This window comes from Vibrio pectenicida, assembly GCA_024347015.1.
Classification (GTDB): domain Bacteria; phylum Pseudomonadota; class Gammaproteobacteria; order Enterobacterales; family Vibrionaceae; genus Vibrio; species Vibrio pectenicida.
In genome coordinates this window covers 1499460-1557130 of sequence record AP024889.1, presented here as the reverse complement: position 1 = coordinate 1557130, position 57671 = coordinate 1499460, and the positions used below count along the sequence as shown (strand labels likewise).

Genomic DNA, 57671 nt, shown 5'->3' with positions numbered 1-57671 from the left:
CCCCCCTGATTCAATTGTAAAAGGAAGTGCAACTGTGCTAATCAATAGTAAGCCTGCCGCAAGAATGGGCGATACTACTGCACATGGCGGTTCAATTGTATTAGGTATGCCTACTGTGCTTATTGGAGGTTAACTATATTAAAATGCCACTATTTCAATCTATCAAAAAATAGACCATTTAGGTGTTAATTGATTCTAACTTACTCTAATCAAAGATTAAGTTGACTAAATTAACATGAAACAATGCTACTTTTCTCGACAGTAATCACCCTTTTAATAAAATAATAAATTTAATAATTTTTCTCTGCTAAAACAGACTAAACTCTGATATGCGTAACTATGTTCATAATTGATAAATGATTGAATATACGGTGAATTATTTCAGCAGCTAAAGACGGACAATGTATGGTTGATATTGAAGCATTATTGAAACCTATATCTGAAGAACAACCATCAGGTACCTATCTCAAATTGGATCGAAGCGTCTATCGTACTCTACGAAATCATTACAATACAGCGCAATCATCATTTCGTCAGTTAATAGAAACTCCCGATGCTTCCAGCAACGAATCCTTAATCGAGGCGAATGACACAAACTGGAATTTAGTGCGCAGCACCACATTTGATGCTCTAACTTCGCAAACAAAAGATACTGAATTATTAGGGTGGTTCATTACCAGTCAGCTTTTCACTTCGTCTCCTTATACCAATCTAGCAAAATCTACTAAAGTCCTAGTCGAATTTATCGAATCATTTTGGCAAACTCTTAATCCTCAACTACCTTTGGATAAGATAAAAAGTGAAGACGAATTAGGCCGTAATAAAGAGTTGATTGAGTTTCGTATCAAGCCCTTACTCCAACTCGTTGGTGAAAGCCAAGACTCGACGGCACTTTTTATGCCGTTGCAAATGATCGATCTAATAGGACATATAACATTTGGTAATTTCTTGCAGGCTGAACGGAGTGGTACGCTATCTGAACTTAAAGAAACGGCTTACTCATTATACTCAAGCGAAATAGAAGATGTTGTACGAGATCTTGCTACTGCATATCAAAATTTTAATGCTGCCGAAAAGCATATCGCGCAAGAATGCCAAAAAGTGAACCTGCCACCCGTTAGTTTTAAGTTTGCAAAAGCGAATCTATCCGAACTACTCAAAGCAATACAATATTTAGTTGGCGATAGATTTGCACCTTGGCCATTAGATAGTAACTTCAATCTGATTAGTCACGAAAATTTGCAAGATCAAACCACCTCTGACTCAGAGGTACCTAGTGTGAATACTACTGCACAATCACCACAACCAAGTGCTGAAAATACCATATCAGGACAAGCTAATCATAATCAATCTACTTCAATAGCAAGCATAATAACGAGTCGCGATCAGGCGTTTCATGAACTGCGCAAAATTTCACAATTTTTTCAGCAAACCGAACCTCATAGTCCTATCCCATTTTTGTTAGAACGAGCAATTCGATGGGGTTATATGAGCTTACCTGAACTCTTAAACGAGATGACTGGCGGTAACTCAGGTGCTATTACCCATATTAATCAGGTCTCTGGTATGGATAATTTAGAACCAGCTAAGTTAAGCCGTATAACTGCAGCATCAAATAGAGTACTTACACAACCATCTGGGCTTGTACAGACGGATGAAAACACACCGCCACTACAGACTTCAGCTTCTCCTGAACCTGTCACATATCGCGAAAGTCCCTCTAAAACTGAGACAAATACGACTCAGCCTGATAGTGGGCTTAGTACTTTCGAGTGGTAAAACATTACATACTAATTAGTAAAGGAAATCATAATGGCTTCTATTTTCATGAGAATTGATGGTACTACCCCAAAAGGTGCAGCAACTGTAGAAAAAATCGGTGGTAAAGACGGCTTTTTTGCTATTGATACTGTAACTTGGAATGCAGTACGTGGTGTGGGTATTGATGTCGGTAATGCAAACAACTCAGACCAAGGAATGGTGGCATTGGGCGAAATTAATGTTACTCGTGGATGTGACGGTGCGACTCCACATCTGACAACATTTCTTTATGCGCCAGGTGCAGAAGGCAAAACAATCGAAATAGTCATGACCAAGCCAAATAGAGAAGGTTCTGGTGCTGATCCATATCTTATCCTAACTCTGAACGCTGCTCGTATGTCTAGTTATAATATGGCTGGCTCTGACGGAAGCTTACCCAATGAGTCTTTCTCTCTAACCTATACAGAAATTTCTAAAGCTTATTATATAGAAGGCGAAGGCGGGAAAATCGAAAAAGGACCAGAAGTTGGTTTCGATGCAACTACAGCTAAAGTTACCTCAACAGCAAGTTAATTAAGTAAGGAGGCCCACGGTGGCACTTAATTCCCAGCACAAGCGTGTAAGCAAAAACCGCGTGAGTATTACTTACGATGTGGAAACTAATGGCGCGGTAGAAACCAAAGAACTCCCATTTGTGGTTGGGGTAATTGGTGATTATTCTGGTCATAAACAAGATAAAGAAGACGTTGAAGATCGCACCTTTTATAACGTTGATAAAGACAATTTTGATACTGTAATGAAGCGTGTAGGCCCTGAACTGTCTCTAAAAGTTGATAACGTACTTGCTGATGATGACAGTCAATTTGAAGCTGGATTAAAGTTTAAATCAATGAAAGACTTTGAACCTGAGGCTATCGTCGAGCAAGTAGAACCTCTCAAAAAACTTGTAGAAACCCGTAACCAGCTCAAAGTGCTTCTTTCCAAAGCAGACCGATCACGTGATCTCGAAAAGTTGCTCAAAGAAGTCTTACAAAGCGCAGACACAATCACTGCATTGTCTGAAGAGCTAGGTGTAAGTAAAGAAGGAGGTGAATAATGAGCACAGAAGCTGAAAACCAACCACAAGCTGAAGCCACCGAGGGTTCGCTGAGTTTTCTTGATAGAGCAATAGAAGCAACCACTCAGACTCCAGCTGACACAACTAAAGAGCTCTTCTCCGTTCTTGCTGAGCAAGCACTTTCTGGAACTGTAACATGGGATAAAAATGTTACTAAAACCATTGAGAATGCAATATCTGAAATCGACAAGCAGTTATCTAAACAGCTGTCTGAAGTGATGCAACAAAAAGACTTTCAGAAGCTTGAGGGCTCTTGGCGCGGTCTACAAAAGCTAGTAAAAGAAAGCGAACTTGGTCGTGATTTGAAAATCAAAATGGTTGATTTCACTCAAGAAGAGCTTCTTGACCAGTTTGAAGACGCACCAGCAATAGATCGTAGCCCACTTTTTAATGCTGTTTACCAGGGTGAGTTTGGTACCGCAGGTGGCGAACCTTACGGTACTTTCATCGGAGACTATGAATTTAGTTCCAAAGACGAAGATGTCGCTCTACTACGCTATATGGGTGAGGTCGCAGCAGCATGCCACGCTCCCTTTGTCGCAGCGGCAAATGCACAAATGTTTGAATTTAACGATTTCACAACATTTGATGAAGGTAAACCCATCGCAGCTGGTTTTGATTCGCCAGCCTATGCCGCATGGAATGCATTTCGCGAGAGTGATGATGCAAGGTACGTTACCCTAACTTTACCAAGAACTTTGGCGCGTTTACCATACGGTGAAAAAGGTCTTGGTACTGAGCTATTTAATTATGAAGAGCTTGGAACAGACATGGATGGCAACCCTAATCCATCGGGTAATGACCAACTGGTTTGGTCTAATGCCTCGTATGAACTTGGACTTAAGATGACTCAAGCATATACGGCATCGGGTTGGTGTACATCAATCAGAGGATTAGATAACGGCGGTAAAGTCGAGAATCTTCCTAACCTTACCTACAAAACCGAAGCAGGAGATCTTGTTCAGCAATGCCCAACCGAAGTCAACCTGACTGATGAACGAGAAAAAGAACTCAGTGACTTAGGCTTCTTGCCTCTTGTGCACTATAAAAACTCAAATTATGGTGTTTTTATCGGTGGTCAAACGGCACAAAAACCGAAAACTTATACCGATCCCGATGCAACTGCAAATGCTTCAATTTCTGCTCGCCTACCCTATATCATGGCTAGTAGTCGTATTGCGCATTATTTAAAAGTCATGGGACGAGATAAGCTAGGCTCGAACTTAGAAGCACCTGACATACAGCGAGAGCTGCAACTTTGGATAGACCAATATACCAATGCTGGTGCGATTGGTAATGAGCAACGAGCTAAAACACCGCTGTGTGAATCAAGAATCGAGGTTGTTGAACAACCAGGTCGTCCTGGTTCATATTCTGCGGTTGCTCACCTGAGACCTTGGTTACAATTAGAAGAACTGACAACGTCGGTACGCATGGTTGCCAAAATCCCAGGCTAATCGAATCTGAGGCCGGCTAATCCCGGCCTTAATTCATTTTTTGATTTAGTTCTAAGGGTAGTATGCGAGTAAATTTCAATATTGATTGGCAGCAACAGTTTTCGAAACTAGACAGCACAAACAGCGACTTTCTCAAAGAGGCGCTCTCTATGTTGTCTGAAATAAACTCAGATGCTTTAGCCGACAAACCTTCTCTAATCAATTTCATAGCTAAATTGATCGCTTTCTTAGATAAAAAACTGTCTCATCAAATGGACAATATTATACATCACAAAGACTTTGAACAACTTCACAGTAGTTGGTTAGGCTTGCAGGGATTAGCAAGTTTACCTGTAAATAATCAACGCGTTCGAGTTAAAGTACTTGATATGCAGTGGAAAGAAGTCTCTGCTGATGTCAATCAAGCATATAATATTAAAGCATCGAATCTATTTAACAAAATTGGCAACAAAGAGCTTAATACTTTGGGTGGCCATCCATTTGGTTGTATTTTATTTACCCACCCTGTCAATGTCGATATGGATTTTGATGCTGACTATGACGATTTATTTACCGTCGAATTAATCAGTAAACTTGGCGAGTCCACATTATGTCCCATGATTTTCTCAACAAATGATAAGTTTTTTGTTGAATCTGGTGCCGATTGGATTTCTGACATAAGCAGGATTGAAAAAATCATTTCGGGCCCAGATTTTCAAGCATGGCAATCACTTCGTAACAAGCAGAGCTGTCGTTTTGTTGGGTTTGTTATGCCATCAATACGTATGCGGTATCGATACCAAAATACAAAAGTAGGCTTTATTTACAATGAACTTGGAACCGGGCTGTGGGGGAATGCAGGTTTTGCTTTTATTTCAACTATTATGCGTGAATACCATAGAGTTAATTGGTTTGGCTTTCTCAAATCTCGCTGGAATGACAAATCTCAAGGTGCAGTAATCAATATTGACGAACATGAATGCTTGTTTATCCGTGAACCTCAAACCAATGTGGTATTATTTGGTAAAATATCAACATTTTATGCTCAACATGGTTTTATTCCCCTAACTAAAAGCCCTCTAACTGATAAATATTTTTTCAATGGTAATAACTCTATATGGCAAAGCGGAAAATCCGATAATGACAAGGTTTTAACCCAGATCCAAACCAGCCTAATGTCTTGTCGTATTGCTCATTACCTAAAAGTACAAGTACGTGAAATGCTGGGAAGCTTTAATACAGCATCTGAATGCGAGCTTTTTTTAACTCAATGGATTGAAAAGTTCTCCAGTAATGTAACCTATGCTAACGAAGAGACACTTGCAAAATACCCGCTTAGCTTCGCCAAGATATCTGTGGCTGAATCAGAGGCTCAACCTGGGAGCTTTGTCTGCACATTGAGGATCGCACCTCAATATCAATACGACCACTTTACTGGTGAAGTCATACTCACCACAGAGCTAGATGAGGTGGCCTAGTGGGGTTTTGGAAAGCATTTATAGAAACAAAAGGATACGCTCAGAAAGAAGAGATAGACGATATAAAATATCATTTAATCAAACTACTTGAGTCAGAGTCACCGCTATTGAATATCGATGATAGATTCATTCAACTACAGCGCTCCAACCTACGTTTTGGAATTGAGGACGTACAGTTACTCAGTGCTAGCCTGGATCAAGCACAACTTTCGATTCGCTTAGAGAGTTATATTCGTCACTTTGAGCCCCGTCTTTCGCAGGTCATGGTCGAACTTTTAGAACGTAACGATAATGAAAACGCATTAGTATTTAATATTATTGCCAGAGCCAATACGTCGAAAGGAGAGCAAGAACTGATCTTTGACTCCAAAATTTCTCTTAACGATCTAACCACTATAATGATGGAGGATAGCTATGACTGATCCTTTAATGCGTTATTTTGAACAAGAGCTAACATTTGTACGCCGGGCACTCGGGCAGTTTGGTCAACAACATCCCGAGCATGCAGAACGACTTAATATTCATCAAGGACAGATTGAAGACCCAAGCCTTGCGCGTCTTCTAGATGGTGTCGCTCTTTTAAACGCAACTATAGAAAAACAACTCTCTGAACAATTGCCTGAAGTGGTCGAAGGATTACTTAATGTTATCTACCCAAGTTATACTCAAACCATACCCAGCGTTGCCTACATACATTTGTCTCCGCAAGGTGACTCACCTGAATCGACAATTATTCCAAAAGGATCTCATTTTACCTCTGATGCCAAAGGTAGAATGTGTCAATTCACTACAGTAGATACTTTAGAAACTGCACCTTTTAGGTTAGTTGATACTACGGCTTCGAGCGCTCCTTTCAAGTTTAATCGGCCAGCAGGAACAGAACAATCAACTGCGGTCATTCAGCTTTCACTTTCAACAGGTGACCCAAGCATTCGTTTCTCACAGCTAAACCATCAAGATTTAGATTTATTCGTACAAGGGTTCGAAAATAATGCTGACTCTATCATTGAGTTACTACTCGGCCAAACAAAAGCAATATCAATTTCAGATATAAGCTGCGAGAAACATATAGTGTTATTAGCAGATAAATTGAAAAGTCGTATTAGCGATCTTAAATTTCTCTTCTTACCACAAAAAGGGAATCAATTTTCTGGCTTCCAGCTCATCAGTGAGTTTTTTTTCTTCAAAGAAAAACGTCAATTTTTTCGTCTGAAAGATTTTGGTCAAGCTGCAAAAAAAATTGACAGTTCTGAAATTAAGATCAATTTATTTATGAATGCGATTCCAGCAGAGTTCATGAGATTGTTCGACAATCACGTCTTTAAACTCGATGTAATCCCTGCTGTCAATCTATTTGAACAAACTGGCGAGCCAACAAGCTATGATCAACGATGCCTTACCATACCTGTCAATGCAGATGCTCACAGTGATAGTGACATAGAAATTGTTGAAGTAAAAAGTGTGTTTGAAATAACACCGCAAGGAGAAAAACCTTTAACACCACTATTTCGAGATAGTTACCAATCTGACCCCACCACTGACTACTGGCAAAGTGCCAGAAATTTATCTGGGCAATTTAGGCTTGCCATTAGCCTAAAGCCTACTCACGAATTGGAATTTAGTAAGTTATACGGTACTAACCTACTCTGTACAAATGGAAAACAATCTTGCGGTATTGACGGAGAAATGGAATGTTCAGAGAATATAGATGTACTCGGTACTTTCACCGCCATATACCCACCAACTGCACCGATTGAGCGAGAGCAGAATTTAAACCTTCATTGGCAGTTCGTCGGCCTTTTAAATGGTAACTTTTCATCTTTGTTACACGCTGAAAACCCTACCGAGAAGTTCAAGCAGATGCTGCTGCTATGTAGTAGAGAGCAAGTAGCAGCAGAAGAAGTCCAAACAATTCATCATGTGTCTGTTAAGTCGCAGGTTTCCGCGATACGCATTATGGGGAAAAATGTATTTTCACCTGGGAGTGAAATCGAATTGACACTTGATACACAAAACGGCTTTCTTGCTTTTAGCGATGTACTCAATCGTTTTTTCCAACAGTTTTGTAGCTTCGACAGGTATATTCAACTATCTGTAAAAATTTATGGTAGGGATGGCATCGCTAAACGCTACCCTAAAATACATGGGAGTCAGTTAGCAATGTAATTGCTAACTGGGAATTCTATGTCTTTGATAAGCGATCTAAGCCAATACCCGCAACAATATGACTTCGCTCAAGCGATGAGACTGCTAACACACTGGATAAATCAGAGTCCAACTAGAGTTAAGCTTGAATTAAAAGCTGAGGCTATGCCTACAGGTGATGCTAGTGAGATTCAATACTTTTCGCTAAAAAACAATCGCTTTAAGCTTCGGCTAGCAAAACAGGCTTTATCTGGAGTAAAAGGTGTCATTCCAAATTACATTTATGAAGAGCTGCTATCCGCTCTCCATCGAGATGAGCACGCTTTAAAAAATTTCCTTGATGTATTCAATCAACGCTATTTTGAATTAATTAGTCATTTAGAAGCACGAGCTTGGCTAGTGGTTCAAAATGAAATTCAGCCCGACAAAACATCATTACTCAACAATCTTGCAGCACTAAGCAAAGCACATGCGAAGTACTTCCAATACTCGATGCTTCTCAATCAAGGACAAAGAAACTTAAGTACGCTTTCGCAGATACTTAATGATTATTTTTCTTTTGACGTAAACGTCTCAACAAAGGTAAATGAAAGACGCCAATTACCTTATGACTCTTTAACTCGGATAGGCAAAGATGCGCATTTTAATAGTCGAGTGGGCCATGGTTTTTTACTCGGAAAAACATGCTTAACGCATTTTAGCCACCTTCTGGTGTATATCACCCCTAAAACAGAAAGCGAGCTTGTCACAATACAATCTGATCCATTACTCGCAAAGCATATGAAAGAACTTATCCAACATTATCTTGGCGATAATACCCCAACCTCTGTTTACCTTAATGTTAAGCGAGAATATTTAAATCGACCAAGGCTCTCTAGTAACAAATACAATGCGGCGAAATTGGGTGAAGTGGACTGCCTTGCGCCAGAAAGAAAACCTCAACAAATAGTAAGTATTCTTCTGAAGTAAACCACTTCAGGATAAACGATGAGCTAGGTATTAACTGCCTTTGAGATACAAGGAAAACGGTATGACACAAGTTACACTAACAAATTTAGTCGCTAAACTGTCACCTGAGTTGAAACAAGCACTTGAAGTTTCAGCCGGCGCAGCCATGAATCAAAATGTCCCTTCAATTGAGATAGAACACTGGTTATTACAGCTTCTCTCTCAACAAGACAAGCACCTAGCTAATCTTATCCAGTCACAAAACTTATCCCAAGATAATTTGATAAACGAGTTATCTTCTAAAATTTCTCGCTTGCCTAAAGGAAATGAAAGCCAACCAACCCTAAGCCAAGCACTTACAGAAATTGTCAAAGATGCTTGGATGATTGCTTCTGTCAATTATGGTCATGGTGAGATTATCAGTCTGCATCTTATCCAGGCACTACTGCAGCAAAATGTACTCGGTATGAACACACTTCAACTCGAAAGTCTGCAAAATGTTTCTTTAGAATCACTGCAAGGACTCACCAACAAAGCAACTGTCACCAAAGCGAAAAATAGCCCCCAAAGTACTGGTGGTAGCGCTACCTCTCCTATCGGTAATGATGCTCTAAGTAAATACACAACCAACCTTACCCAGCAAGCTTTAGATGGTAAAATTGATCCCATATCTGGTCGTAATGCCGAAGTTCGCAAAGCCATAGATATTCTTTGCAGAAAAAGACAAAACAATCCAATTATGGTCGGGGAACCTGGCGTTGGAAAAACTGCGGTTGTTGAAGGTTTAGCTCTAAGAATCGCTGAAAATGAAGTTCCTGGGGCGCTTCAAGGTGTACAAATTCACTCTTTAGATCTAGGACTGATCCAGGCTGGAGCGAGTGTTAAAGGTGAATTTGAAAACCGTCTAAAAGATGTCATTAATGAAGTGAAAAATAGCGAAGTCCCTATTATCGTGTTTATCGATGAAGCTCACACCCTAATTGGTGCAGGTGGCACCGCTGGTCAAAATGATGCGGCAAATTTACTTAAACCTGCATTAGCTCGTGGAGAGTTTAAGACAATTGCCGCAACCACTTGGGCTGAGTATAAAAAATATTTTGAAAAAGACCCAGCTCTCACAAGACGCTTTCAAGTCGTGTCCATTGAAGAACCAAATGCAGAAGATGCGAAACAAATGCTTAGAGGGATTGCTGCATCTTTGCAGGAACACCATGGTGCCTTTATCGCTGAATCAGCGATTGCTGCTGCCGTCCATTTATCCATTCGTTATCTACCTAGCCGTCAGCTCCCAGATAAAGCCATCAGTCTTTTAGATACGGCTAGTGCACGTATTGCTTTAACACAGGGGGCAAAGCCAGAAATTATCGAATCCCTTGAGCAAAATATTCGTTACCAAAATAATGAAAGAACTGCTCTCGAAAAAGAAAATGCTCTATTTGGAGCCGCTGAAGACGAAATAGAGCAACTGATCTTACAGATTACGGCTAATGAAAAAAAATTAACCGATTACCAGTCAAGATGGAAACAAGAAGTTGAGATTGTTAACGACATTAAGCAACTCCAGCAAGGAATCAGTGATGCTCAAGCTAGTGAAAAAATCGATAAAGCACAACAAGATAAACTCAATCAATTGATCGATAAACTCACGGCATTGCAAGGAGATGAACCTCTTGTTAATGCAATGGTTGATGACAATACAATCGCTCAAGTGATTGCTAATTGGACAGGAATTCCAGTTGGTAACATGATGAGTGATGAAATAGCCCGCCTTTTGTCTTTAGAAGAAGAACTCGACAAACGCGTTATTGGACAGAATGTTGCCAAACAGGAACTAGCTAAAGCGATTCGTATATCACGTGCAGGGTTAACAGATAATCGTAAACCTATTGGCGTATTTCTAATGTGTGGTCCAAGTGGGGTTGGTAAAACAGAAACCGCTATGGCTCTTGCTGAGCAGTTATACGGTGGTAACAGTGATCTGACAGTAATCAATATGACTGAGTTTAAGGAAGAACATAAGATATCTATGCTCCTCGGTTCACCCGCAGGTTACGTTGGCTTTGGCGAAGGTGGTGTTTTAACAGAAGCTATTCGTCGTAATCCATATTCTGTACTTCTACTGGATGAAATGGAGAAAGCTCACCCAGGAGTGCACGACTTGTTTTATCAGATTTTTGATAAGGGACATATCAAAGACAGTGAAGGCCGCACCGTTGACTTCAAAAATACCATTATCATTATGACGTCCAACGCCGCTGATCAAGCAATTTGCGATGTATGTGCCAACAATAGCGAACGCTTAAATAACGACGAGTTGCTCGAAGCTATACGCCCAGACCTGCAACACTATTTTAAGCCTGCATTCTTAGGTCGGACTACCATTGTCCCCTATTACCCACTCAACGATGACGAGTTATCTAAAATCACAGAGATATCTCTAAACCGGATAAAGAAAAAATTAGCCGAGCAATATCAGGCTTCTTTTACATGGGATAAAGGGTTTATTAACTATGTTGTTGCCAAAAATACTGACCCAACCACAGGTGGACGGGCTGTTGAACAGATCATAAACCGCTCCTTAATGCCAAAACTCGCGGAAGAATGTATTAATAGGCTTAGTTTACAACAACCTATTTCTCAGGTGTCGGTCATAGCGGCAAACAATGCAACAGGTTTTGAGTTAACCATTCAATAGGTATGAGATTGAACAGCAAGATGGATACTGGATATATAAATAGCTCAAAACGATTTATCTCTCTACGATTCAAATTGATTTTTGCTATCGTCGTTGTCTTGCTGTTCTCTAATGGCCTAAATACAACGTTAAACTATCTCAACTTTGATAAAAGGCTGACTCAAACTAGTGACTCGACCTTCCAAGTAGTGGTAGACGAAACAGATAATGATATCCGTCAAACCATGGGGCTTGGGTTACCCTTGTCTTCCATTTCAAATATTCAAGCCCTTATAGAAAGGCGCTCTGAACTGGTTGATGGGATTAACAATATACAAGTGGTCAACAATGATGGTGAGGTATTGTTTTCGACCGGCGTTGCTAAATTTGACTCTGACCGACTGATCACTTCGGACATTACTAATACATTTAATGTTAAAGAAGGAGAGCTAAGACTCTATTACTCCCCACATTACTTAGATGAAATAAAAAGTAGTTTACTTTCTCAGCAGATTCTATACACCTTATTATGGGTCTTAGTTGCTTCAGTTTTAGGGTATTTAATACTTAATGCCTTACTTGACTTCCTACTAAGTAAAATTCAATCGGCAACAGACCTAACCAATGTTGAAGACTTACCTGACAGACAAATCCTTCGGTCAATAAAGGATCTTATTATACTCAATAAAGCTCGATCAGGTTGGGAGCGTATTCGAGCCAAATACTTCCCACTACTAATCATTATTTTGGCGATCCTTTTAACTGTCGCTTCAAATCTTGGTAGTTCGCATCAATCATTAACCATGTTTTCTGCCATATATCAAGAGCAGTTAGAACAAAAGTCTAACCTTATTGGGGATACTCTATCTACCATGGTTAGTCGCTTAGTTGAAAAAGGTATACCTCTAGGCAGATTAACGGGTTTGGAACAAGAGTTTTCTTCCTATATAAGCAATCATCCAGAGCTATTGTCTATTCGTATCGAAAAGGAAATGGATGCTATCTATCAATATCCGGATGTTTTTCCAAACTACGAAGATGCAAGTCTGTTGTCTATCCCAATAGGTAATACAGGTACAATTCAGCTCCAAATGATGGCAGATACTAATATCATTCCACAAATGATTAAAGATAGTATTATGGACATGTTGACGGTCCTAATAGCGTCTGGCCTGTTTGTTATCGAAATCATTTTGTTTGTCTGTAACGCGATGATTATTAAACCATGGAAACAAATAAAGCAGCTAATCAATATCGATGAAGGTCATCAACATCCGCATCTCGTTCGTGTCCAGTCAAATGATGAGCTCAGCATATTATTAAACAAACTGAATCAGTTAGTACAAAGAACGTTCGATGAAAAAACGTTTTCAAGTAAAAATATTCAGGATTATCGTTTTGTTAGATTACCACTATTCATATTGATATTTGCTGAAGCAACATCGCTGGCTTTTTTCCCAGATTTTGTTAATAACATACCGAGTGTATTTCATCTGATACCTAAAGAGCTAGTTACTGGTATATCTATTTCTCTCTTCATGCTTTTCTGGGCAATCTCTTTACCTTTTGCAGGGCATTGGTCTGATAAAGTTGGTAGACGAAAGTCACTTATTGTAGGCGGAATGATTATTTCTGGAGGCCTAATTGCAACGGCGGTAAGCCCAAACTTAGAAATCTTGCTCATTACCAGAATAATCACAGCTATCGGCTATGGCATTGTGTTTATCTCAGCTCAAGGGTATATCACTGATACAACTGCTTCTCATAATAGGACCAAAGGGATGTCGACATTTTCTTCGGCATTTTTCTCTGGATCACTGTGCGGTGCTGCTATCGGTGGAATTTTAGCTGACAAGCTTGGTTATTCAATGACATTTGCGTTAGCATCAATTTTAGCCATGGTAGGAGTGATACTTGTTTTTAGCGTATTCGACCGCAGTAAGCCTAATTCTACAAGTAGACCTGTCAAGCTATCTGACTTTAAAAAACTACTGACTAATAAATACTTTGCTCTTATTGCCTTCTTCAGTGCTATACCTGCTAAAATTATCTTAACTGGCTTTTTATACTATATATGTCCTGTTTACCTGCAATCTCTTGGAGAAAATAACGCCGTATCAGGACGCATTATGATGACATACGGCTTAGCAATTGTATTTTTTGCTCCGCTTTCAGCCATATTGATAGATAGGTGGAACAACAAAATCACCTTCATCTTTGTTGGTGGTATTTTGTCGGCAGTTGCACTGATCAGCATCGTTGTATTCCCGGGCTCTCTTGGCTTACTCTTGATTGTAATTTTAGTTGGTATCGCTCACGGAGTTGGAGTTTCACCTCAAGTGCCACTTGTTATAGAGCTTTTAGGTGAGTCCAATTTAGATAAAGGGAAAACAATCGGTATATTCCGGTTAATCGAACGAATCGGGAATATTTCCGGGCCTATTTTAGCGGGCTTATGCCTAAGCATTTTAGGTTTTCAAAGCACCATTATGCTGTTCGGTGTTACGTTACTTATAAGCTCTATATTTTTTCTGAGTTGTTACAACATCTTCGTCCGTCAAGACAAAAAACAAATGGAGGTAGTGGAATGAGAATTTTACTTTTAGCTATACTGGCTATCCTGCCGTTTGAAGCACCAGCAGAACCATCAAAAGACGATAAACATATTGTCATGGTGCTTTGGAGAGGAATCACTGACGCCGAGCGAGGGTTCATGGATTACCTATCAGACAAAATACCAGCCCACTATACCATTTTGGATGCAAAGCGAGATAAGACATTATTAGCAAATCACTTAAAAAGTGCTGATAGATTAAGCCCAGATTTAATCTATACCTTTGGTACAACAATTACACTAGGTTTGCTCGGTACTGAAAACTACCCAAGTTCTTTTAGAGAACAGAGCAATACACCTGTCGTCTTTAGTATTGTAACAGATCCCGTTGGGTCAAAGATTGTTAACTCTCTTCAAGGCCCCCATCGTAATTTTACAGGTGTTAGCCATATCGTTCCTCACAATGTTCAATTGAAAGCAATTAGCCAACTAACAGGACTAGAAACTATCGGCATCATATTCAACCCTTTGGAAAATAACTCAGTGGTAACGGCACGAAATATTCAAGCACTCTCGTCAGAATTCAAAAAAGATGTATTCCTATACCCTCTTCGAACACGAAATGATAAACCAGATTCCGATTCAATAGATAAAGTCGTAAACATGATGCAAGAAGATGGCGTACAATTGGCCTACCTACCGCCCGATTCGTACATTATCAGCCAGGGTAAAAACATCGTAGATAACCTCCATCAACACGGTATTGCCACTTTTTCAGCTACAGAGTCACCGATAAGAAATAATGACGCTCTCTTTGGTATCGTCAGTCGTTACTATAATGCAGGTCAATTTGCAGGTTATAAAGCAGAACAAATCCTAACAGGACAATTCCCTGCTAGTGAAATTCCAATCGAATCCTTGACTCAATACTCGTACATAGTCAACGTGGGGGCTGCTCAGAAACTTGACTATTATCCACCCGTTTCAATTTTAAAAATCTCCGAACTAATTGGAGGAAATGAATGAAAAAAACTATGCAGTATTTTACTTTATTCATACTATTTTCACTCAGTACTACTCTTATCACTGCTGTATCGGCGCAGCCGGTATTTGGTCCTGCTCGCCTGCAGTTAACCACACAGAACTGGCCACCTTATCAAGGCTATATCAATGAGGAAATGCAAGGATTAGCACTCGACAAGGTCAAATGTGCTTTAAATAGTATGGGGCAACCTTATCAGATTACGATGACCTCTTGGGCTGATGCACAGTTACGAGTCCAAAGCGGGCTACAACACGGATTTTTTATAGCAACACAAACTGCTGAGCGTGATGAGTATGCAACACTATCAACGGCTATAGCCCAACAGGAACTACGTTGGTATTTTGGGCGAGGAATTAAGCCAATTATTAACGAACTCACCAAAGTAAACCTCAATTTTTCAGCCAAATTTGGGTCCAGTAAATGGTTTTGGCTAAAACGTAATGGCTTTAATGTCGTTAAACAACCTAGAGATGCTAAAGTACTATTAAAACTACTGAAACAAAGAGAAATAGACGTAGTATTAGAAGATGAAAAAGTGTTTCAGCGAGAGTTGGAAACAGCCACTCTCCCTCTGGATTTCTTTCAATCTCAACTCAAGGACTCAAAGCCTATGGGAGTCTATTTCTCCAAATATTTTCTCAAAAAATATTCAGGATTTTTAGCGGTATTTAATTCAGCAATTTTAAAATGTGAGGGGTAAACAAATGACCATTAGTATTCATTTGATCTCTGTACCCTCTGATGAGGTAGTCACTTCTAGAGTCGTGTACCTACCTGAAACAGGGGGCGATTTTGGGCGTTCTTCTTCATGTGACATATCCTTGCCAGACCAAAGCAAGCGTATTTCAAGAGTCCATGGTAGTGTTCGTTATACAGACAGTGGTTACTGTGTAAAAAGTACTGGTCAGAATTCAATTTCACTCAACGATAAGACCATGGTGAAGGAAAAAGAGTATCCTCTCAATGATGGAGATATTCTCAAAGTAGAACGTTATACCATGCTGGTTTCCACTTTAGTTTCATCTAAGCAACCTAAAGAAACAATCGAGGACGAACCATTGTTTTCTGAACCTTTTTCACTACAACTTGATAATGATGAAACTGACTTTCTTGAAGAGAACCCGCCGTCAATATTGAATGAAAAAGCAAATAACTTTGCTCAAGAAAGTGTGCTTAGTGACGACCCTTTTGCTGCAGATCCATTCAAAGACTTAGATGATGAACTCATCTCTCAACATATTGAAGATGACAGCTCCGACTCTACCATAGTTCATCAAGCGAATGGTTCTGAATTACTGCCAGTCAGTTCAAAAACTGACACCCCAATAGAGACTTCATTGGAAAAAATACTATCGATAACTGAGAAAAACCAAAAATACTTAGCCAACCCGGCGTTACATCATGAAGTTCTATTTAAAGCGCTTGATCAAACCGTTGACCAGTTTTTGAATGAGTTTGCACCCAGCCAGTTAGAAAGACAATTTAATGATTATATTTCTGGTGGGCTTTTTACAAGTAAAGAGAAGAAGTACTGGAGAATCTATCGGAAACACTTCCAACATCGCCAAGAAAATGGTGATTTTAGACGCCAATTTAAAGCCCTCTTTATGGAAAACATGCAAAAAAATAGAGAGGAAAAGTAATGGCTAAGTGGTGTTTTGTTTGGGCCTTATTTCTGCTTGGATGCTCATCAGATCCAACGCCCGTAGTTACACAATACTCATTAGCAATACAGTCTGATAAATCTACTAACCCGTCCGAATCGAACACCTCGAATCCCGTAGTAGTAAGGTTATATCAATTGACTGATGCACAAATGTTTAAGCAACAACCATTTATAGATTTGTATAGTAATGATGTTCAATTACTTAGTGCTAATCTAATATCCAAGCAAATATTACCCGTGGTTATCCCGGGCAGCGACGTCAAGCTCACTCTAGATATCAATAGCCAGACTCAGTATGTAGCAATATTAGTCGAATTCATCGACTATCAAAACAGTGAGCCTAAGTCGGTTTCAGTGCTACCCCAAAATTCTGATGAGTATCTACAATTGAGCATTTCAGGCGATAAAACCAAATTAGAAGTGATCAAGCCAGACTCACCCTGGTGGAAACTGTTTTAATCATATTTGAGGGAATTACGTGGACGCATTCAAAAAAGTGGTATGGCAAGAAGGCATGTTTATTGCCCCACAGCATTTTCAGCAGCAGGATCGTTATGTTCAAAACTACATCCGCCAAAACATTGAGACACTGGCAGGATTTTCTCCTTTTTATGGTGTGACTGAGTTAACCATTAATCATAGTTTGCTCAAAATTGGTAAGCTATCAGTATCTTCTTCATCAGGTGTTTTTCCGGACGGAACACAATTTGACCTCAAAGAAGAAATTGCACGGGACATACCTCAAGGAACTATTGAAACAATTGCTTATTTAGCATTGCCAATTTCTCTACAAGGGAACAACGATTACGGCCATGATGAATCAGAACAAAGTCGGTACATAACTCAATCAATAAATGTATTTGATACCTCAACGTCTGAGAATGCTAGTGTTGAAATAGATGTTGCCCAATTAAATGTTTCAATAAAAATTGAAGGCGAAGATACCTCTGGATTTACTCTTATACCAATTGCAAAAATACTGGAATGTATTGAATCTGGCGAAGTGGTTCTGGATCGATCTTTCATTCCTGCATGCCTTCATTATGGAGCATCCATGTTATTGGTTGAAAGAATGAAGGAGATACACGCACTATCTGCAAACAGAGCCAATAGTTTACTTAAGCGTATTGAAGCAGGACAAGGTCAAAAGAGCCCGCAGTCAATGATGCAGGATTATTTATGGTTACAAACATTAAATACATGGCTACCTTGGTTCGATCTCACGATTAACAACCCGAAGTTTCAAACTCATGAGATTTACTTAGAACTGAGGAAATTTGAGGCTCAGATTATGGCTTTAACACCTGCGATACCAGAATCTTGTAGTAGTCTGCAATACCAAAAACTGTATGAGAGCTTTAATCCTCTGTTTGCAAACCTTCGAAATATGCTAACAATGGTTCAACAAGATTCTGTTGTAGAATTTAGTTGGGATTCTTCATTGTTTGAAAGACGCCGCTTGTTAAGAACACTCATCAAAGATACTGCCAGCGTATCAAATCGTCGATTTGTTCTGGCAGTTAAATCCAATATTAGTAGCTCAGAGCTAAATGAACTATTTCCAATTGCTGCCAAGTTAGGCAACAATGCAAGAATAGTTGAACTGGTGCGAAACAGCTTATCAGGTATCAAACTTGCTCCCCTTCCTGTCGCACCAAGTGAACTCAAACCAATGCAAGGCGTAGCTTATTTTGAGGTCGACACTTCAGATAGAATGTGGTTAGAGATGTTAGAGAATCGTGATGCTATTGCTTTGCATGTTGACACTCGCATAAACGAACTAGACGTTATGCTATATGCGTTGAGGTAATGCCATGGATTACTTAGACGAAGAAACCTTAGTTTGGAACACTGACAAGTCTGAATTTACAGAAAAGGTTAATGAAGATAGCACTTCATCTTGGACGCCTGTCAATGCGTCCAAAAATCAACATAACTTTCTCAATGGCTTCAATAAGGCAGAGAATCAATTACTCAACATTAGTAGCGAATTACTTGCCACAACACTGAAGGTATCGACCCTTCCCGAACCACAAGATGTGACAACTCTGAGGCATCAACTCGCCAACAGTATCAATGATATCAAGGCCAAAGGTTCAGAACTCACTTACCCTGTAGCCGTCATTGATAAGCTATGCTTTTTATACGCTGTCGTATTAGACGAACTCATTATTTATAGCGAATGGGGAGAAAAACGCTGTTGGGAAAATAAGACTCTACTCAGTGAGTTATTCGGCATGCGTAATGGCGGTGAGCTATTTTTTACCGTTGCAGAAAAAGCAATACGTCAGCCTCATAAACTAATCGATTTACTGGAAGTTATTTATATATTTCTGAACATTGGTTTCAAAGGTCAATATCGAGAAACGGGTAGCGAACAACTCAAAATTTTCACCCATCAACTTGAACAAGTCATTGCTCAATATCGCACTAGTAACAGTATTCATTGTCGAACTCGAGTAAAGCAGCCAAAAGCACGCAAACCGATTCGGCGTAAACATTATCTATTAACTACTTTATTTTTCAGTACTTTAATTGCGTTGAGTATCGGCCTCACTCATTTTTGGTATAAAGAGACTCTTCCTCCCAGAGCTCGAGATTTTGCCACTCTACCATCATTTAGCGACCGATATATTTTATCTGGAGAGGTAAAAGATATTGTATTTATCAGCCAAGATGACGACCTTATAGCTCCACCAAAAAAAGCAAGTAAAGTCGAAATGATAGACGCTATACCACCGCCAAGTATTAAAACCAGTAAGTCTGGTTGGTTAGTCCAACTAGCAACATTTTCTTCACAAAAAAATGCCAACTCATTCATCAAAAGCTTATCGCCGTCAGCGTACATGCCTTCCATAGAACAGGTACGTTCTTACTATCGTGTCATTATACGCAGCGATTCTCCTCGTCAAGCAGAAGAGATCAAAGACTGGTACTACGACAAAGATTCAATCAAAGCAATCATAGTACAAAGCAAAACAACAAGTGATACCAAGAATACTTCAGAGGCTCCTTAGCAATGGTAGAATCAAACTCATCTCAATCACAGAATAGCAAGCTAAGCACCCTACTTTGGACATTCCTTTTTGTCGCAACAATTTGTGCATTAGGTGGACTATTAACCTGGAGGTTCGCTTACCCTACCCATATTTTAGCTGGTGTTTTGATAACCTTATTGACTTCTTTGGTATTGGGTTTATTTCTTTATTGGCTACTCTCAAAAAGAAAGTCACAACCTAAAACACCTGATCAAGAAAAAGCAGTGATTAACAAGCGCTGTATGTTATTAACAAAGCATTTTAAATCAATGCTAAGCATCCAAAAAAGAAAAAAACGCCTGTCTAGTCGCTACGATCTTCCCTTTTACATTCTGCTCAGTGATAACCCAATAAAAGACAAAAGTACCATTACACAAATGGGCTATGAAGCCTATAAAGTTGATGATTTTGGCAATGATATTGAATTCCCAATTTTATTTTGGCTCAGTGAGCATTCCATTCTTATCTCGGTGAGCTTAGGGGAAGAACAGCATACCTCTTATGTTAAAACACTATGTCAAAACCTAAATAAATGGCGTCCACGTCAAGCTATCAATGGTATTATACTGACGACAGACGTAAAAGAGTTCTTAGAATCAACAGAAACAATTACGCAAAAGGCCGATCAGATCAAGTCACAGATTAAGGGGTTCAATCGTGTTTTTGGCTTGAATCTTCCTATTTATAATATTATTACCCAAATGGGACAAATCAACGACTTCTGCCAATTCTTCTCAGGGTTTGATGAAGCAAAAAGGAATGACGTATTTGGTGCGACCTCACCAATATTGAAACATGGCGGGATTGAAGCAGATTGGTTTAATACAGAATACGATAACCTTATTACCCAATTACTCTCAAATATGAGCGCTGCACTAGTGTCCCAGTTAAATCAAGATTATCGTAATGCGATTTGTTCTGCTCCATACCAATTCGCTTTACTTAAAGAAAGTCTATGGGAGTTCCTATATCGTTTATATCGTGGTGAACAATTACAAGATGGTCTCAACTTTAGAGGTTTCTATTTCACGCATAGTGGCGCTATTCAAAAACAACATGACGTCTTAGCGAATGTTGTAAATCAAAACTTGGGTTATGAGCAATTTCAGCAACATCAACAGATCCCTGTACAACAAACTTTATTTGCTCAATATTTGATGACACATACCATCATCAACGAACATGAGCTTGTAGGCGTCAACCGACGTAAAGAAAATTTACTACTGGCGATGCAAACGGCCTATACCCTGTTTTGGTTGAGTTTGTTTTCTTTTGTTCTCATCGACATAAAACTAGATTTCGATTATCAAAGTAAAATAGAAACAAAAGCAGACTCCATGCTTGAACGATATAAAGAAGCAATTTCTGCACAACCTTACAATATTGAAAGCATGGCTGATAACATACCCAACCTATATTCTCTCAACCGAATTTATACACTCTATCTAGAGCCCAAGCCTTGGTATACATTACCCTTCATGCCGACTTCAAGTATTGTGCATGACGTACGAACCGCATATTACGACGAGTTGCAAAGAGTCCTGATCCCTTCAATGGAAAATACATTGGAAAAAGATTTGTTTGTCTATGTGAACTTAGAAGACCAAGCCAAAACATTATCTTTATTAAACAACTATCGTTTACTATTTAATGTTGATCGAAGTAATATCGCTGCGCTCAAGAAATACTTTATTACTACTTTGGAAGAACAGGGTGAGGCTGACAGTGTCAATATTACCCAATTAGAAATGCTACTTGATGATGTCTTTGCTCAAGGTCTCGTCCCTATGAAAGCAAATTTAGGACTGGAACACTTGGCAAAAAAAGTGATCAGTCAAACTGGGGTCGAAACCCTGCTGTATCAGCATATTCTCAATTCAGCAACTTATTCAAAACGCATTGATATCCGCCAGGAGCTCGGTAGTAACTTTCAAAGTCTGATGTCTTTTTCACCAAACTATGCAGGCTACATGGTACCTTATTTGTATACACCTTCTGGGTTTAATGAATTAGATTTATCTGTCGACTCACCAATTATAAAAGAAGCACTTAAAGCATACGAAGGGGTTGCTGGTGCATCTCCTAGTGCCTCAGAAATGTATCGTATTAGTCGAGATTTAAAACAAAGATACCAAAATGACTATATTAATTATTGGCGTGATTTTATTTCTCATATCAAAATAGCCAGTGTATCCAATGCTGACGAGCTAAAACAAACCTTGGCATTATTGACAACTGCGTCGAATAACCCCTTAGCCTTACTTTATAATACAATCAGTAAGTACACCTCCGTAGAGTTACCACAATCACCCACTGAAGATAAAAACGCTCAACCAGAAGAACAAGACATTGACAAAAAAGAATCTGCACGACAAATTCAACTAGCTTTCGAACGATTCCACGAGCAAGTCACTGCGGACGAACAAGGAAACAAGCCCATTGACTCTTTACTTGGTAAAGTGACTCAAGCTGAAACATGGTTAGACAAGTTCTACCAAGCAGAAGAACCACAAAAAGTCGCTTATCAAGCACTCACAGCAACGATAAAGACTAGCAATCCAATCTCCATTTTGGCTCAACAGGAAGCAACACAACCTTCATTCTCGCAACAAATTCTGACTCAAGTAACACGACAATCCAATGAGTTAGTGATGAGCCTAGCCCATGATTATCTCAATAACACTTGGAAAACAGAAGTTTATCAACCATACAAAACCACAATTGCATCCTATTACCCATTTAACAAAAGTGCTAGTTCAGATGCCAGTACAGCCGACGTTGCAACTTTCTTCAAGTTGGATGGAACCTTAGATCAATACTACCAAACCAAGTTAAAAAATTTCTCTACAGAAGAGCGTTCTCCTTATCTTTATGGATTGTTACCAAATACCGGCTTTGCTTTAGATCCCTCAGTATGGCAAATGTTGGCTAAAGCACGCGATATTCGCAGTGCTCTGTTTTTGGCTGATCCACAAAGTATGTCACTTCAGTTCCAACTGAAAGCTAAAGAAATGAGCCCTGATGTTACTGAATTTATTATCCAAGGGGAGAAACCTCTTTTTACTTACCAGCACGGGCCGCGTTTGTGGACTAAACAAAACTGGAGTGCTGCCGCCATCGAACAAGATTCTGTTGGTTTTCAACTCAAAGCTCAAACTAACAATATCGCCACTGAAAAATTTCAAGGCAATTGGGCATGGTTTAGGCTTATAGAACCAAGAGTCGCATCAGCCACTTCTCAGCAGACAGAAGTAGCAATTAAGTACGGTGACAGCCAAGTTCAGTTGAGTATAAAGACCCAAGGACAAAATAACCCATTTGTACCCAATTTTTTCTCGGCTTTCTCATTACCATCGAGTATTTGATATGAATGAGCAAACTGGACTTGGCGATAAAGTAACAACCGTATTTAGAGTATTGGGCATCTCCCAATACTCATTACTCTATCAACAAACTTATCTCACAACTCACCCCTGTCATGGCCCCAGCATAATTAAATTTGCGCATAGCATACAAACCAAGCAGCAGCTAAAAATTGAAGCTGAGTTTCTTCATCGATATGGATCGCACTATTGGCCCAAGTACTTGGATTATGGCTCGAGTATGGGAGTCGACTGGCTTATTTTGCAGTTTTTTGACTCATTTTTCGATGGTTTTTTTAATCTCGATTTTGAGGAAAAACAAATGATCACTAATAGCGCAGAACAAGCCCTAAGTGCTTTGCATGCCACTGGTTATATACATGGAGATATCAAACCCTCAAATCTAATCATCACACCTAATCGTCAGGTCAAATTGGTCGATTTTGGCAGTATCATGGAAATTGGTTTGCACTACAAGCACCACTGCAACTCTTCTCTAACTCCTAAATTTTGTGCCTTAAGTCCATATTTACGTACTGGCAAGGCTTCACCACAACACGACTTTTTCTCTCTGGCTATTTCTCTACAAACTATGTGGCAAGCTCACCCCTTCGCTGAGCTCTCTTTGATTGATTTTGTCAAAACAAACAAGCCTGCCATGTTAGAATGTCTTTTCAGCCGCTACCAAATATTAATATCTAAACAGATCAAGCACGCTAAACAACTCATCTGTTTTCCTCTACAAGATTAAAACTCAGGTTAATACCGGATAAAAATCCTATCAGCAATCGTTTATGATAGCGAAGGCGGGTTTTTATAAAGGCTCAATACCCGTCAATAATTTTGAGCCCAAGGTCTTTGTTCATAGAGATGGATATGAAAAAAATTCAAATTTTACTATTTTTGCTTATGTTTAGTCATATAGGGTTTGCCTTCTCAGAAACCATACCCAACGAAACCCCTTCAAAGATATCCGATGATACAAATGGTATATCAGAAGATCGTAATCCTTTAATTATTGCCCATCGAGGTGGGGCTGCAGATGGTCCAGAAAATACCATACCAACTATAGAGTCATCTATTCAACGCGGTGCACACATTATTTGGATCACAGTGCAATTATCGAAAGATAGTATTCCAGTACTTTATAGACCGAGTGATCTAGCTGCTTTAACTGAACTAACCAAACCGACAAAAGTGTCTTCTATGAAAGCTAAACATTTAGCAACTTTGGATGCCGGCTATGAGTTTTATAAAGGTAAAACATCTGACAATGACAACTTGTACAAGATTCCAACATTAAAGGATGTATTAGTAAAGTTTCCTCATACAGAATTCTTCATTGATTTAAAATCACCAGATGCTGACGCTAAAAAATATATTGAAAGTGTCGCAGATGTTATTGAACAAACCGACTCAGTCGACCGAACTCGAATCTATTCGACATCGGAAGCTTATACAGATGCAGTCAATACATATTCATCTCTTAATGTTTTCAAAAGTCGCGCTGAAACAAGGGATATTTTATTTGGTAATAAACTCTCCAATCAATGTAAAGCTACAGATGATCAGCCTGGTTGGCATGCGTTTGAGTTAACCCGAAATGTAGAAGTGGTTGAACATTTTATGCTAGGAGAAGGACGAACGAAGACCACCTTCAAGTGGTCTAAGAAAGACCTCTCATGTTTTGATGCCGCCGATAACACCATAGTATTGATTGGAGTCAATAATTTAGAAGATTACCAGTATGCTAAATCACTAGGTGTATACGCCGTTATGGTCGATTCTCCTAAAGCAGCTCAGTGCTATGGAAATGAGACACAAAAGCTCAGTATATGTGAATAAATTCTCAATATCGTTGGTGTATATTAACCTTTCGTAGTTAAATTTATTGATATAAAAATGTTCTAATCTCGGGGAGGTTTGTTGCCTAGTCATTGCATAAGCACAAACCTCTCAAAAATAATCAAACAGGCTTACTATTCACAAGCCTTTGGCCTGAGGTACCACTAATACATAATTAAACTTTATGTAAATAATTTAACTTCGGCCGTTACTTTCTTAACAAATACACCATTGACAAATCGGTTGCATATAAATAGTGTTACGCCCTTATTCAGTTTTAAACAAACTAGTACCATGAGTAAATAATATATGAATTGCTCAATTTTTGGTAAAATAACACATAAGGAACGTGAGCTATGTTTAAAAAACTCAAGCTACCCCTCATTGCATTTATTATTGCAGGTCCTTTAACTAGCCAATCTATTGCTGCAGATATTGATAAACTGCATTTTCTCATACCTGGATGGGCCGGTGGTGGCTGGGATATGACAGCTAGAGGCATTGGTGATGTATTAGTCAAAGAAGAGATTGTTGACCAAGTCTCATTTCAAAATTTATCAGGAGGTGGTGGCGGTAAAGCCATTTCTCATCTGATTGAGACCGCCAAACGTCAACCAAACACCTTAATGGTAAACTCGACACCCATTGTAGTCAGATCGCTCAACGGGATATTTCCTCAATCTTTTCGAGACTTAACCCCTGTCGCCGCTACTATCGCTGATTACGGTGCCATAGTCACTTCCGCTAACTCCCAATACACAAGTTGGGTAGATGTTGTTAAAGACTTTATTGACAACCCTCGTAAAATCAAAATTGCTGGCGGTTCTGCACGAGGAAGCATGGACCATCTGGTAATCGCTGCAGCATTTAAAAATGAAGGTTTTGATCCACGAAAAGTACGCTATATCTCCTACAATGCGGGAGCAAAAGCGACAGCGGCCCTTCTCTCAGGTGAAACAACACTTTTATCTACTGGACTTGGTGAAGTGCTTGAGTTATCAAAATCAGGGCAAGTGAAAATCCTCGCGATCACCGCACCAAAGCGTCTCGAAGTCGCACCTGACACTCCAACTCTAACTGAGTATGGTAACAATACCATTTTCGCCAATTGGCGAGGTTTTTTTGCAGCACCGGGGACCAGCCAAGAGCAAGTCGACAAATGGAATCATGCACTGCAAAAAATGTACAAAACTGATGAATGGCAAAAAATTAAGAGCCGTAATGGTTGGATTGACAACTACAAAGCAGATAAGGATTTCTATACCTTTCTTGAAGGTCAAGAAAAGCAAATCGGCCGTTTGATGAGTGAGCTCGGTTTTCTAAAATAGGTAAGCTACTCCCTATTCATTCCACCCGCGTATGAGATAGAAAGTCATTACTGCTTAGCCTTATACAGCCAAGGAAAATGACTTTTTAGCTAACCTTACTCATTGCTTAGCTCCTCCTGTACGAATTCTTCTTTTTTAATTGACGAGCATTGAATATGTCAAACTTACCATCAGGCAGTACTAAGACACATCAGAAGCACCCCATTAATAATCTCCTAAATCGAGATCGCATTAGCGCGCTAATTTTTCTTGTTTTCTGTCTTAGCTATGGGTACCAAACCTCACAGATCCCTCTTTTCCCTAGTGACGATTATGAACCCTTCACTGCCAGAACCCTTCCCACATTACTAACCTATGTTGGGATTATTTTATCTTTGCTACTTCTAGCAACAGCTAAGCAGAGCAACCATACCGTCAGTAAAGGTAAATTTAACTACAAGCTTCTACTTGGTTTTTTAATTTTAATGGCTTTATATGGTATAGGATTGACTTATGTGGGCTTTGTAATTGCGACTGGTATATTTCTTTTGACTGGTTTTTATTTGCTGGGAGAACGGAGGAAACAGCTGCTACTTGGCGCATCCTTTCCATTTGCAATAGCATTTTACCTCTTGCTCACACAAGGCCTAGATATCTATTTAGAGCCTGGTGTAATTTTTTCTATGATGTCATAAAGGAATAGCACTATGTTAGATGGAATCTTACAAGGCCTTTCCACCGCCGTCATGCCGATGAACATCATGATGGTAATCCTCGGCTGCTTTGCCGGCACTTTTATTGGTATGCTTCCTGGGCTTGGTCCCATTTCTGCTATTGCCTTGATCATCCCGATAACTTACGGCCTTGAACCCTCATCAGGCCTAATTCTTATGGCTGGAGTATATTATGGCGCCGTATTTGGCGGTTCGACCTCTTCAATTTTAATCAATGCACCAGGCTGTTCGTCCACCGTAGTCACTGCCTTTGATGGTTACCCACTGGCACAAAAAGGTCAAGCTGGCAAAGCGCTTGCACTTGCAGCTTATTCCTCATTTACTGGTGGCACTTTATCCGCTGTAATGTTGCTATTTGCGGCGCCTTATTTAGCCAGTGTTTCTCTCAGTTTTCAATCGTCCGACTACTTTGCTCTTATGCTACTTGGTCTGTCAGCAGTTGCCGCTTTTTCGGGGAAAGGGCAAATACTCAAGGCTTGGATGATGTCAATAATTGGGCTTATGCTTTCAACTGTCGGTATTGACGACGGTGTGGGAGTTGAACGTTTTACTTTTGGCCTAACCGATCTTATGGATGGACTTAGTTTTTTGTTACTGGCAATGGCTACATTCGCCTTAGGTGAAACCTTAATGGGTATACTAAAACCTGAACACAAAGATAGTCGCAATCAAGAAAAAAGCAGATTAAATGATATCGGCAGTATGCAAATCACCAGAGAGGAAATAAAAGAGGTAGCACCTGTATCAATTCGCTCTTCCATTTTGGGTTTCTTTACTGGAATCTTACCCGGAGCAGGCGCAACCATAGCTGCATTTCTTAGCTACGGAATGGAACGCAATTTAGCGCCTAAGGATAAAAAAGAGGAATTTGGTAAAGGGAGTATACGCGGTCTAGTTGCACCCGAGTCAGCCAATAATGCCGCATCAAGTGGCTCATTCGTGCCTTTACTGACTCTCGGCATTCCGGGGTCAGGCACCACGGCGATTATGCTTGGGGCACTTATCGCTTATGGAATTCAACCTGGCCCTCGATTATTTGTTGAGCACCCTGACGTGTTCTGGTCTGTAATCATTTCTATGTATTTTGGTAACCTAGTATTGATGATTTTAAACTTACCTTTAATCCCTTATATATCAAAACTACTTGCCATACCACGTACTATACTATTAACCATGATATTGTTTTTCTCTATTACAGGTGTATATCTGGTTTCATTCAATACTATCGATATCTTTATCATGCTGTTTATCGCAATCGGAGCCATCTTATTAAGATTAGCAAACTACCCGTTAGCACCTCTACTACTTGGGTTTGTTCTTGGTGGATTGATGGAAGAAAACTTGCGTAGAACACTAATGCTCAGCGACGGTAAACTAAACTTCCTATGGGAGCGACCCATTACTCTCATTTTCACTATGCTTGCAATCCTTGTTCTGATCAGTCCTATATTCAAAAATTTACTAATTAGGCTTAAAGCTGAACCAAAACAAGTCGAGCAGTAAAGCACAATTATTTAAATGTAGAACCATCTCTCACCATCAATAATCGCAATGATTGGGTTAATAACCACAAAGCAGATAAAAAAAGAAATACCAGCTTAGCTGGTATTTCTTTTGAGGTAGGAAAGTCAAACTATATCCCTACTATTTTAAGCGTTTGTTTCTTCTTTAACTGGTACCGTTAATTTATTGCCATTGGCAATAAATTCGACGCGATCGTAGTTACCGCGTGATACCATCAAAATTTCACTAAAGCGATACTCAGTTCCAGGTGTCTTAGTGTCTTCAGTATGGTAATCAATCACTAACATATCATTCTTAATGAATGGCTTCGCCTCTAGTCGATATTCAGTGGTAGCATCTTTTTGTGGCTCTACCACGGCTAAAACCATATTCTTCTTGAAGTCTTGTTTAGTCAACCAAACCTGACGTCCCATGGTTGCCGCCGGAGAAAATACCTGCTGAAATTCTTCCAAAGAGCTAAACACATAGTATTTCTGCTCATTTTTGGGAATATGCCCACTGTAGAAGTAGTTATTGACTACTTGGTAAGGTAAATCTGTGTCACACTCACTAACTGTTATGCTATAGCTCATCACTTTCATATCTTTTAAGTCTTCACTCCGTATCCGCATATTCACAAACTCTAGAACTTCTTCAACTTGTGTATTCTCTACGGCTTTTAAAAAGAATACTTGCGTATCACCATAACCAACCATATGCGGTAGATGAAGATCTGCTTGTTGATCTTCACCTACCAATATGAAACTTTTCGGAAGTGTTTTTAAACACCAACGGTAACCCGTAGACTGGTTTCCTTTAAGTTCAATTTTAAATATACTGCCTTTTTGTACATGCTTTTTTTGCAATGAGTTCATCGCTTTTCTCCTAACTTAATATTCAATTGAAAAAAATGTTTAGCTGTACTGTACGCTTTTAAGCCAAGCCGCATTAAAAACCTAGTTTTTAGCACGGCTATAAACTACTTAACTATTTTGCGCCTAGCGCGACTCTTGATGCTTTGACTGAGGTTTTCTGTACGTATTGGAGCTTAAAACAAGCGGCCTCAACTAAATCAACAGCACCGCAAGCCGCCTCTTTGTCAAAAGAAACTCTTGCTTTGTATTCCTTATCAGAATTTTGAATACCACGAATTTGTTGCTCAAGCTTTATCACTGCATCAGCATAGTTCTGGATCAGTATACTAACCATATCTCTGCTAATGCCCTCTTTAACCACCATACGCATAACCGCAATAGCTGGTACATCCTGATTCGCAGGCTTGATGACATTATCGTTTTCGTCTTTGATGGGTGGTGTTTTTTCAAGCGGCATCGTAAAAGCGGGGACCACCCAATTAGACTGCTTAAGCTTGTCTGAAATATCGTGAACAGAGTATAGGTAATTTTCAATATCATCATCTGTTAATGGCTTATCTTGCCCATCATATTTCAAATTAAGCCTTACAACGGAAGCTGGAAAGTATTCGGCATCATTGATGACTGTAAATATAGGTTTGTCTTTAAATAAAATTTTACTTGATTCCTTATCATCCGCATTTTTGTCATGTTCAGTCACCGTCAAACGCAATGAGCCTAGACCATTGGATAAGTCATGCGCTAATGACATCAAGTTTTGTACAACCGCACTGTAGCCCCTTTTACCAAGTCGTAAAAAGTTGTAATACTGAGCGAGTACCATAGCACTACCGCGTGAGAAGTTAAGGCTGTAAGTGGATTCATCGAAGCCAAGAACATTGGTGGTTATGAACAGTTTGTCTGGGATTTCACGGAAGTTTTTCCATAATGCCCAACCGACTCCAGGATAGACCAAACCAAATTTATGTCCGGAAACGTTGATAGTTTTCACTTGTTCTAACTGGAAATCCCAATTTAATCTCGGCACTTGACTATCATCACGGAAGGGTTCGATAAAGCCGCCACTCGCTCCATCAACATGAAGAGGCACATCCCAACCTTTTTGCGTGTCATTTTTTATGTCAACCAGAACATCATTGATCGCTTCTACTGGGTCATTTTGCCCAGTGTAAGATGTCCCCATAACGGCGACAACACAGGTCGTATGCTCATCAACAGCATTCCTAACCTTTTCGGCAGAGATAACGAAATTGTTTTCTTCAGTAATTGGAATCCATTTAATATCGACATCAAAATATTGAGCGTATTTGACCCAAGTGATGTGAACATCAGAACCAATAACAATGTTTGGTCTATCGAAGTTTTTACCTTGTTTTTTACGCTTCTTTTTCCACTGTTCTTTGTGGGAAAGCGCGCAAAGCATCAGTGCTTCAGAAGAACCAATGGCAACCGTTCCCCAACCACTTGGGATACTTTTATCGTGAGCAAGCTCTTCTGCGGTTTTCATATTATGTGGTGCATTGAAAAGATCGAGCAGCATTCTTACGCAGCGTTGCTCTATCTCTAATGTCCGATTGTAGACTTCACCATCAATGTAATTTTTACCAAGATTATCGCGAATAAGCTGATTCGCCTCTTCATCCATGACAGTGGTTACAAATGAAGCCATGTTCAGAGTTGGGTTGCCATCCAATTGAAGTTCGTCTCGTATAAATCGGTATACAGCTTGTGGATCATGCTCAATATCCGGGATTTGTTGTGTCGGAGCCTCTTCTCGGAACAAGCTACGCCCATAAGTCGGCGTACTTGATGTTTGAAGCTCAATATCGTTTATGTTTCCCATTTTTGCCCTCTAACTTTATTTAGTTAAAACCAATTGAGCATAGAAAGCAAAATATATGAATACAAGCTCATAATAAAATTAAGGCATTTGAGAGCAATCGACTTAGAATTTCAAACGAGCAAATGTTTCTTTACCACTTTTGCCAGCACTTTTTCATCTCCGCAATCGTATTTGAATCAACGCCATGGATATTGCCGTAATCTCCTTGGCATTCGATGACTTCAAACTCAGCACCATATTGCCTAGCCATTTTATAATAAGGGATGATTTCCCATTTCATAACAAAGGTATTGGCGACAACAACACTCTCTCGATTCTTTAAGCTCTGAAGAACTCTCTTTTTACACCAAGCGTGCGCCTTTGAAATCGCATTTGAGTCGAATTGATATTCACCTATTTCGTTAATGAAATACATATCCGCTTCGAAGTGATTTACACCCAGCGTCTTTGCGAAGGTACTTTTTCCAGATCCTGGTAATCCACGAATAATTGTTAATTTAAGTGTCATAAGTAACTAATTCGAATAATAAGGTGCTAACTTTAGCGTAAATCGGCATAAGAATACTATCGACATTTTAGTGGACTTACGTTATTTTGGATGTATAGACGTCCAAATAGCTAAGGGAGCAAGCTGTGCCAATAAAGATCCCCGATCAACTACCTGCGAGTGATGTATTACGTCAAGAAAATATTTTCGTCATGCTAGAGTCGCGAGCCTCAACTCAAGGAATCAGGCCTCTTAAGGTATTAATTCTTAATCTTATGCCCAAAAAGATTGAAACTGAGACTCAATTTCTTCGTCTACTTTCAAATAGCCCGCTGCAAATAGACATCGAACTGCTTCGTATTGACGATAGACCGAGTAAGAATACGCCTACTGAGCACCTGAATAACTTTTACCGACAGTTTGAATCCGTTAAAGGCCGTAACTTCGATGGATTGATTATTACCGGTGCGCCACTTGGATTAGTACAATTTGAAAATGTGATTTATTGGGAGCATTTACAAGCCATTATGGCCTGGGCAAAAGAGCACGTCACCTCAACATTATATGTATGCTGGGCAGCACAAGCTGGACTGAAACTACTTTATGACCTGCCTAAACGTACACGTAAAGAAAAATTGTCTGGTGTGTATCATCACCAAACTCATCAAGCCTTTCATCCTTTGTTACGCGGTTTTGATGACACCTTTCTTGCGCCGCATTCTCGTTACGCTGACTTTTCACCGCAATATTTAGAACAACATACCAACTTAGATGTTTTAGCTACATCCGATATGGCTGGTGTGTACCTTGCTTCAACTAAAGACAAACGTAATGTCTTTGTTACCGGGCATCCTGAATACGACGCTCTAACGCTACATCATGAATATGTTCGTGATTTAGGTGAAGGAATGGAACCAGCGATCCCAGTCAATTACTACCCCAACGATAATCCAGACAACCCGCCAGTTGCTAGCTGGAGAAGTCATGGACATTTGTTGTTTTCTAACTGGCTCAATTATTGTGTTTATCAGCAAACACCTTATGATTTGGACCAATTTAGCGAAGAGAACTTTACTAAAGACGACTAGTGCTGTTTAGATAAGCATTAAACATCATTACCGTAGATTAATGGCATTTGAAACGGCTGGATTATTCCAGCCGTTTTTATATCAATATGTTAATTACGGCGCCCAGAAGTTGCAGTAGATCTTACTGCAAATCCACGAATAACAGATTTAACAACATGCCAACGCTCTGTATCTGCCGGATCAGGTCTAGACTCTATTGGCCCAGAGAACTTTGCTGCCAAATAGTAAACTTTATCATCCTCACTGTGAAAACGGGTACAAATCTGTCCCTTCTCAATATGTTCACCTAGTCCACGTATTGGGTTTTCCATAGACCCTCTTCCGCGACTAGGAGGCGGTGGCAAGGGTAAAGACTCTTCGCTCTGTGGTTCCGGATAGGTGGTCTCTTGCGTATCGCCTTCCAATACTTCTGTTTCTAGAGTTTCAATGGTTATTTCATAGCTATGAGCAGACACTCTAACAATCCTGACAAAGGATGCTGGATTTGCCCCAATATAACCGGTGGCTTCATCATATTGCTGCAAAAGACCACTATCCATCTGTTTTACTACCTCTTCTACATTCAGGGGCTTACGGGGAGAAGATAGAAAAACATCAGTATTTGGGGTATCACTGGAATTCGTACTATTTTCCCATACTGTGTGCCTTGCTTCCCTTCTTGATTGCCTGCTTTCTGCCTCAGCAAAGTAGACTTTTTTACTTGGCTCTCCACCTTGAGCTTGTATAAGAGCACGGCCGCTTTGACGTGTTACTTCAGGTTTTACATCTTGATGGTTTGCCTTCAATTCACCACGATCAATTGTCGGCATTTCTGAAGATAGATCCTGTGGACCATGCCTCCCCAACATTGGGTTTGGATCGTAAAAGCGACCACGCATCATGTCACTTCTTCGAAAGTTTATGACTGGCTTATTACCGCTACTAAAACCAAAGAATTCCGCTCGTTTCTTCTGCTGCGGAGCAAAAACCAGTTGCCCATTTTCAATCTTCCCGATTACCGTCTCGGTCTTAGCCCAAGTGATATTTCCGAGATAGCCATAGACTTTTCCGGGCTCTCTTTCTGAGGATAAAACGATCAATTTGTTTTCCAAGTCTCCTGCAAACGAATCGTCAAAAGGCCCCATCCTTGTTGGATTAGTCACATAAGCATATGCTTGGGCAGCATCTAATGATTCTGGAACCCTAATAGGCTCTGGATTTCCAACAGCACTGTTACAGGTCGCGACTTTAACCGTCGTAACATCTGGAAGTTTCATGCGATGCAGCTCTCTAGCCACATAAGAAGTATCTGACGAAAACAACTGCCCATCGATTTCTTTACTCCCCGGTTGACCATGACCACTCACATACAGAGTACTGGTTTCATCCAGATCACTTAAATCCGTTTTATCTACTTTATACAAATAACGTAGTTCCGGCTCTAAAGCCGAAAACTCTTCAGGGCCATATTTCCTATTCAGAATTCTCCTGAATTCGACAATTTGCCCCTGATCTCTAAATACAGGGGTGATTGCAGCGCCTCCTTTTATCCGGAGATCTCGGAGTAAAGGAATAAGCCTTCCCGATACCCGCTGATGATCCACAACAGGGAAATAGATATATTTCTCACCACCAGGCCGATCATAAGGAACAAAGCCACTTGTGGACTGAGTATTACTTGCTCCAACATCATCATGGTCAACACCTGATGTCTGTCTTGAGCTAGGGCCATCAAAGGCCATAAGTCCTTCTGCTGCCATCTCTTTTCTTTCAGCGACTCCAGCAAAATCTTGCTTTGAAACTACATCTGAGAGTGTTTCTCCATTCAGTTTCAGCGTTGCTATGTCATTATCGGCAAACTTCAACTGTACAATATTGACATCGCCCTTAAAGTCTGAGTATCCAAATTTTTCAGACTTAAGATGGACTCCTATAAAGCTTTTCATCTTATCAAAGCTCTTAAATGAAACCACACCATAGTTGGGTTCAAAGAAGTAATACTTCGAACCAAATTTACTCATAGACATAGAATGCCCCGTTATGTCTATTCGCGCCGAATTACATCCATCGAGGAAAACACTGCTCTCTGAAAGCTGATTTAACTTGAACTGTACCCCAGCGTCCTGCCCGTTAGGTTGCATATTTTTTATCAATTCATTGAATTGTTTGGTACTTTGGGTTCCCCCGCCATGAAGATCTGTGAGGAGTTTGTACAAAGAAGATTCTTGTGTTCCTATATTCTTTAGTCTCGATGCAAAATTACGCACATTACCTGTTTCAATCGCATAGGCCATCAGCATTGACGTCGGCCGACACTCTCCCCCAGAAAGTTTCAAGTACTGACCCTGAGGTATAATCTCAAAGTCATCTCCACCTGATTTTTTAGCGCTTTTAGCCCAATCTGATGCTTTTTCTATATGCCTTTCTGCCACTATCTCACCAAGCTCGGATTTGGCTTTTTGGTGCAAGGCTCCCGCTGTCTTTGAGTCTAGCTCTCGACCATCAAGGAGCTGATTCGAGTCAAGCGCCTCCATTTTTTGTTTCAAAGAATACTGATCCAGAAAACGATACTCTCCGCTGGTTGTTTGGCTACTACCCTGATGGAATGCCTCTTTCCCCTTCACAACTCTCGAACTGTCCGACGGAACTTTTTTCTTGGTTATTTCAATAGTTTCCAATTTTTGACGATATGACTTCAAGTCTTGAGCAGAAAAATCCCCACTGTTACTCCCTTTGCCAAAGAGTCCTTCCGTTTCATGCGTCGTCCCCGAAACCTCAGCAGGTTTATAAGGAACTTGCTGAGCTCCAGTACCGTAATAAGGTCTATAAACTGTTGTTTGGCCTAAGTTTTGTGCGTGTTCTCTTCGAAACATATTTTCTGTCAGGTAGTGCCCCCCCTCAGGTAGGTGGGACTCAACAAACTCGCTTGAACTAAAGTCATAACTATCCCCATTGGGATGCCTGAACTCGATGCCGACTATCCGGCTTTCCTCCGCAAGAGAGCTCGCGCCACCGACTTTCAGAAATCCTCCCTGAGCTTTAGGAAGCCGTAAGGGATAAGCGTCGTTATATATGTGCAGCAATTCATGAAATAGCCCTATCGATGGATCACGCTCCAAATGTGGCAAGCCCTCAGCCGCCGAGGCATCGCGGCCCAGGATTCGGTTTTCAGGATCAAAAGAAACCATTTTCCCCGCAGCGGAATTTTTTGCATAGATCTGTCCATCAGCACCGACACGATTAACATCCCCCATTGAGGGCAGTTGTACTTTAACTCCCTTGTCTGCCAGCCCCTGAAGTAATCGCACCCCTGAGCCTGTATTACTAATTTCGTCCAAAGCAGCCATCGTCTTATCAATGGACTTTCGCGTACCACTGATTTCAATGGTACCAATCCGATTTCCATGAGCGTCTGTTACCCTGTAGTCTTGCTTTATCGATTGACCATCGCCATATCTGCTTAGCCTTGCAGTTGGTAATTCGTCCAGTGCATTTTTCACTTTCTGTAAAGCCGCAGTGTCAGATACGTCAAGCTTCCTCAATAAACGCGCAAAATCTTTCCTTAAATCGGTAATTTGCTCCGGTGTCATTCTCAAGTTGTTCTGTAAGGGTATGTCTATTTCTTTCAACCACTTCGTTTGTATATCACCGTGGCTCATCCTCCCAATATTAGTTCCTATAATATTTTCCTCACCTCCGATAAACTTATTGAAGTACACATCAAGAAGCCTATTTAATTGCCTTGCTTCTGAAAGAGAAGGAGGCTGGTGCATTTTTTTACTTAAAGAGACGATATTCTCCATCGCTGTATGAGGCTGATTACTTTCGATCGCTGAATAAGCCCTACTCTCGATCATTGTCTTGGTTCGTAAAGCACTCAGTGGGTGATACTGTTGATCTAACCTAGACCAGTAATACTTACCTATGTCCCAATGGTTAGTACCAGTACTTCCCTTTAAGCTCCCTTCTAGAGGGGTCGGTAAATTCATACTGTTACGATCTGGCAGACTATAGCTCTGTTGAATACGGTGCCCAACACTTCTCAGCGGTTTTGAACTCAACACTCCAGGGACACTCATCACGGTATTGTTAATAAAAGCGTTACGAGCCTGTAACCTGTAAAGTTCTTTTTCCGCTGGAGAACTGGCGTTCTCCGCTTGCAGCAGCCCTGCACCCACCTCTATAGCCGTTGATACGACGTAACTCTTTATAGCACCAAAAGGAAGGAAAAAATCAGCGACTCCAACAAGCTGCTTAACAACCTCTAAAGCGAAGTCTATATCCCGCTCTCCGCTGGTATAAGTTACTTGGTCAAGCCTTTCTATAAGAGTGTCAAGGATACCTATAATGTCTCTTTTTTCGTCACCCGTTTGTTGATGTACCAGCTCAAGGTAACGGTCCATATCATTGGCATCGTTGTTTTTAATATTTCCAATGTAAGACTTATAATCATTTAACATCTCTCCTTGACGCTCACATAAACGTGCAAGTCGCTCATTACGAGGCCACTTGGGCGTGATATCCGACAGTCTATATTGCTTAAGTGTGTTTTGAGCCTGACCGGTTACTACCTCGTAGACAGTGAAATGGTAAGTTTTAGGCGGTTTTTTATCATATTCCGCTCGATATTGAGGGTTATTGGCATACAGACTAGGATTCGCTCGTGCTTTCACCGTCACAGTTATGATTTCGTCAGGACGTAAATTTGACTTATCACGTATCCAGTTTCTAATATATTCATCTGGCCCTTGTATGTTTGAGATTGTTTGTTGCTGCTCTCTACAGAAGGTATCCAGTTTTTCAGCGTCAATATCCTGCTGCTTGATTGCTTGTTTTATCTCATTGTATAGCTCACCATTTTGTGCCTTTTGCCAAGTCTCATCATCCAGACCGTTCGGTTTTATAAGTTGGCCCTTTAGAGACTCAGGAACATCCCCTCGCACCACTGCTAACAAAGGTACTTGCACGTCATCACTTCCTTGTATGGAAACTAAATCCGTAGCCCGAGGCCCTTGATTTGATCGTGTTAATTCTGCGTTTTTCCCATCAAAATATCGGATAATGCCATCGTTATAACGAAGATTTTGCACTCGTGCTTTTTGGTTGGCACTCATGTCTTTTTCCATTTCAATGATGGATTTGCGTTGAGACGGTAGTGCCTCCTGCTCTTGAAGAAAAGCTGATTCTTCCTCCATATCAACCGATGTCATAATATGCAAGAGTTCTTGTTTAAAGACGCGAGGGAACTTATCGACAATCTCACCCGCCCACACATATTTCTTGTCTTCCGAACTAATTGAAGCTAAATAACCGTCTATATCGTACATTGCTGCAACAAAAGGGACGCTGAGGGTTTGTATCTGTTGACTACCTTCAACGCGCACCTTGACTGTAATATTGAAGTCATATGCCTCATCTTCATCCACATCTTTGTGGACAGATAAATACTTTCCGATGTTCATAGCGTCTAGAACCGGCACGGTTTGCGTTGTCTTCAAAGCAAGGTTTTCTTCGTATAATGTCACCAGTTCATCCAGTTCACCCTTGTTTAGAGACATTTTTTCTGGCGTATACACAACACCTGATTGAAAACGTTCACGCAGCTCTTTCGATGAAACCAGTTCTTGAATCGTTGTCGGGGAATACTTATCCCCATCTGATACCCATACGATCTTGTCATAAATGTCATGACCTGAGGCAGCAAGAGCCTTGGAGAGGCTTTCTCTGTCTAGGTTAAAAGCGTTGCGATAGTTATTGAGCCAAAGGCGCAATGAGGATTTTTCTTCATGACTCAAATTTGTTTGATTAAACCTACCTTCAATATTAGAAATAAAGTCGCGGAAGTTTAGCTTACCAAGCCTAAATCTAATGGACAGATCAATGAGTTCTCTATCTGATGAAGGTGATATTTGACTTTCTTCTGTATAGACAGATTCGAGCTTATCATCATGATAAGCTCTTCTCAGATACTCTATGCGCTCTTTACTTTCAAAGATACCTTCCGAATTATACCTGGATGGTATTCTATTCCCGTCAGAATTAAGAATGAAAAGAGCAGAGACATGGGATAAATCAAAATCAGGTGAAATCAAACCTGAAAAACTTACACTTCCTTCGAGAACTTTAGAATGATATATCTCAACCTGAACTCGGGTATCAGCAGTATAATGAGTACCCCTCATTTCGCTTGTCCCTGCCTTTTTCAAAATTTCATTAAGAAAGTCAGGGTCTATATCATTAACCGATGACGCAATAAGATTTGGATAGTCACTATCACCAAAAATTCTCACCTCTCCATTTTCTAACCCCATACGACCGTTTCTTAATGTCAGCAAGGTGTACTCTATCACTTGAGTATCATCACTATGATTAAGCTTGGCCTTTTTCAGTTCAGACTTCAGAAATGCCTCTAATACTTGCTGATTTACAGGGCTGGGAAGAAAGTCGGCGACCAAGGTCAAATACTCAACTGCCTTAGGCTCTATATTTCGAGGGTCAATCGAGGCGGTGCTCGTAACACCTAGCAACTCATCCGCACTTTCAACCTCGAACAAAGGACGAATATCAGGCAAGAGCGAAGAACTGTAGGCAAAAAGTGCGACTTCTGCTTGCTCTAGTACTTGCTTTTGCTTATTTAGATGTTGTCGTTCTTCTGGAGTTATATCTGCCTCAGCAAGCCTTGCTTTCACTGATTCTAATTTGGATAAAATAACGGTATACACGTTGCGCAGCTTACCTGACTCATAAGCACTATCTAGCTCAGCCTTAGTACCCTGTTTGAACTTACTAAGCGTTTGATACGGCCGGAATGGAAATAAACCTGACTCCAATTGTGAGTTACGACCGTTTTTAATATCACCTTCAACTTTTTTTAAATATTGCTCGGCATTAGAAGATTCTTCTACTGCACGATGAATCAAGTTCGGTTTATTGTGATATTTTTCTTTAACTTCTGCTCGCCAGAGTTTTGCATACACCAATCTTTCCTGATTAGGCACGACACTTCTAAACTGTCTTTCTTGAGTACGAAGTCGAGATAATTGACCATTAGCGACAAATATCTTATGGCGACTACCGTTCATTTTTGATGTTCTTTCCGTGTTCACTACGTAAGAAGGTATTAGTGACCCCGGCATTAGCGGCTGGAGAATATACCTTGGCAATTTTTTTGCGTCGTCAAATTCTTTTTGGGCCTTATTGACCTTATTCAGAGCCTCTCTTTCATCTTCAAAGAAGTCTTTATAAAATTGAACTTCTTCTGACATGTTCGGATTTTCTTGATATTGAGCAAGTGATGATTCTTCTTCAACAGACGAAGATGGGTTGAAGAACCTCGCTTGATTAGCCCCCGTATTTCGTGCATCAAAGTAATAGTTCTCACGTATGGGTTGGCCTAACTCTTTTCGAAGGTCGTTCTCATTTACATACTGCCCAGCCGTTAAGTGTTGTTTGACCCACTCAGGATCAGAAAAACGGAACTCAACCCCTTGCTCACTAACATAGTCCGCCCCTGCCACCATGTGCTCTGAGATAGGATCGCCCTTACCACTAAATTGATAAGTTTGTCCTGATATGTCAAATTGAATCGGATTCTCACTGTAGTAGAGGTGCAGCATTTCATGGAATAAAACGACAGAAGAATCGCAATCAAGCCAAGGGCGGGATTTGATATCTTCAGTGCTCGGCTTATAGTGAGGATCAAAGAAAACCATATTTTTATCAGGATTGGCATGGTTAGCCACTGATGGCTCATGATCATGCTTACCCTCTATGGTATGGACACTATCATTTGGCATAGTGATGCGTATCTGCTGCTGGTTCATCGATTCAAGCAGGTCACGCCCGAAAGACGTACCGGCTATTTTCTCAAGCGACGCATCGACCGCCTCTTTATATTCCCCTTTACCTCGAGCAATTGCTGGATAGGTGTCAGAGGGTGCGTTTGACTCATCAAAAGCATTGGAAAGTTCTTCTGTTGGCTGAATATCTTCTGATAGTGTTTTTCCTTTCAGCACTTCTCCAATAACTTCATCAGCTACAGCTCTCGCTCCCATAAAACCAGTCACGTATGCGGTATCAAGAATAAAATGACTTTTAACCGTTTTACCTAGGTTGCTATTCCCAGTTGCTAACCCGCCAAGAGTAATGGCAGCACCTAAGGCACTCTTAGCCCCACGAGGCATAAGCCCAGTTGCCAAACGAAAAGCCGCTTTTAAGGACTCCTCACGCACATATTGATTGATCTCTTCAAACGGTAAATCTTGCCCTGGCTTGACTGAGTTTTTAAGTTTTCGAATGCCAATTTCCATAGTGAGGGGAGCCAAAGCTACCTTTAAAAGGCCCATTTTAGGCTTAAGACTCGGATCGAAATCAGCAAGATATTCTAAGGCGGCTACTCCTTCACCTACCGCACCACCGATAAGACTTACTGCCGCCGCATAAGAAACATTTTTCTCTCCCCAGCGAAAAAAGTAATCCTTTAAGTCGCCCCTTTCTTTCATGATTTCAGCAGCACTTTTCCCCCAAAGTAACATCTTTTCTGCCGCTTCAGATTCTGCGTTTTTTACCCGTTCACCACCAAGTATAGCTAACGGGTCCCCTCGTTTACTCAGCAACGTATCTATACCATCGTGTTCAAAACCCTGAAGCACATGATCAATAATCTCTACCACTTCTTTTGGTTCGTCAGAAAACTCTACTTTGGTATTATTGATCCATTCACCTATTGATTTGGCTAATCGCCCATGGCGTGAGTAGCTGTGAAGAGATTCTCCTGTGAGTTCGGTACTCTTTGTTTTAATCTCTTGCTTAACTATCTCCGCATCTTTTTTCGCAGCAAGTGTAATTTTCCTAGCACCTTCAAAATCACCACGCCCAGACAAACTTACCACCGTTTTTAGTGCTTTAACTGACTTCTCTAACTGAGTTCTGTAATCCACAATTTGAGAAGTCAGCCCTGCTAGGCATTTCGTCACCTCAGGCTTTAATTCCACAGGTACACGATCGAGTATCCTTTTTTGAACGAGTTGAAGATTACTATCAGACATCATACTCACAGCTCGATCTATAGACGGGTTTACTGAGCCAACACTTTGTTTGAGGTTTTCATGGCTCTTAAACCAACTTCGACTCTCCTTGCTTTCCTGAGTTCGGCTCATCCTTAAACTCTCATCTAGAACAGCATGCAATGCAGCCCTTTCTCGGCTCTCTCCTTCCTTACTTTGCAAAGCTTTCTGTATAGTTTTGGTAGAGATATCGCCGTTCAAAGCAAAATCTTCTAGGTAATCCAAACCTAATTTTTCTTTTAACTTCTCATCTTCTTTTATCATTGTCGTTAATGTAGAGAGAAGTGGTTCGACCGAACGCGTTATATGTTCTTGCGCTCCTAACATCTGATTTAGAAATGCACGGGCAGTGGAATCCACGATTTGCTCAGCAGTTTCTAAGTGATTAATTTTCGTTGTGTTCGCTGCCTGTGTGGTTTTATGCGTGCCATAGATAGCAGTAGACTTGAGTGTATTCGCTCCCTCAACAAAAGACTTTCCCCCCTTTTCCACCTTAGAAGCAGCGGACTCTAACGCATAATCAGGGTTATCAAAGGCAACTAGGGCTTTTATCAACGAATTCCCAACGGAGGTGCCCACCTTACTGATAGTCGATTTTTGAGGGGAAAGTGCTTGAGCACTGTCACTAATATCTTTACTCAGCCCCTTTAACAAGCTCGAAGACTCTGCTAAAAACTCCTCAGCTTTAGCTCGATTATCAATAGATGCGGGCGACTTATGTACATTTCCTAGAAACCCTTTTACCTTAATCATCGATCGAGATACCCGCGTCGCTGTTTCCTGCAAACTTTGTGCTTTTTCTCTAAATTTCTCAGCTTCGCTGGTACAAGTTGCCTCAAATTCAGACGATTGCGCCTTGGTTAGTTTTTTAGCTAACGCCCCTTTATCCTCATCTAATATTGTCTGCAACGATAATTTCAGCGCTTCTTGATTCTCTTTTCCTTGAGAGAGATACATCAATGCTTCAGCTATCACTGCGTCGCGAGTCTTTTCCTTTACCTTTACTGCTAAATTCTGGGAAAGTTTTTTTTGACGACTATGAGCAAGCATTTCCAAGCCATCCTGTAACATAGTGATAGAGGCATTAACATGTGCAACCATCACGACCGCTTTTCCTCGCTCCTTTTCAGTATGATGAGTCAACTTCCGAGACACCAGTGTATTGATATCTCTTTGAGGGAAGCTTTTTATAAGTCTCAATACTTCCCTTGCCCTGTAAATCACTTGTCGATCTTCATGTTGGCATAATTTATTTGCTATTTTCTTTAGCTCAGCAATCGCTTCTTGATTGACTTGTGGGGATTTTCTGTTGTAGCCAAGTAATTTAAACTCTTCCCAATCGCTGTGGATACTCTCGAAGTTTTGTAAGAAGCTTTCTATACGTTCATGAGTTTCATTTTCCAATACATCACTATTTGCCTGGAATTCCTGCTCAATAACTAATGTCGTACCCTTTGTTCGATCAAATGTCTTATCTGGGGTAACAGGCTTTTTATCAACTTCATTTCCTTGAGTGCTATCATGAAATGCAACTTTGACATGCTTATCCTTGCTTTTGATTTGATCTTTTTGAGCCTGACTAAGAATATTGTCCAGCGATGAGCCACTTTCCCTTTTACCGACTCGAGAGCTAACGCCTTTTACTTCTATGATAGGTGAAGGATGTGATCGGTTAGCTTCGCTCCTGTGAGCATTTGTTTGTTCGCGGTTCACTCTCTGTTGATCTAGGGGAAGTGTTTTCATGACTTGTATCCATAAAGTTAGGATTGATGTATCAATTCAACAGTCTGGCAAAGCCTGATTGTAATGCTGATCATTCAAAAAATATTATTGATACAATCATCATGATGGGCGTAAGGAAAGTGAAATGGCTATTTATGAGTCATTATGACGAGATATAAAAAGGTATAAAAATTAAGATAACGGCCTAAACGTTTCTCGCATCTGTACGCCTTACTTGGTGTAAAAATTAAAGGCCAAATGTTTAGAAATTGATTGCTTTGGTTTTAAATGTGAAATTCAATACCAAGATAAAAACATTGACATCAGCGGCTTATCCTTGGGCTTACACATTTTTTCAACATTTTTATCAATAATGACGCAATTGTGTTAAACACCAATCAGACAAGATGAATTACGTGGACTAAAAAAGCTCTAAAATGACTCGCTTATCTTCTACTACTTCCCCATTTAACCTTCAATTTGGCACTTCACTCTTACATTTAAGGTATGATTTCGATCATTTTTCTGATTTCATCAATGATCTTGGTAGGGTTCTTCCACAAAATAAAATGTCCTTCACCTTCAACTTTGACCAATTTCTTTAAATTGCCAGTTAAATGCCGCATGGCAAACTCTGAGTTGTCTGGGTCGGCAATAGTGTCTTCGTCACCATGGATCAAAGTCACTGGTATGTTGTCTAAACTTTGCCAATCTTTAGCACTCAATAGTGCTAATTCATCGGCAAGCGACATCATTTCTCCATTAGACATCGACCAGTTGTGGTTCAGAAACAAGCTCACTAACCAGGTATCAGCGAGTATGTTGTACCACTTTGGTGTTTCTAATTCTGGATCAAACGCAGGTGCAACAAACACCAAACCACTGACTGACTGAGGCATTTGAAGGGCTAACGACAATGCTATTGGTCCACCAAGAGAATGACCAATCACAATATTCATTTTGTCTTTGGCAAGCAATGGTTGAAGAAGTGTTGATTGCTGGCTAATTTTCGCTTCAAGGTGATTAGGCGATTGACCGTAGCCAATTCGATCAACAGACACTAATTGAGCATGCTGCAACAGCCAAGAGTCTGCCAAATAGTCCTGATACCCTTCCTTACTGCCCGGTGAGCCATGGATAAAAATCAAACGATAATCACTCGATGGATTACCGAGTTCAAGATAAGCAATACCCTCATCGGTATAGTGAGTTTTCGTATCTAATTCTGAAGCCAGTGAAGATTTAATAGACAACCCAGCCAGAAAACTCACAATAGTCGCGCAAACCACCTGTTTTCTCACACTTTGTTTCCTTATGTTGCTTTTATTCTTGCCATTCAACACGCACAAATGTGTCGATAATGATGAGACCGGAGCTTAAGCGTAATACATTCAAACTAATCTAAAAAATACTGAATTAGAATGCGCGTTTTTATCGTCTTTACTATTGTTTTCCTCACTGCCTGTGTCACCACCTTAAATGCTCCTACTGTTGATTCAAACCAACGGCTTAAAGCCGATGCTAGAATTGCACTTGGTATGCGTTACCTGCAACAAAAAAATACGGTCAAAGCCAAGAAAAACCTTCAAATGGCACTTGAGCATGCGCCCAAGTACTATCGCTCGCAACTCGCGATGGCACATTACCTAGAAACCGTTTTAGAATTTGAACAAGCGCAAAAGATGTATGAGAATGCCCAGCGAAGTGAGCCCAACAATGGGAAAACTCTGAACGATTACGGCAGTTTCCTCTGCAAACGGTCAAGGTATCAGCTTGCTCAAAAACAGTTTGCCAAGGCTGTTACTCAGCCCGATTATTATCGCATTGCCGATTCTTACGAAAACGCAGCTTTATGCTGGTTAAAAGAGGGCAAGCCTTCACAGGCAATTGTCAATTTACGCCTAGCCATGGCACATGATCCAAATCGGCCACAAACCCTGTTAAACTTAGCCCAATTAGAAATAGAGCGCGGCCATTTTGATGCGGCGCTTGCTCATATTAACCAGTTTGAGCATAGATTTGGTCAACACCCTCTTTCGCTCACACTTTTAGCCGACATAGAAAAGAAAAAATTGCCGCTAAAAACACAGCCGAAATAGCTCCCTATTGTTTTTTTCGTTGCTGTAAGGGCGTTTTACGACGTTTCCTCACTTGCGAAGATCGTTGAATTTTTAAGTACTCATTGCGAACAATAAAAGCAAAACCAATAAGCCCCATAAGAAAAAGTGCTGCAAATAGTACGAGCAATGCGTCACAGAACCACTCAGGATCACATGGCAGATAAATTTCGATTTCCATGAGCCTAGTATCCTCTTTATCGTGTGCACTGACACCAATGCATTATTGATCAGAATAGCTTTATAAACGCACTTAAGCCGCTATGATTCACGCCTAGTTCAAATCACTTATCTGCTGCACTATCATAAATAATCGAGCATCGAGTTCAAGTTGGTGATAATCCGGCTCCATATGGCAGCAAAGCTGATAAAACGCCTTGTTGTGTTTCTTTTCTTTTAAATGGGCTAACTCATGCACAACCAACATCCTTAACAGCGGCTCGGGCGCGTTTTTAAAAACGCTGGCAATTTTGATTTCATTGTTGGATTTTATTTTTCCGCCGTGCACTTTCGCCACATACGTGTGCAAACCTAACGCATTGTTGATCACGTGTATTTTATTATCGTAGGTTACTTTTCTAAGCGGCACCGTTTTCTTCATATAGCGATTTTTAATCGCCATTGTGTACTCAAATAACGCTTTCTCACTTTTGATATGGTGATTATCTGGATAGCGTTTTTTAAACCAAGTTAGCAAACGCTTAGCCTCAAACATCTGCGTCACTGGGGCAATAATATGCTCTGGGTAGCCTTGTATATACCGAAGCGCAGGATCCATTTCTTATACTCATTTTGCCCATTAATCACCAAATTCTACTGGATTCAAGCTTGCCATTCATCCCCTTTTGATTACACTCAGCAGTTAATCAATTAGTAGGAACACCTCATGAAACGACTTGTCCTATATGTCGCAGACAAGTGCCTTCACTGTAAAGATGCACAACGATACTTGGACTCTAAAGGCCTGAAGTACCGCCTTACAAATGCGAAAATGCAGCGCGGCCGTAAAGAACTTGATGCGATTGGCGCTCGCTCTCTTCCCGTGATTAAGATTGGTGACCGTTATATGATTGGCTGGAACCAGAGTAATTTTGAGAAGATGTATCGAGGTTAATGTCCTAAGCCTGTTTTGCTGAGTTGGTGTTATTTGGGGTAAATGTGGCGTGGAACACTTTATCCAGTTGAGCAGAGCTGATGGGCTTTGTTATCACTTCGGCGCAGCCTTCTGAGATCATTCGCTGGCGCGTTTGTTCAAATGCGTCAGCAGTACAGCCGATGATGATAGGCGAATCGTCCAAAGCAAGATCTGTAATGGCTTTAGTCGCTTCAACTCCGTCCATTTCTGGCATATGGTTATCCATTAGCACACAGTCAAAGTGACGTTGCTGAACTCGCTCAACGGCTAGCTGGCCATTTTCAACTACTTCATATTCAAATCCTTTGTTGGCGAGAAACTTGCCTAATACTAATGCATTTACGCGAGTATCTTCAGCAATAAGCGCGCTTAAACCCGTTCCATCAAATTCAGATACGACTTTGTCTTGAACTTCCCCATTCTTCATTTCAGTTAAGATCACGGGTAAAGCTATAGTAAACTGACTTCCTTCACCTAGTACGCTAGTAAGCTCAATGGTCCCCTTCATCTCTTTTACCAAATCTCGCGTGATTGAAAGCCCCAGCCCTGTACCACCAAATCGCCTGGTGGTATCGGCTTCAGCTTGTGAAAAAGGGTCAAAAATAGTTGAATGTTTATCTTCGCTAATACCAATCCCCGTATCTGAAATTCGTATCGTCAACTTACCTTGATTATCTTTCTCAAGCAGTTCAATTGACAAACCAATAGAGCCTTCACTGGTAAATTTAACCGCATTACTTAACAGGTTTTGCAAAATTTGCGATATACGCGTTTCATCTGCTTTAAGTTCTTTTTGGCAGGGCTGAAAATATTCGCAAGTAAACTCAAGCTGTTTGTCGGTACATAATGGCTGATACAACCTTTCTAATCGGTCCACTAAATCTTTGAGCTGAAAGTCAGCCAGTTCTAGCTCAAACTTGCCTGCTTCGATCTTTGAAAAATCTAGAATATCATTCAACACATTGAGCATATGTTGACCAGACCCAACTAAAGTATCAGCATAATCTTGCTGCTCAGTATTTAAAGACGTATTACTCAGCAGCTCACCTACACCTAAAATACCATTCATAGGTGTTCTCAATTCATGGCTCATTGCAGCAAGGAATTGTGACTTTGCTATGTTTGCCGCCTGAGCTTCAACTGCTTTGATTTTTAAAGAAGATTCTAATTCTACACGTTGAGTAATATCTCGCTCTACTGCCATAAATCCTTCAATTTCACCATCTGTTGCATATATTGGTGTTAAGGCAATTTCAATCCAATATGCTTGGCCATTTTTAGTGTAATTAAGTAACTCAAAAAAACCTGATGCTCTGCGATCTATGGCTTCACGTATTTTACGAGTAGTTTCTTTGTCCGTATCTTCACCTTGCAACATTTTACTTGGTTTCTTACCCATCACTTCAGCTTGTGAATAACCCGTTAAGCGTTCAAAGGCACCATTAACCCAAGTGATTTTGGTGTCTAAATCAGTAAAGACCACAGCATCTCGCATGTATTTAACCACTCTTGCTAATTGCGCCGATTCCGCTTCCTTCACTTTAAGCTCTTCAGATTGCTGGTATAATTGATGTTCTGATTCTGCCAGAGCTCTAAAAGGTGAAACTAACACCTGTCTGCCAAAGATAAACATCACGAATAACGAGATGCTTGTCGCAATGGCCATCCCTAGCAAAAGACTTTGAATGAGATTTGATTCAGCATTGCTCACTAGTTTAGGAGAGACAGAATAAAGCAGAGAGAGCTCCGTACCCTCAATCGGAAACATATCCACCTGCCAAGTATTGGGTGGCTCCATGTTCCAATCAAACCGGTCTTGAGCAATACCAAACCAATGCATCTGATCGGTGCCAAGGCTTTCAAAGAAATTACTTTCATCGAGTGGTGTTACGTACGTGCCCAACCCTTCTGCATAACCATTATATAAAATAGGCGAAGTCAGTAGTAAAAAATTGCGTCCATTAGTTTTAAAAAATGAGTACGAAACGCCTTTCATTAATGCTTCCGTTTCAACACCAGATATTACATATTCATCAACTACTTTAGGCAATGTTCTTTCTTGGTAAATTACCCCACCAGAAAAATCATAAATATTAATATAAGAGCTTGCACCTGTTCCTTTTAACTGCGTTAATTGGTCAGTAAAAGCGTCTGCGCTCGAAATGCCCTCTAACGTTCCTCCTTTAATAACTGAATGTGATGTTACTCTATCTAGCCGTTGTTCATGGAGCTTAAAAAATTCAAATACGTAGCGTTCTATTGCGACAAACTTCACTTTCAAACTTTCAGTGATAATAATTTGGGCCGTCTCGCGCGCTTGGTGTTGAACGAATGCAAAACTGGCAAGCATAAACACACAGGCACCGACAATGAGAAACACACTGAATAGGTGCATTCCGTTTCTCTTATCAAACCTGAACATAGTGTGAAATAACCTTAAGATTAAATAGATTTAGGTAAAAGTTTGACAGCATCTTTAGCATCGTACATAGCCATACAATAGTCATCACTGCCTAACGCCTCATGAGCGTCAAAGTTATCTTCACTAAAAGGGGAGAAAGGCTTTTGGTATTTTTTAACCAAACCTTGAGTTGGTTCGCTGATAGATTCCAATGCCGCTTTTATCGCCGTTCTATTGGCTTCGGGATCTTGGGTTAACTTTATGTTGTTTGTCGCTGTGATTAATACGCTAGCAATATCATATCCATGAATAAAACCAGCAGGTGCCTTAATGTTTGTGTCCTCAAAATAGGCAGGGAACATTGCCTTTGCTTTTGCAAATACCGCTTGGTTAAAGCTATTACTTTCTGAACTGTAGAAATTAAAACAAGATTGAATAAAACGCAGCTTGGCCTTTTCCCTTATTTCATAAGATACATTTTGCGCAAACTGTCCACCTGTGATGCCCCAATGGCTGTATATTGGTAGTTCAATGTTAATCTCTGAGACACTCTCTACAATGAGCTTGCCTTCACGGCTATTCGCCACCAACAATACACAATCTCCACCACTCGATTGCGCTTCCCTGACTAATATACGTGCATCAACATCTTTGATGCCCCAGTTAAACCAACTAGTTTTGACTTTATCCTGGAGTGACTCTGGTAAGGCAGCCATCATAGCTTTGTGATTAGATTTACCCCAACCTGTATTTTCCAGCAATAAATGCGGTTGTTTACAGTCTTGCGCTAACGCGTAGTTAACTAGTATTTTACCCACTTTAGAATCATCAACAGATAATCTAAATACGTAGTTGTCTTCAGCCACGGGATAACGTGTAATTGGTGTGCCTGCTGCCCATGGAACTAAAGTCAATATTTTAGACTTGTTAATATACTCTCGATATTTAATTAGTGGTGGTGAATGCAGACCTGCAACATAGACGAGCCCTTGACTGTCTTCCAAAAAACGTTGCATATTTTTTTTGCTTCTCAACACATTACCTCTATGGTCAGTGGTAACAAATTCTACTGGAAGCCCTGCAATTTGATCGCCATGCTGAGAAAAAGCGACTTTAATACCATGCTCTATCGACAAAGCCGACTCTAAATGCCCCGTTCTGTCTGCGTCAAGGTAGATCCTCATCACATCTGGTTTAGTTGCCTGCGCAACTGATGTAGATAACACGAAAAATAGCGTCCAAAACAGTCTAGCCATAGTTTACATCCATGTTTATTAGAATTTGCTTCTATATCTAGACTAGGAAAGTACAGCCATTTTTCCAGTAATTTATTGACTTTCAACTATAAAAATTAGCCGATTTACAGCCCAAATCTCGACCTCATTTAGGCATATTGTTTAACAAATTCAATAAAAGTCCTATCGGCAATTGATAAATAGCCATTTCTTCGCCAAGCAAGCGAAAGCCGAATAAAAACTGGGGTGTCAAAAGGTATAGCAACAACATCAGTCTCATTATCTGTAACAAGTTTTAGTAGCGCGGTAATTGCAAATTCATGTTTTACAACACTCAGAATTAATGGCAGTAAATTGGTTTCAAATGAAAACTTTATATCTCGTTTGTGAAGCCGAGCTTTGTCTTCCAAAAAGTCACGATGAAAATAACCCGGTTTGAACATAACCAACTCATGATCAAAGAACTCTTCAAAACTTATTACTTTTCGATTCGCAATACCATGCTCTGATCCAACAACAGCCACCATTTCCTCTTCAGATAAGTAATCCGTCTCAAGATCTTCTGGTACATTCTGTCCATCAATAACACCGATATCTAATTCACCTTCAAGCAACATTTGTCGAATGGAGCGAGTACCGGCGTCAACCAGAGTAATTTTAAGGTTGGGGTAATGTGTTTTAAAAGCCATTAGCACTTGAGGAAAAAAGTAAGAGCCCATCATACTTGGTGCTCCAAGTCTTACTTCTCCTTTCTCAAGACCTTTTAATTCATTGATAGCCAACTTCGCATCATCAATTTGCTGCAACACGCGCTTGGCATGTTGGTACAATACCCTGCCTTCATTAGTTAACGACACATGGCGATCGTCTCTACGAAACAGCTCTACTCCCAACTGCTGTTCGAATTTCTTTATTGACATACTAAGAGCTGGTTGAGCAATATGGAGCTCTCTTGCTGCCTGTGTAAAATGCTTCAATTCAGCCACTGCCACAAAATGCTTTAAATGTCTGGTATCCACTACAATCTCATAAATAAAATTTATCAATATAATATAGTTAATATATTATATTAATCATGTTTTGAGTGATATTTTGATCACAATACTGGTTGTTTTTAGTGAGGCAGTTAATTAAATGATTGAGCTTAGAACTAATGAATATCGGCGGGTCATCTTCACTCTTGCTCTTGGTTCTTTTGTTGTTTTCTGTAACCTCTACCTATTCCAACCCATGCTTCCTTATATGGCTGCGCATTTCGCGGTAACAGAAACTCAAATAAACTGGCTCTTTGCCGCCACAACACTGGTGCTTTCATTCAGTTTGGTTCCTTGGGCAGTAGTATCTGAAACCATTGGACGCAAGCAAGTCATGGTCTTAGGGTTGTTCGCTATGCCTATCATCTCAATTGGTATGTTGTGGTCCCCTTCTTTAATCAATCTAATCGTGATGAGAGCAATGATGGGAATCGCGATTGCGGCATTTGCTTCAGTAGCTGTTGCTTATATGGCTGAAGAGCTGTCTCCAAAAGCTTTTAATCAAGCCATTGGAGGTTATATTGCAGCAAATTCATTAGGCGGGATCAGTGGCCGAGTTATTGGTGGAACGCTTACAGATGCCTTTGGCTGGGAGCAAGCGGTGATCGCCATGGCAATAATCACCTGCTTTGGCGCGCTGATTGTTATTACTATGTTGCCCAAACAAAGCCATTTTTTACCTCAACGTGGTATGTTGCGGTTTCACAATCGTGCAGTGATCAAACACTTTAAAAATAAAACCATCATGTTGGCAATGTTGATTGGTGGGGTTAACTTCGCACTATTTGTTAACCTTTTTTCAGTGATGGGGTTTCGTTTGGTAGAGGCTCCACACTCACTTCCCATTGGACTTGCTTCACTGATTTTCTTTTGTTACTTACCTGGAACGATCAGCTCCAAGTTGACTTCTATTTGGAATCGTCATTACCAGCCCATTTTGGGGATAGTTGTAGCTACATCAATAAGTTTGATTGGAATGCTAATCGCCTATATAGATCGTATGCCTTGGATGGTTCTGGGGCTATGCTTAATCAGCTTTGGAGCTTTTTTTACCCATACACTCGCTTACGCTTGGGTGAGCCAAAAATCTATTAATGCCAAAGCCACTGCCACCGCTCTGTATCTCGTTCACTACTATGTTGGCGGTAGTCTAGGAGGCTTTTTACTTATCTTCTGCTGGCAGCACGGCGGATGGCTCTTTGTCATGAGTGGAGGTTTTATACTTTATCTAATCATTTTTGTTCTTTGCTATCAACTCAAACAAGATTCAATAGATGGCACTAAATTAACCAAATTTAATCGCTTACAGCAATGAATCGATTCTGCTATCCTTGGCTACCAAAGAAAAAATATCAGCAATAAATACAAATAATATGATTGTTCAACAAGTCAACCAATGGCTCAATGACGTAGTCATTGGTCTTAACCTATGCCCATTTGCAGCAAAGCCAAAGCGCAATAATCTGATCAAAATATTCGTCAGTAATGCAGAAAATGAGCACGCTCTATTAGAAGACATACTCAATCAGCTATTGGAGTTAGAACAAAAGCCAGCTGAAGAATTAGAAACAACACTTGTTGTTGTGCCTAAGATGCTTAATGACTTTGATGAATATAATTTGTTTATTGATTGGGTTGAAGCACTGATACGACAGCAAAATTGGCAAGGTATATTCCAATTGGCCACCTTCCATCCAGAGTATTGTTTCGCAGGCACAGCTCCGCAAGATGCTGAGAATCTAACCAATCGCTCACCTTACCCAGTTTTTCATTTGATTCGAGAAGACAGTATGGAAAAAGTGCTCAAGCACTACCCAAACCCTGAGTCTATTCCAGATACAAACATAGAAAGAGTGGAAAACCTATCTCACAAAGAACTGGTTAAGTTATTCCCGTATTTGTTTAAGTAAAATAGAAAAGACCACAGCGAAAGCGAGTGTTACTGAAGAAGATTAAACTAATGTCTTTTAATTTAGCTGGTTACCGTTATAACGCGATCGCGTCCCTGTTTCTTCGCTTCATACAAAGCGGTATCAGCACGGTCTATTAGATGCTCAAGAACAGTTCTTTTGCACTCTAAGTCCTTTCGTTTGCCAAAATCAAAGTGGCAAACACCAATAGATATAGTAATTGGGTCTCTATCTAAAACCACTTCTGATACAGATTCACGCAGCTTTTCAAATATTTTTTCGCGCTCATCAACACCACGCTCAGGCAGCCAAACCACAAACTCTTCTCCACCAAAGCGAGCGATAAAATCCATATTTCCAAGCCTTGACTTCAGCGCTTGAGCGGTTTTTTTAAGCACATCGTCGCCTACCTGATGACCATACTTGTCATTGACCTTCTTAAAGTGATCAATATCTAATACGGCTATTGATCCTTTACCCTCTGCTAAAAGCATTCGTTCAATATCCGAATCAATGGTCTTAAACATACAACGGCGATTTGCAACACCTGTGAGAGCATCATGAAAAGCTTGATATTCCAGTTGACTATTAAGCTCTCGCAAGCGATCTTCTTGTTTGCGTCGAATCAACTCTACTTCAATCCAAGAAGCCATTAACTTCAATGCATCAATGTCTATATCTTCAAAAGATCTCGAACGAGGCCTTGCGGACGAATAATTAAGCGTACCAAAGACCTCATCATCAATAAATATTGGTACGCCGATATATGACTCAAGTCCAAAAGCTTCGTAGGCAGGATGTTTGGCGTATTTATCATTTTTTCCCATATGCTCAATAGCCACTGGACCGAACGAGCTACAAGTGATTTGACAATAGGTTGAACGGTAATCAAATACGTCCCCGGGATTTAATTCCACTTCCTCCGGAGTAATACAATACAGCACAGTATAAACATCTTTCTCTACACGTGACAAAATACCAATATCAAGGTTGAAGCGCTCTAAACCCAGCATAATCAGTTGAGTGATTTGTATGTCAAAGCCTTTCTGATAATCATTAGTGATCTGATATAAACGACGTATCACTGTTTCGCTTGTTGCAACCATCTCATTTCCTATTCAGATGTCATTAGACACATAAAAAATATTAATGTCATTATCAATAGATTAGCATATGTCTATAATCTTCGAGGGCTCATGCGCTATTTATTTTGTTGCTGTAATAGAACCTAGACATTGGCTTTGGTAGTATAGGGCAACTATTATCGAATTCTGGTTTTATTCATGTTCTTATCTAAGCTCACTCAAGAAGTTTTCGACCACCTTTACCGCGATATTACCGAGTTTCGCACCACGTTTGATTTGCCCGTTGCTGATCCTGAAACGTTAGATACTAAAGCCGACACATTGCATACCTCTTTAGCAATAGAAGAACTGACAGAGCTTGCTGAAGCAGATAATAAAACTGAACAGGCCGATGCCATTGTCGATAGCGTATATGTGCTAATGGGCCGTTTGGTACACTTGGGTGATCAAACGCTAGAATCAAATCTCTCTATTACCTATCTCATCGACTTACTATTGAATGTTGCAGTAAACAGAGGTATTGACTTTATATCATGTTGGGATGAAGTACATTCAAGTAATATGAGTAAAGTATGCCGTAGTGAACAACAGTATACAGATACAGAAGCCCATTACGCCAAACAAGGCATCAAGCTCATGGCTGTCCAGAAAGGTGGTTACATTATTGCAAAATGTGCTGAAGACTTTATCTCTGAAGCGAAAACCATACGCCAAGGTAAGGTACTTAAATCTGTTTACTATCGTCCCGCAGATCTCTCTCCTATTATAGGATAAACAGCTTTTTAACCACCTTAGTTTCATCATTACAAGATATCTCTGAGGTGGCCAAAGCCACATTTTTAACCTAGTTAAAAATCAACACAGGCTGCTCATTGACCTGAACTTTTTCAACACTGGTTTTAAATACCCGAGACAATTCTTCAGCAACGCAGACCTTTTTTACTGAACCATAGGACTGCATCACCCCATTATCTAACAGCAAAGCATTATCAGCATATTTGAGTGTTCGGTTCAAATCATGATTGGACATAATCACCGAAATTCCCATATCTGCTACCTTACGAATTAACCGATATAAAAAGACTTCTTGTCCTATATCTAATGACGCGGCGGGCTCATCTAAAATAAGCAGTTGAGCGTTAGGGTTGAGCGATGGCCAAATCTGCAAACATATCGCGCACAGCCTCACCCTTTGCCATTCTCCACCAGACAATTGGTGTATTGAACGATGAAGTTTATCTGCAATTTCAAGCAGCTCTGTTAACTCTTTCAATGCTTGCTCTGCGTCAGCGGTTAATTTCTGCTGCGGGAGAGACAACGATAAGTAAAAAAAAACATCGAGATTAAACGCAGGCTGATCGCTTTGGCTTAAAAATGCTCGATTCATTGCCAATACTTCAAGTGAACTTGCACCTACATTTAAATCATCAATTATCACATCACCTTCAAAATCTAGCAAGCCAGCAACAGATGTCAGTAAAGTGCTTTTCCCACTTCCATTTGGTCCTATTACATGCAGTACTTCACCCCTATCAAGACTAAAAGACAGCGGTAGTAATCGTGAGCCTAAAGATAAGTTATCAACGCGAATCATGATGTTTTATTAGCATCCAAATAAAAATTGGAGCTCCTATACTAGTAGTTACCACACCCAGTGGAAGCTCTGCTGAGTCTAATGTGATTCGGGCGATAATATCTGCGCACACAACTAAAGTAGCTCCCATTAACGCAGATACAGGTAATAGGTAACGATTTCCTGCCCCCAAAGTTAACCTAACTATATGTGGAACAATTAAACCGACAAAGCCAATCACCCCACCTAATGCAACGGCACCACCAACTAAAATAGAAACGGCAACAATCAGTTTCCATCGAATTGAATTCACATCCACACCAAGCTGCTTGGCATGCTGTTCACCCATCATTAGTTTATCGAGCACTCGACCTTTTAAACATATCCAAGCCAAAACTGGTAACAAAAACAAAGTGAGCACATGATGATACCAACTAGAACCACCAATACCGCCCATTAGCCAATACATGAGTTGTCTCAAACTCAAGTCATCACTAAAATAAAATGCCCACGTCACAATAGCCCCAGTGAGGATACCCAAAGTAAAACCCACTAATAGTAAACGAGTCGTAGTCAGTTTCATCATTGTCGCTACACAAACTAAAATCAGAGTAAATAGCAAAGCGCCAATAATGGCAGCAACCATAAAACCAACAGGTGTGGCCCATGTCGGCCACAAAAATAAAAGCATTACCATGACAACGCTAGCACCACCTGACACCCCCAGTACTCCAGGTTCAGCAAGGACATTGCCCAGTAACACCTGCAGCACTCCCCCTGAAACCGCCAGTGCACTACCAATGACCATTGCAGCAAATAATCTAGGTAGCCTTAATTCAATAACAAGTTTTTTTTGGATCTCCGTCAATTGGGCAAACGGTGAAATAAAAATATCACCGACCATGAGATGAAGCGCTGAAACAAAAATAAGAATGGAGCAGATCGCCAAAACATAGCGCTTCCAGCGGATATGTTGGCGATCAAGTAGTTGACTTAAATACATTCGGTTCGAGCTTTATAAGCTAGTATGGCTGAGTATATACAATAATCGCTCAACAATACCTTGAAGCGGCATAAATAGAAAGCATCTGTTGGATAGATGTATTAATCGTAGACGAGTTGATCGGCTTCAAAACGTATTTTAACTGGGCATACCATAAGCGCTGCTCTCTGACCAATTGCTACATCTCGATTTGGAAAAACAATCGCTTCACCTTCATTTTTTGCCATCAATGGCTTATCACCATCATGGCCAAAAACTTCACCATGCTTAAACGCCGTGAAATTCGCCACGTCATCGTCAAAGAGAAAATCAAAATCATCATTAAGTCGAACGATAGTGCGACTTACACGATACATTACCGGGAGACGCGGTAGATGTTCTGATTCACTCGAAGCAATCAAATCTCTCGTTGCCAACTCAAATGCAGCAAGTTTATCGAGAGCATTTTCTCCAATTTTAGCAACTTTACCTAGCTCTACAGTAAGCGCCTGTGCCGCATAATTCTC

General features: G+C 40.4%; 43 protein-coding genes (2 of these 43 cut by a window edge). 29 read left to right on the top strand and 14 right to left on the bottom strand.

The annotated features are described in order from the left end of the window. The 23 genes from OCV27_RS07315 to OCV27_RS07205 all read left to right on the top strand — a co-directional run. A protein-coding gene (locus OCV27_RS07315) for a PAAR domain-containing protein (protein ID WP_125323393.1) crosses the window boundary here: on the top strand, positions 1-133 show its 3' end. Its footprint begins 170 nt before the window's first position; 133 of the gene's 303 nt are visible here — the last part of the coding sequence; the start codon falls outside the window, past its left edge; the stop codon is at positions 131-133. A 272-nt stretch (positions 134-405) separates the two neighbouring features. Further along, positions 406-1779 (top strand): type VI secretion system protein TssA, encoded by a 1374-nt coding sequence (locus OCV27_RS07310; RefSeq protein WP_125320848.1) that lies wholly within the window; start codon positions 406-408, stop codon positions 1777-1779. A gap of 33 nt (positions 1780-1812) precedes the next feature. Further along, on the top strand, positions 1813-2334 hold the full coding sequence (locus OCV27_RS07305; protein ID WP_125320849.1) for a type VI secretion system tube protein Hcp: 522 nt from the start codon (positions 1813-1815) through the stop codon (positions 2332-2334). Positions 2335-2353: 19 nt separating this feature from the next. Next, positions 2354-2857 carry a type VI secretion system contractile sheath small subunit gene (tssB, locus tag OCV27_RS07300; protein WP_125320850.1) on the top strand — a complete coding sequence of 168 codons (504 nt, stop codon included), beginning with the start codon at positions 2354-2356 and terminating at the stop codon, positions 2855-2857. Further along, the gene (gene tssC, locus OCV27_RS07295) at positions 2857-4335 is read left to right on the top strand and encodes a type VI secretion system contractile sheath large subunit (protein WP_125320851.1); all 1479 of its coding nucleotides are present in this window, start codon (positions 2857-2859) and stop codon (positions 4333-4335) included. Before tssB ends, tssC begins: the two co-directional genes overlap by 1 nt. Before the next feature lie 62 nt (positions 4336-4397). After that, positions 4398-5792, top strand: a complete 1395-nt coding sequence (locus OCV27_RS07290; protein WP_125320852.1) for a type VI secretion system contractile sheath domain-containing protein — start codon at positions 4398-4400, stop codon at positions 5790-5792. After that, positions 5792-6214, top strand: coding sequence for a type VI secretion system baseplate subunit TssE (gene tssE / locus OCV27_RS07285; protein ID WP_125320853.1), 423 nt, complete (start codon positions 5792-5794; stop codon positions 6212-6214). Before OCV27_RS07290 ends, tssE begins: the two co-directional genes overlap by 1 nt. Further along, complete coding sequence (tssF, locus tag OCV27_RS07280; RefSeq protein ID WP_125320854.1) at positions 6207-7958, top strand: type VI secretion system baseplate subunit TssF; 1752 nt, start codon at positions 6207-6209, stop codon at positions 7956-7958. The genes tssE and tssF overlap by 8 nt, the downstream gene beginning before the upstream one ends. 18 nt (positions 7959-7976) lie before the next feature. Further along, complete coding sequence (locus OCV27_RS07275; protein WP_125320855.1) at positions 7977-8906, top strand: type VI secretion system baseplate subunit TssG; 930 nt, start codon at positions 7977-7979, stop codon at positions 8904-8906. Positions 8907-8967: 61 nt separating this feature from the next. Continuing rightward, positions 8968-11580, top strand: a complete 2613-nt coding sequence (tssH, locus tag OCV27_RS07270) for a type VI secretion system ATPase TssH (protein ID WP_125320856.1) — start codon at positions 8968-8970, stop codon at positions 11578-11580. Between the two features lie 20 nt (positions 11581-11600). Beyond that, a complete protein-coding gene (locus OCV27_RS07265; RefSeq protein WP_125320873.1) occupies positions 11601-14150 on the top strand; it encodes an MFS transporter in 2550 nt (849 codons plus the stop codon). Further along, the gene (locus OCV27_RS07260; protein WP_125320857.1) at positions 14147-15139 is read left to right on the top strand and encodes an ABC transporter substrate-binding protein; all 993 of its coding nucleotides are present in this window, start codon (positions 14147-14149) and stop codon (positions 15137-15139) included. Before OCV27_RS07265 ends, OCV27_RS07260 begins: the two co-directional genes overlap by 4 nt. After that, positions 15136-15858 (top strand): type 2 periplasmic-binding domain-containing protein, encoded by a 723-nt coding sequence (locus OCV27_RS07255; protein WP_245986706.1) that lies wholly within the window; start codon positions 15136-15138, stop codon positions 15856-15858. The genes OCV27_RS07260 and OCV27_RS07255 overlap by 4 nt, the downstream gene beginning before the upstream one ends. A 4-nt stretch (positions 15859-15862) precedes the next feature. Next, complete coding sequence (locus tag OCV27_RS07250; RefSeq protein WP_125320858.1) at positions 15863-16801, top strand: FHA domain-containing protein; 939 nt, start codon at positions 15863-15865, stop codon at positions 16799-16801. Further along, positions 16801-17283, top strand: coding sequence for a type VI secretion system lipoprotein TssJ (gene tssJ / locus OCV27_RS07245; protein ID WP_125320859.1), 483 nt, complete (start codon positions 16801-16803; stop codon positions 17281-17283). The genes OCV27_RS07250 and tssJ overlap by 1 nt, the downstream gene beginning before the upstream one ends. Before the next feature lie 19 nt (positions 17284-17302). Then, entirely contained in the window at positions 17303-18634 is a 1332-nt protein-coding gene (gene tssK, locus OCV27_RS07240; protein ID WP_125320860.1) for a type VI secretion system baseplate subunit TssK, read from the top strand. Between the two features lie 4 nt (positions 18635-18638). Continuing rightward, complete coding sequence (gene icmH, locus OCV27_RS07235; RefSeq protein WP_125320861.1) at positions 18639-19841, top strand: type IVB secretion system protein IcmH/DotU; 1203 nt, start codon at positions 18639-18641, stop codon at positions 19839-19841. A 2-nt stretch (positions 19842-19843) separates the two neighbouring features. After that, entirely contained in the window at positions 19844-23227 is a 3384-nt protein-coding gene (gene tssM / locus OCV27_RS07230) for a type VI secretion system membrane subunit TssM (protein WP_125320862.1), read from the top strand. A 1-nt stretch (position 23228) separates the two neighbouring features. Next, positions 23229-23975: a protein kinase domain-containing protein gene (locus tag OCV27_RS07225; protein WP_125320863.1), complete on the top strand. Its 747-nt coding sequence runs from the start codon at positions 23229-23231 to the stop codon at positions 23973-23975. Between the two features lie 125 nt (positions 23976-24100). Beyond that, positions 24101-25069 carry a glycerophosphodiester phosphodiesterase family protein gene (locus OCV27_RS07220; RefSeq protein WP_185759769.1) on the top strand — a complete coding sequence of 323 codons (969 nt, stop codon included), beginning with the start codon at positions 24101-24103 and terminating at the stop codon, positions 25067-25069. 356 nt (positions 25070-25425) lie between these two features. Then, positions 25426-26397 carry a tripartite tricarboxylate transporter substrate binding protein gene (locus tag OCV27_RS07215; RefSeq protein ID WP_125320865.1) on the top strand — a complete coding sequence of 324 codons (972 nt, stop codon included), beginning with the start codon at positions 25426-25428 and terminating at the stop codon, positions 26395-26397. A 155-nt stretch (positions 26398-26552) separates the two neighbouring features. Further along, positions 26553-27071 (top strand): tripartite tricarboxylate transporter TctB family protein, encoded by a 519-nt coding sequence (locus tag OCV27_RS07210; protein ID WP_125320866.1) that lies wholly within the window; start codon positions 26553-26555, stop codon positions 27069-27071. Between the two features lie 12 nt (positions 27072-27083). After that, complete coding sequence (locus OCV27_RS07205; protein ID WP_125320867.1) at positions 27084-28613, top strand: tripartite tricarboxylate transporter permease; 1530 nt, start codon at positions 27084-27086, stop codon at positions 28611-28613. Between the two features lie 146 nt (positions 28614-28759). Here the strand turns inward: OCV27_RS07205 and OCV27_RS07200 are convergent, their stop codons facing one another. The 3 genes from OCV27_RS07200 to OCV27_RS07190 form a co-directional block, all read right to left on the bottom strand. After that, positions 28760-29488 (bottom strand): protease inhibitor I42 family protein, encoded by a 729-nt coding sequence (locus OCV27_RS07200; protein WP_125320868.1) that lies wholly within the window; start codon positions 29486-29488, stop codon positions 28760-28762. A gap of 112 nt (positions 29489-29600) precedes the next feature. Next, positions 29601-31331, bottom strand: coding sequence for a glutamate decarboxylase (gad, locus tag OCV27_RS07195; RefSeq protein ID WP_125320869.1), 1731 nt, complete (start codon positions 31329-31331; stop codon positions 29601-29603). 130 nt (positions 31332-31461) lie between these two features. Further along, positions 31462-31839 carry an ATP-binding protein gene (locus tag OCV27_RS07190; RefSeq protein WP_125320870.1) on the bottom strand — a complete coding sequence of 126 codons (378 nt, stop codon included), beginning with the start codon at positions 31837-31839 and terminating at the stop codon, positions 31462-31464. A gap of 125 nt (positions 31840-31964) precedes the next feature. Between OCV27_RS07190 and metA the strand changes: the two genes are divergently transcribed. Then, positions 31965-32906, top strand: coding sequence for a homoserine O-acetyltransferase MetA (metA, locus tag OCV27_RS07185; RefSeq protein WP_125320871.1), 942 nt, complete (start codon positions 31965-31967; stop codon positions 32904-32906). An 89-nt stretch (positions 32907-32995) separates the two neighbouring features. On the opposite strand, the gene OCV27_RS07180 is transcribed toward metA, so the two are convergent. Then, complete coding sequence (locus tag OCV27_RS07180) at positions 32996-43693, bottom strand: M91 family zinc metallopeptidase (protein ID WP_125320872.1); 10698 nt, start codon at positions 43691-43693, stop codon at positions 32996-32998. Positions 43694-44172: 479 nt separating this feature from the next. Beyond that, positions 44173-44973, bottom strand: coding sequence for an alpha/beta fold hydrolase (locus tag OCV27_RS07175; RefSeq protein WP_125323187.1), 801 nt, complete (start codon positions 44971-44973; stop codon positions 44173-44175). Positions 44974-45093: 120 nt separating this feature from the next. Between OCV27_RS07175 and pilW the strand changes: the two genes are divergently transcribed. Beyond that, positions 45094-45771 carry a type IV pilus biogenesis/stability protein PilW gene (gene pilW / locus OCV27_RS07170; protein WP_125323188.1) on the top strand — a complete coding sequence of 226 codons (678 nt, stop codon included), beginning with the start codon at positions 45094-45096 and terminating at the stop codon, positions 45769-45771. 4 nt (positions 45772-45775) lie between these two features. On the opposite strand, the gene OCV27_RS07165 is transcribed toward pilW, so the two are convergent. Continuing rightward, a complete protein-coding gene (locus OCV27_RS07165; RefSeq protein WP_125323189.1) occupies positions 45776-45970 on the bottom strand; it encodes a hypothetical protein in 195 nt (64 codons plus the stop codon). 93 nt (positions 45971-46063) lie between these two features. Next, on the bottom strand, positions 46064-46567 hold the full coding sequence (locus OCV27_RS07160; protein ID WP_125323190.1) for a M48 metallopeptidase family protein: 504 nt from the start codon (positions 46565-46567) through the stop codon (positions 46064-46066). Positions 46568-46675: 108 nt separating this feature from the next. Here OCV27_RS07160 and OCV27_RS07155 point away from each other — a divergent pair, with 108 nt between their 5' ends. Next, positions 46676-46903: a glutaredoxin family protein gene (locus OCV27_RS07155; RefSeq protein WP_125323191.1), complete on the top strand. Its 228-nt coding sequence runs from the start codon at positions 46676-46678 to the stop codon at positions 46901-46903. A gap of 4 nt (positions 46904-46907) precedes the next feature. Here the strand turns inward: OCV27_RS07155 and OCV27_RS07150 are convergent, their stop codons facing one another. The 3 genes from OCV27_RS07150 to OCV27_RS07140 all read right to left on the bottom strand — a co-directional run bounded on the left by OCV27_RS07150 (position 46908) and on the right by OCV27_RS07140 (position 51579). After that, positions 46908-49319: a PAS domain-containing hybrid sensor histidine kinase/response regulator gene (locus OCV27_RS07150; protein ID WP_245986868.1), complete on the bottom strand. Its 2412-nt coding sequence runs from the start codon at positions 49317-49319 to the stop codon at positions 46908-46910. A gap of 47 nt (positions 49320-49366) precedes the next feature. After that, positions 49367-50581: an ABC transporter substrate-binding protein gene (locus tag OCV27_RS07145; RefSeq protein ID WP_125323193.1), complete on the bottom strand. Its 1215-nt coding sequence runs from the start codon at positions 50579-50581 to the stop codon at positions 49367-49369. A gap of 128 nt (positions 50582-50709) precedes the next feature. Next, complete coding sequence (locus OCV27_RS07140; RefSeq protein ID WP_125323194.1) at positions 50710-51579, bottom strand: LysR family transcriptional regulator; 870 nt, start codon at positions 51577-51579, stop codon at positions 50710-50712. Between the two features lie 115 nt (positions 51580-51694). Here OCV27_RS07140 and OCV27_RS07135 point away from each other — a divergent pair, with 115 nt between their 5' ends. Together OCV27_RS07135 and OCV27_RS07130 are read left to right on the top strand one after the other, a co-directional pair. Continuing rightward, positions 51695-52909, top strand: coding sequence for an MFS transporter (locus tag OCV27_RS07135; RefSeq protein WP_125323195.1), 1215 nt, complete (start codon positions 51695-51697; stop codon positions 52907-52909). Between the two features lie 58 nt (positions 52910-52967). Further along, entirely contained in the window at positions 52968-53504 is a 537-nt protein-coding gene (locus tag OCV27_RS07130; protein WP_125323320.1) for a DUF1415 domain-containing protein, read from the top strand. Between the two features lie 62 nt (positions 53505-53566). On the opposite strand, the gene OCV27_RS07125 is transcribed toward OCV27_RS07130, so the two are convergent. Next, on the bottom strand, positions 53567-54610 hold the full coding sequence (locus OCV27_RS07125) for a sensor domain-containing diguanylate cyclase (protein ID WP_125323315.1): 1044 nt from the start codon (positions 54608-54610) through the stop codon (positions 53567-53569). A gap of 177 nt (positions 54611-54787) precedes the next feature. Here OCV27_RS07125 and OCV27_RS07120 point away from each other — a divergent pair, with 177 nt between their 5' ends. Further along, positions 54788-55363: a nucleoside triphosphate pyrophosphohydrolase family protein gene (locus OCV27_RS07120; RefSeq protein WP_125323316.1), complete on the top strand. Its 576-nt coding sequence runs from the start codon at positions 54788-54790 to the stop codon at positions 55361-55363. A 70-nt stretch (positions 55364-55433) separates the two neighbouring features. Here OCV27_RS07120 and btuD read toward each other — a convergent pair whose 3' ends face one another. The 3 genes from btuD to OCV27_RS07105 form a co-directional block, all read right to left on the bottom strand. Beyond that, positions 55434-56183: a vitamin B12 ABC transporter ATP-binding protein BtuD gene (gene btuD, locus OCV27_RS07115; RefSeq protein WP_125323317.1), complete on the bottom strand. Its 750-nt coding sequence runs from the start codon at positions 56181-56183 to the stop codon at positions 55434-55436. Next, the gene (gene btuC, locus OCV27_RS07110) at positions 56170-57165 is read right to left on the bottom strand and encodes a vitamin B12 ABC transporter permease BtuC (RefSeq protein WP_125323318.1); all 996 of its coding nucleotides are present in this window, start codon (positions 57163-57165) and stop codon (positions 56170-56172) included. Before btuC ends, btuD begins: the two co-directional genes overlap by 14 nt. A 101-nt stretch (positions 57166-57266) precedes the next feature. Further along, a protein-coding gene (locus tag OCV27_RS07105; protein ID WP_125323319.1) for a succinylglutamate desuccinylase crosses the window boundary here: on the bottom strand, positions 57267-57671 show its 3' end. The gene runs 624 nt beyond the window's last position; only the last 405 of its 1029 coding nucleotides appear in the window; the start codon falls outside the window, past its right edge; the stop codon is at positions 57267-57269.

Bases quoted from the DNA above. Each gene is read 5' to 3' on its own strand.
- OCV27_RS07310 (WP_125320848.1), top strand. From the start codon at position 406: ATGGTTGATATTGAAGCATTATTGAAACCTATATCTGAAGAACAACCA.
- OCV27_RS07305 (WP_125320849.1), top strand. From the start codon at position 1,813: ATGGCTTCTATTTTCATGAGAATTGATGGTACTACCCCAAAAGGTGCA.
- tssC (WP_125320851.1), top strand. From the start codon at position 2,857: ATGAGCACAGAAGCTGAAAACCAACCACAAGCTGAAGCCACCGAGGGT.
- OCV27_RS07290 (WP_125320852.1), top strand. From the start codon at position 4,398: ATGCGAGTAAATTTCAATATTGATTGGCAGCAACAGTTTTCGAAACTA.
- tssF (WP_125320854.1), top strand. From the start codon at position 6,207: ATGACTGATCCTTTAATGCGTTATTTTGAACAAGAGCTAACATTTGTA.
- OCV27_RS07275 (WP_125320855.1), top strand. From the start codon at position 7,977: ATGTCTTTGATAAGCGATCTAAGCCAATACCCGCAACAATATGACTTC.
- tssH (WP_125320856.1), top strand. From the start codon at position 8,968: ATGACACAAGTTACACTAACAAATTTAGTCGCTAAACTGTCACCTGAG.
- OCV27_RS07265 (WP_125320873.1), top strand. From the start codon at position 11,601: ATGGATACTGGATATATAAATAGCTCAAAACGATTTATCTCTCTACGA.
- OCV27_RS07260 (WP_125320857.1), top strand. From the start codon at position 14,147: ATGAGAATTTTACTTTTAGCTATACTGGCTATCCTGCCGTTTGAAGCA.
- OCV27_RS07255 (WP_245986706.1), top strand. From the start codon at position 15,136: ATGAAAAAAACTATGCAGTATTTTACTTTATTCATACTATTTTCACTC.
- OCV27_RS07250 (WP_125320858.1), top strand. From the start codon at position 15,863: ATGACCATTAGTATTCATTTGATCTCTGTACCCTCTGATGAGGTAGTC.
- tssJ (WP_125320859.1), top strand. From the start codon at position 16,801: ATGGCTAAGTGGTGTTTTGTTTGGGCCTTATTTCTGCTTGGATGCTCA.
- icmH (WP_125320861.1), top strand. From the start codon at position 18,639: ATGGATTACTTAGACGAAGAAACCTTAGTTTGGAACACTGACAAGTCT.
- tssM (WP_125320862.1), top strand. From the start codon at position 19,844: ATGGTAGAATCAAACTCATCTCAATCACAGAATAGCAAGCTAAGCACC.
- OCV27_RS07225 (WP_125320863.1), top strand. From the start codon at position 23,229: ATGAATGAGCAAACTGGACTTGGCGATAAAGTAACAACCGTATTTAGA.
- OCV27_RS07220 (WP_185759769.1), top strand. From the start codon at position 24,101: ATGAAAAAAATTCAAATTTTACTATTTTTGCTTATGTTTAGTCATATA.
- OCV27_RS07215 (WP_125320865.1), top strand. From the start codon at position 25,426: ATGTTTAAAAAACTCAAGCTACCCCTCATTGCATTTATTATTGCAGGT.
- OCV27_RS07210 (WP_125320866.1), top strand. From the start codon at position 26,553: ATGTCAAACTTACCATCAGGCAGTACTAAGACACATCAGAAGCACCCC.
- OCV27_RS07205 (WP_125320867.1), top strand. From the start codon at position 27,084: ATGTTAGATGGAATCTTACAAGGCCTTTCCACCGCCGTCATGCCGATG.
- OCV27_RS07200 (WP_125320868.1), bottom strand. From the start codon at position 29,488: ATGAACTCATTGCAAAAAAAGCATGTACAAAAAGGCAGTATATTTAAA.
- gad (WP_125320869.1), bottom strand. From the start codon at position 31,331: ATGGGAAACATAAACGATATTGAGCTTCAAACATCAAGTACGCCGACT.
- OCV27_RS07190 (WP_125320870.1), bottom strand. From the start codon at position 31,839: ATGACACTTAAATTAACAATTATTCGTGGATTACCAGGATCTGGAAAA.
- OCV27_RS07180 (WP_125320872.1), bottom strand. From the start codon at position 43,693: ATGAAAACACTTCCCCTAGATCAACAGAGAGTGAACCGCGAACAAACA.
- pilW (WP_125323188.1), top strand. From the start codon at position 45,094: ATGCGCGTTTTTATCGTCTTTACTATTGTTTTCCTCACTGCCTGTGTC.
- OCV27_RS07165 (WP_125323189.1), bottom strand. From the start codon at position 45,970: ATGGAAATCGAAATTTATCTGCCATGTGATCCTGAGTGGTTCTGTGAC.
- OCV27_RS07160 (WP_125323190.1), bottom strand. From the start codon at position 46,567: ATGGATCCTGCGCTTCGGTATATACAAGGCTACCCAGAGCATATTATT.
- OCV27_RS07155 (WP_125323191.1), top strand. From the start codon at position 46,676: ATGAAACGACTTGTCCTATATGTCGCAGACAAGTGCCTTCACTGTAAA.
- OCV27_RS07150 (WP_245986868.1), bottom strand. From the start codon at position 49,319: ATGCACCTATTCAGTGTGTTTCTCATTGTCGGTGCCTGTGTGTTTATG.
- OCV27_RS07145 (WP_125323193.1), bottom strand. From the start codon at position 50,581: ATGGCTAGACTGTTTTGGACGCTATTTTTCGTGTTATCTACATCAGTT.
- OCV27_RS07135 (WP_125323195.1), top strand. From the start codon at position 51,695: ATGATTGAGCTTAGAACTAATGAATATCGGCGGGTCATCTTCACTCTT.
- OCV27_RS07130 (WP_125323320.1), top strand. From the start codon at position 52,968: ATGATTGTTCAACAAGTCAACCAATGGCTCAATGACGTAGTCATTGGT.
- OCV27_RS07125 (WP_125323315.1), bottom strand. From the start codon at position 54,610: ATGGTTGCAACAAGCGAAACAGTGATACGTCGTTTATATCAGATCACT.
- OCV27_RS07120 (WP_125323316.1), top strand. From the start codon at position 54,788: ATGTTCTTATCTAAGCTCACTCAAGAAGTTTTCGACCACCTTTACCGC.
- btuD (WP_125323317.1), bottom strand. From the start codon at position 56,183: ATGATTCGCGTTGATAACTTATCTTTAGGCTCACGATTACTACCGCTG.
- btuC (WP_125323318.1), bottom strand. From the start codon at position 57,165: ATGTATTTAAGTCAACTACTTGATCGCCAACATATCCGCTGGAAGCGC.